Below are 57,220 nucleotides of genomic sequence, written 5' to 3' on the forward strand. Positions count from 1 at the left end.
GCACCGAGGTCGGTCGCGCCGCCACCGCAGTGGCGGAGGCTCCGGCAGAGAACAAGGAGGGCTGACGCATGCTGATGCCCCGTAGGGTCAAGCACCGCAAGCAGCACCACCCCAGTCGCTCCGGCATGTCCAAGGGCGGCACCGCGGTGGCGTTCGGTGACTACGGCATCCAGGCTCTCGAGCCTGCCTACGTCACCAACCGTCAGATCGAGTCGGCGCGTATCGCGATGACCCGCCACATCAAGCGTGGCGGCAAGATCTGGATCAACATCTACCCCGACCGCCCGCTCACCAAGAAGCCTGCCGAGACCCGCATGGGTTCCGGTAAGGGTTCGCCGGAGTGGTGGGTCGCGAACGTGAAGCCCGGTCGGGTCATGTTCGAGATGTCTTACCCCAACGAGGAGACCGCTCGCGAGGCCCTGCGCCGCGCGATGCACAAGCTCCCCATGAAGTGCAGGATCGTGACCAGGGAGGAGCAGTTCTGATGGCTACCGGAACACCGGCCGCAGAGCTCCGCGAGCTCAACGAAGAAGAGCTCGTGGCCAAACTGCGCGAGTCGAAGGAAGAGCTGTTCAACCTGCGCTTCCAGATGGCGACGGGTCAGCTCGACAACAACCGTCGTCTGCGCGTCGTCCGCCACGAGATCGCGCGCATTTACACGGTCATGCGTGAGCGCGAGCTCGGCCTGGCCACGGCGCCCGCGGGCAAGGGAGATGCGGCATGAGCGAGAAGAAGGAAGAGCGCGGCAGCCGCAAGGTTCGTAGCGGCTACGTCGTCTCGGACAAGATGAACAAGACGATCGTCGTCGAGCTGGAAGACCGTCACCGGCACCCGCTCTACGGCAAGATCATTCGCACCACCTCCAAGGTGAAGGCGCATGACGAGAACGAGATCGCCGGCGTCGGCGACCGCGTTCAGCTGATGGAGACCCGTCCGCTGTCGGCCACCAAGCGCTGGCGTCTGGTCGAGGTCCTGGAGAAGGCCAAGTAAGGTCCCTCCTCGATCCATCGAGATCGTTGCCACGAAGGCCCGTTTCCCTCTGGGAGGCGGGCCTTCGTGGTGTCGCGGGCTAGGTGATATTGCCGGATATCATGCGGAATGGCCATAACACTGCATCTCGACGGCGATGATGACCGGCGCCTGACCGAGCTGGCCGAGTGTCTCGGACTGAGCGAGCAGGATTTGGCGCAAGAGGCAATTCGCATGTACGCCGCTCGGCACGAGGCGTTCGGTGCGGTGGTCTACTCGATCATGGACGAGCACGCCGTGCTGATGCGGCGGCTTGCGTGAGCTACCTCGGCTGCCTGAGAGTGTCGTTGTTGCCCGCGGGGTGGGCCTGGCGCCGGACGCAGAGCTCGCGCGGAGCTTGGACTCTTGGTCCGAAAGAATCGCCGGCCTCAACCGGTGAAGGCGTAGGGGTGGCGGATCTTTCGGGCGAATTCGACGACGTTGGTGACGGTTTTGCCGGGGACGCCTACTTCCGCGCCGATGCTGCGGGCTGACCAGGACTGGTCGGTGAGTTCGAGGATTTCCTCGATTTGTTCGAGGGTCAGGCGCAGGGGGCTGTGGGTGGCGATGCGGCGGGCGAGGGCACGGACCTCGGTGTCGTCGTAGTCGAACTCGTCGACAGGGTGGTCGTCGAGGAGGTCGTCCTCCGGGGCGGCTTCCTGCGCGGTGAGCGGTTCGTCGGCATTTGCGGTGTCAGTTGGCAGTGCGACCGGCCCGGGGTCTTCGGACGTCTCGGTCGGTGCGACCGGCTCAGATGTTCGGGCCGACGGTTCGACCCGTGCGGTCGACCCGGATTTGCGGGTGGACGAGGTGGCCGTCGCGACGGTCTCGGTGACCGGGGTGGCCGGTGCCGTGGGCTCGGTCACTGCGGTGGCCGACGCAATCGGCTCGGTGATCTCGGTGACCGGTGCGACGGGCTCGGTGACTGCGGTGGGCGATGCGACGGGCTTGGCGACCCGGGCGGGTTCGGGCTCCAGCAGTAGTTGCTCGGCAGGTTCCGTGGCGAGGGTGAGCTGTTCGGGTTCGTCGGCGGGGGCCGGTGAAATGTGTTGCGCTACCACCGGAGTGGGGGCAGACGTGTCGCCGTTGTGGTCACGGGCGACGGTGCCGGCGTGCGCCGTCGCCTCGGGAACGGGGTCGGTGCCGGTCGCTTCGCCGGGAGTGGGCTGGGCGGCGGCGGTGACAGGTATTCGCCGCAACGAAGGGGTGGCGCCGTTGGTGTCGGCATGGCCGTTGCGCCGGTGGTCGGCGGCGGCCCGGTGGATGAGTTCGAGGGTGCCGGGGGCGGTGAGCTTTTCGGCGCTCGTGCGGCGGACGACGGGGCGGTGGGCGGTCACCGGAATATTGTTGTCCGCGCCGGTACCCGCATCGGTCGTGTCGCTGTCGCTACGCAGAGTGCTGCCGTCGTGCTGAGCTTCATCGCTGGTGTCGCCGACCTGCGGGGCTTCGTCATCGCGTGAGGTGTTGTTGCCGGGCGTGGCTCCACCGGCAAGCGAGTTGGCGCGGCCGAGCTGTGCGTCGCTGTGGGGCTGGGCATCGTCGCGCTGGGCCTTGCTGTCGCGCCGGGCGTAGGCACTGAGCGGTACGTCGGCTTCGAGCGCGGATTCGTTGTCGAGTTCGGCGTATCCGTGGAGCCGGGCTTCGCTGCCGAGTGGGGTCTTGTTGTCGAGCCGGGCTTCGTGCCCCAGAGGAGCGCCGTCACGAAGCGTTGCATCGCCGAGCCGTTGGCTGTCGCCATCTCGGGCGCCGTGGAGTGTGCGCACACCGTGTTCGGTGCGGTTGTCGATGACGGCATCCTCGCCGGCGACCACCGCGACCGGCTCGGTCCGGTCGGAATCCACGGGCCTTGCCGCACCGGCAGCAGCTGTCTGCGCTGTACGGAGTGTCGCGGTATCGACCAGGCGTGGTTCGTTGCCGATCGTCGACAGCGAGTTCGGCTGGGCGACAGCAGTGTCCATCCTTTCGGAGGGGGAGTAGCTCCCCGGCAGCTCGACCGAGGCACCCTCGATCAACATCGCGTACCGCGCCGAAACCCAGGCGTGCAACCAGATCACGACACCGACCATCACCGGCGCGATGGAGAACTCGGCCGCCCGCCCCCATGCACCGGAGGCCAGGTGGGGCCCGGCGTTGAGGGCGACGGTGGTGCCGAGGAGGGCGAGTTCGAACACGATGACCTTGCCGCGTTCGAGTTCACGCCCCCAGCGGGCGGCGGTGGTCGCGGCGATCATGATGACGATGATCGGGATGGAGATCATCGCCTCGATGCCGAAACTGAGCCAGTACAGCGGGTCGCTCATGTCCCCGCTCGGCACGAGGTTGTGCTGCACATTGACCCCGGCCCACACCATGCCGAGCAGCACCACACCGATCAGCGCGCGCGAGGACCACTCGGCGCGCCGGTAGAGCTGCGCGAGCCGCGCGTCGGCACTCGACACGCGGCGGCGCGCGGCCAGGGCTTTGCGGTGCCAGCGGGCGTCGGCCTCGTCGGTGCGCCGGATCAAAGCGCCGGTGCGACGGTCACGTTTGTCGGCGGCGAGTTCGTCGGCGACAGCGCGACGCCGCTGTTTACGGCGCTGGGCCCGGATCCATTCGGCGAGTTCGCGTTCGGCGCGGATCTCCGCTTCCGAGAGGGCGTCGTAGAGCGCCGTGTCGTGCTGTAGCGGCAGCTTGCCCCTGGCGGTGGCAACCTGCTTGGCGAGGGCCGTGATCTCGGTATCGGCAGGGTCGATCGACCGATCGTCGGACATCTCGCGCCTTCCGCGTCACTCGAACATATGGACTATCGAACATATGTGTGATTGCAGAGAGCGTAAACGCCGACCGTTCCCGGGTCAACGATCATGGTGTGGAATCGGAGCGGAGAAGGCGCTCAGGCCCCGGAATCGTCGTCGAGTAGACGCTTTTCGTAAGTGGCTCGTGCGGACGAACCGCTAACGGCCGCAAGCTGATTCGGAACGGTCCGCCGCAGTATCAGATCTCGGGCCCACTGTGGAAGCACTCCGGCCCATCGCAGCATCGGCCCGAGCGATCCCGGCACCGTCACCTCGAACCGTGGCCGCTGGATCACCTCGACAACGGCCCGTGCCACGTCGACGGGTTGCAACAGCGCCGCCGCACCGGTGGACGTGCCCTTCGCGAGTTCGGTGTCGACAACCCCCGGCATGATCGCGCTCAACCGCACACCGCTGCCGCGCAATTCCTCCCGCACACCCGTCAGGTACCCGAGCACGCCGTGTTTGGTCGCCGCGTAGGTCGCCTCCCCGGCGGGTGACACCTTCGATGCCACCGAGGCGATGGTGACGATATGTCCCCGCCCCCGTGCGCGCATGGCGGGCGCCGCCAGCCGCACACCCCGGATCACCCCGTGCAGATTCACCGCGAGCATCCGCGCGGTGGCACTGTCGGGTTCGTCGTCGAACGCCCCGACCCACATCACCCCGGCATTGTTGACCAGCACGTCGACCGGCCCGAGCAGCGCCTCGGTGACGGCGAGGAAGTCGTGGAACGACCGCTCCGAGGTCACATCGAGCTCGCACCCGTGCACCGTCCCCGGCAACTCGGCCGCCGCCGCCCGAGCGGCGTCACCGGACAGGTCTCCGATACACACCAAGGCCCCTGCGGCCCCGAGTTCCCGGGCGATCTCCCGCCCGATCCCGGCCGCCCCGCCGGTCACCGCGACTACCAATCCGACAAGCACACGTTTCACCGGACCGATGCTAGGCCAGTGCGGTGTGCCAGACGAGGGCTGCGGCGAGTGCGCCTGCTCCGTTGAGGGACCAGTGCAGGGCGATGGGGGCGAGGAGGCTGCCGCTGCGGCGGCGCAGCCAGGTGAAGACGACGCCCGCGGCAGCGGTGGCGGCGACGGCGAGGGTGATGCCGATGACCTGGCCCGCGAGGCCGCCGCCGACGATGCCCGATAGGCCGGTGTTGCTCGCGGTGAGGCCGAGGGAGGAGGCGATGTGCCAGAGGCCGAAGAGCAGCGAGCCCGCCGCGAACAGGCCGCGTACCCCGAGCACCCGGTCGAGGGTGCCGTGCAGGACGCCGCGGAAGGCGAGTTCCTCGGGGATCACGGTCTGCAGCGGGATGACGATCATCGACGCGATCAGCGCGCCGGAGATCGTCGCGTACCGGTCGGCGAGGAAGAAGGGCCTGGTGATCGGCAGCAATGCCCCGATCGCGACAGCCGTGAGCACGATCCCCACCGCGCCGAGCGCGTAGACGGTACCGCGTCGCCAGTGCCTGGGGGACAGCCCGAGTTCCGCCCAGCCGAGCCCGCGCTTGCGCATCAGAGCGAGCAGCAGAAAGGCCGCGACGGGCACGGTGACGATATTGGCCCAGGCGGTGGTGAAGTGTGCGATCAGATTGGTTCCGGCGAGCACGACCACCACGACGGCGATATCGATATAGGCGTGCAGTCCGGGTCGGGGATCGGCGGAGACGGGCACCCGGTCGAGTGTACGGATTTATTACAGAAGGGAAACGGTCCGTGAGCTACTCGACAGCCGATCCGGACCAACCGGGCAAATCGTGCCACGCCTGCAGAGTTCGACGCGATTCGAATCGCCGGGGAACCCGACTGATCGGGTCGGTGAATTCGAGGGTGGCCGCCAGTAATTGCAGTGGCCGCGTGTAGTCGTCGACGGATTTGTCGGTGACGACCGGATAGAAATCGTCGCCGAGGATCGGCACGCCGAGGCTGTTCATATGCAGCCGGAGTTGGTGGGTGCGCCCGGTATGCGGCCGCAATCGGTACCGGCCGAGCCCGTCGCGATGCTCGACGAGCTCCACGTGGGTCTCGGCATTGGGCACTCCGGGCACCTCCTGCGCGGCCAGCACATGCTTTTCCTTGACGATCCGGCTGCGCACGACCCTCGGCAGATCCAAGGTGGGGTCGTAGGGCGCGATCGCCTCGTATTCCTTGCGCACGGTCCGGTGCCCGAACATCGTCTGATACGCCCCGCGCACGGCCGGATTCACCACGAACAGGATCAGCCCGGCGGTCACCCGGTCGAGGCGGTGCGCCGGGATCAGGTCGGGCAGGTCGAGTTCGCGCCGCAACCGGACCAGCGCGGTCTGCAGGATGTGCTGACCGCGCGGAATGGTCGCGAGGAAGTGCGGTTTGTCGACGACGAGGATGTCGTCGTCGCGGTGCACGATGCCGATCTCGAACGGCACCTCCTGCTCCACGGGCAGGTCACGATGGAACCAGACCGCACCGCCCGCGACGTACGGCGCGTCGGGCGCGAGCGGCCCGTCCAGGTCGACGATCTCGCCCGCGCGCAACATCTCGTCGATGCGCGCGGGGTCCACGCGCGGCAACCGCTCGACGAGGTGGTCGCGCACGGTCGCCCAGTGCCCGTCCTCCGGGAGCCGGAGCCGGGCCGGGTCGAGGCCGTGCCGCTTGGGCAGCGGCGGCTGCTGCCTGCGTCGCATACCGACAGTCTCGCCGCCGGACGACCCGGCCCCGCCACAGGCCCCCGGTTCAGACCGTGCGCCGGGCCAGACCCGGGTAGTCGACGATCAACCCCGCATCGTCGTAGGACAGAGTGGCGCGATAGTCGAAATCCGACGAGGTGTAGTCGAAGCGCGGCCCGTCGTCGCCGTCGGTGGCCCGGCGGTAGTGCTGCGGCAGTCGCACCGTCTTCAGGTCGGCGGCGCGGATGTAGACCGCGGGTGCGTCGGCGGAGTCGCCGATGTCGAGTGCCAGCCTGCGCACCGGGAGCGAGTTGGTGAACACCGATGCCTCGAGGTCGACGTCGAGGCACCCGTCCAGTTCGGGTGCGGTGGCGCCGTCGACCTGCCAGCGTCCGAGCCCGTCGGATTGCACGGTGAGCGTGCGCCTGCCGTCGGGATAGCGTCCGGTGATCTGCGCCGAACGGGTGTGCCAGCTGCCGTCGAGCCGCAGCCGGTAGTCGATCACCCAGACGGCGCCGTCCTCGGTTCCGGTGGCGCACCCTTCGACGAGCACGCCACGATCACCGTCGCGGAAATACGTCACTTCGAAACCGGTTCGCGCCTGGTGCTGTATCCAGGCGGCCGATGGGGGCAGGTGAGTGAACACGAAGGGGGCATGCCCCGAAATTCGGGTATCAATCCTCAGCCGGCGCGTTGATCCAGGACCATCAATTTCGCCTCGACGAGAATCTGGCGCGCACGCCGCCGCACCCGGCACAGGTCGACGCTGCATTCGAGGTGTATCTGCATGGCCCGATGCGCTTGTTCGGGCGTCATATTCCCGGGGTCGGTCCGGCAGTCCGCAATTGCCGAAATAATTGACGTGACAAACATTTTCGTACTCCCACCGCGTCGATGGATAACAAGGTAGGAGCAAATTACGCCCGATTCGGTGCGATATCGCCGGGGTTGACTGGCAGTTCACGCAACCTTCCCCACCCGGCCACGACCACTCAACTTAGGCTAACCTACATCGGCAGAGCTTGCTGTGGACAGGTCGAGAGGGCAGAACGTATGACGGTGCAGGTGGCGCCGCCGCCGGGGGTGGAGTCGGGCAACCGGCCGTCCAAGGCGGCCGCGAAAGCGCAGAAGCAACGAGAAGCGCAGGCGCGCAAGGACATCCTGGCCCCGGTGGCGGGCATGCTCACGGCGGCGAGCCTGATCGTCGCGGTGGCTTCGGTGTGCAGCGTGGTCCCGTTCCTGCTGATCGTCGAGGCGTGCCGCGAACTGCTCACCGGCCCGGTCGACACCGACCGGGTGTGGTGGCTGTTCGGCGCGGCCGTGGCGGTGCTCGTCCTGCGGGCGCTGCTGCAGGCCGTCGCGCTCACCTGGTCGCACGCGGCCGACGCCGGTTACCAGCTCACCCTGCGTCGCCTGCTCGCGGCCAAACTCACCCGGGTGCCGCTCGGCTGGTTCGGCGAGCGCAGCTCCGGCGAGGTGAAGACCTATCTGCGCGACGATGTGGAGGCACTGCACTACCTGGTCGCGCACGCGCGGCTCGAGTTCGTCGGCGCGCTGGTGGTTCCGCTGGTCACCCTCGGGTACCTGTTCACCGTCGACTGGCGGCTCACGCTGGTGCTGCTGATTCCGCTGATCGCCTACTTCTTGCTGTTCGGCCGGATCATGGACCGCGACGGTCGCGATCGGCTCGCCGTCTACACCCGGTGGGAGCGGCGCACGGCCGAGGCAACCATCGAGTTCGTCGACGGCATCCAGGTGGTGCGCGCGTTCGGGCAGGCGGGCAAGGCGCACAGCGAGTTCCAGGCCGCCGTCGACGGTCAGGTGAATGCCGCGCACCGGTTGAAGATGCCGATCATCCGGGTGCAGTCAGCTTCCGACATCGTCGTCACGCCGGTATTCGTGATGCTCGTCGTCGTGCTCGCCGGGCTGACGTTCATCGGCGCGGGCTGGGTCGAGCCGCTCGACCTGCTGCCCTTCCTGCTGGTCGGGCTCGGTATCGGCAGTTCACTGCTCGGTCTCGGTTACGGGTCGCAGGCGTTGCGGGCCGGTGGCGCCGCGGCGCTGCGGTTGCACGAATTGCGCCAGACTCCGGAACTCGAGATCGCCGAGTCGACCGGTGACGTGCCGGTCGAGCGCGGCGTTGTCCGCTTCGAAGGTGTCGAATTCGGCTACCGCACAGGACACAACGTGTTGCGCGGCATTGACCTGGAACTCACGCCGGGCACCATCACCGCGCTGGTCGGCCCGAGCGGTTCGGGCAAATCCACCCTCGCCAAACTGCTGCCGCGCTTCTACGACGTCGGTGCCGGGCGGATCACCATCGACGGTCGCGATATCCGCGAGTTCAGCAGCGAAGCGCTGTATCGCACGGTCGGTTTCGTGTTCCAGGACGTCCGCCTGATCCGCGGTTCGATCCGCGAGAATCTCCTGCTCGCCCGACCCGGTGCCGATGACGCGGCCATCGAACGGGCCGCCCGCGCCGCCCAGATCCACGACCGGATCGCGGCGTTGCCGCGCGGATACGACTCCGAAATCGGTGCCGACGCAACCTTGTCCGGCGGTGAGGCTCAACGCCTTTCGATCGCCCGTGCGCTCCTGGCCGACACCCCGGTCCTCGTCCTCGACGAGGCGACAGCCTTCGCCGACCCCGAGTCGGAGGCCGCCGTGCAGGACGCGCTCGCCGCGCTGGTGGCGGGCCGCACCGTGCTCGTCATCGCGCACCGCCTGCACACCATCACCGGTGTCGACCGGATTCTGGTGCTGGACAACGGGACTCTCGTCGAGCAGGGCACCCACGACGAACTGCGCTCCACGGGCGGGCTGTATCAGCGCCTGTGGGACATCAACGAGGCCGCGCTCGGCACGCTCGCCCTGGTGGAGGAAACACGATGATCCGCAAGGTTTTCCGTCTTGTCCCCGACGAGTTCGCCTCGCTTGTCCCGCGTCTGCTGGCCGCCATCGTGCTGCAGGCCGTGTGCCAGGCCATCGCGTACCTGCTGCTCGTCCCACTGCTCGAGTCCCTGTTCGGCGACGACCTGTCCGGCGCGTGGACGTGGGCACTCGGCATGACCGCGGCCGTGGTCGGCGTGGTGGTGTTCGGATACCTGCAGGCCGTCATCGGCCTGCGCATCGGCCTGGGGATGCAGCGAGGGCTGCAGACCCGCCTCGGCGACAAGCTCAACGAACTGCCGCTCGGCTGGTTCGAAGGCCGTGAGGCAGGCCCGCTCTCGCGGGTGATGGTCGAGCAGGTGCGCGAGATGCAGGGCCTGATCGCCTATCTGCTCACCAAGGTGCTCACCGGTGTGATCGTTCCGGTGGTCGTCGCGCTCGGCATGCTGTTCATCGATTGGCGCATCGGTGTCGCGATGCTGCTGGCCGCGCCGGTGCTGTACCTGGTCAACGCGGTCGCCAACCGCGCCTACACCGGTGCCGACGCACGGCTGCACGACGCGGCGGCCGAAGCCGATTCGCGGGTGGTCGAATTCGCGCAGGCCCAGCCGGTGCTGCGTGCGTTCGGCGCGGTCGGGACCGGCAACAAGGCGCTCGAGGCGGCGCTGGTCCGCCAGCGCGGCGCGGTGCTGAAGATGATGGTGGCCACGGTGCCCGGCCTGATCGTGTTCGCCCTGTTCGTGCAGGCGGTATTCCTCGTACTCGCCTACCTCGCGGTGGTCCAGGTGACCGACGGGGCCATTTCGGCGGCCGCCGCCATCGCCCTGATCGCGGTGAGTTCGCGGTTCATCGAACCGGTGAACCAGGCCGCCCAGCTGGGCGCCGCGCTGCGGTCGGCCGCCTCGGCCGCCGACCGCATCACCGAACTGCTGGCCGAGCCGACCCTGCCGATGTCGACCGATCCGGTCACGCCCGGTGCGCCCGCCGTCGTCTTCGACAAGGTGAGCTTCGGCTACCGCCCCGGCGAACCCGTGCTCAGCGACCTGACCTTCACCGTCCCGGCGGGCACGACCACCGCCATCGTCGGGCCGAGCGGCTCGGGCAAGACCACCCTGCTGCGCCTGGCCGCCCGCTTCTACGACGTGGATTCCGGCGCGGTCTCGGTAGGCGAACACGATGTGCGCGAACAACCTTCGAACACGCTGCTCGATCAGCTCGCCCTGGTCTTCCAGAACGTCTACCTGTTCAACCGCTCGGTGGCCGACAACATCCGCATCGGCAAGCCCGACGCGAGCGAGGACGAGGTGCTGCGGGCCGCCCGCGCCGCGCGGGTCGACGAGATCGTCGACCGGCTGCCCGACGGCTTCGACACCATGGTCGGCGAGGGTGGCGCGTCGCTCTCGGGCGGTGAACGTCAGCGGGTGTCGATCGCCCGCGCCTTGCTCAAGGACGCCCCGATCGTGCTGCTCGACGAGGCGACAAGCGCGCTCGACCCGCACAGCGAGGCCGTCGTGGTGCGCGGCATCCACGAACTGGCAAGGGACAAAACCGTTCTCGTGGTCGCGCACCGCTTGGCGACCATCGCCCACGCCGACCAGATCCTGTTCCTCGACGGCGGCCGCATCGTCGAACAGGGCACGCACGCGGAGCTGCTCGCACTCGACGGCCGGTACGCCGCGTTCTGGAACGAACGCGAACGGGCTTCCGGTTGGCGGCTGGAGCCGGTGCCGGCCTGAATGCCGCCGGGTGGCTACCTCGCGGTGACACCCGGATGACGCGCGGCCGCCTGCGCGATCTCGGCGTGGTCGCCGAGCAGGAACGGCGCGAGGATGTCGTTGCCGAGCCGCTGGGTGTCGGCGGGTCCACGCGACCCGCCGACGAACAGCGAAGCCACGAAACGCACCGGCGCCGAGACGAAGTGCGGTGCGTCGGTGAAACTGATGTGGTCGGCCTCGCCGATCTCGTAGCGGAACGAGGGAGCGCGCAGCCGTCGCAGCAGGTCGGCATTGCCGTCGAGGTAGCGGTCCGAGTGGCCGGTGATCTCGCGGTCGCTTTCCAGAATCAGCACCGGTCGGTCGATCGTGCGCTGGGGCAGGTCGCCGTAGAGGGTGCCGTCGAGATTGGCGGCGGCGACGAGCCTTCGGTCCTCGGAGAGAGCGGACAAGGCCGCTGCGCCGCCGAAGGAATGGCCGATGGCGGAGATATGGGTCAGGTCGAGCCGGTCGGCGAGCGGACCGAGGTCGGTGCCCCCGCTGATCTGGTCGAGGACGAATCGCAGGTCGGCCGTGCGGATCGCCTGACGTTCCACCATGAAGCGCGGGTCGTCGACGGGCATGGTCTCCACGGTGTGGGCGATGGTGCCGTCGGCGAGCTCGGTGACGGCCGCCTCGTAGGGATGGTCGACGGCGAGGACGACGAAGCCCCGGGCGGCGAGGTCGGCGACCAGCCCGGAATAGAAAGCCCGAGGTGCGCCGTAACCGGGGGAGAACAGCACGACCGGCCAGCGCTGCCGCGCCTGCGCTACCGGAACATCGGCGTAGGCGTGGGTATCGATGCGGTCGTAGGCGCCCATGATCAGGCTCGGAACCACGGCGACCTGGGAGGGCAGATCGCCTTGTCCGTCGAGATAGACCCAGCGCCGCCCGGAGGCGAACTCGGCCGGATACCACGCCTGCACAACCACATTGCGCCGGTCGTCGGCCTCGGTGCGCGGCTCGGGCCGCGCCTGATCCACCCAGCGGAAGATCGCCGACCCGACGGCGTGGGGCCCGGTCGGTTCCGGCAGTTCGGGCACCGGCGGCACCAGCCACACCGCCGCCGAGATCGCGGCGAGCACTCCGATGACGATGCGTCCCAGCAGTTCCCGGCCGGCGGTCGCGACGCACACGAGCATCGCGACGAGCAACAGATACAGCGGCCACCACTGCCGATAGGGTTCGACCAGCCACAGCCCGGCGTGGCCGACGAGCAGCACCGGCACGGCGACAACGCCCACTCGCCTGCCGCGTCGCGGCGAGACGACCAGCAGGATCGCCGCCGCCACGGGTGCGGCGAGCATCACGGCATCGATCACGGACACGGCGGCGCTCGTTTCGATCGGGCCGGGGCGGAATTCCCGGCGTGATCGAACCAGCGTGCCGCACGAGAGCGTGCGTCCGCATCAGCCGACGGGCGCACGCTCCTCATCCCGCAGGATGATTTCCTACTTCCAGTAGGCCTGGTACTTGATGGCGGTCTTGGGCAGCGCGTGGTGGGTCTTGAGGGTCTTCACGATCGAGCGGGTGGTGTGGCCGTCGCAGGCGACCCAGGCGAAGGCGTCTGCGGGGCAAGTCATTTCGTTCGCGGCTTCGCGCAGCAGGCGGCCGTCGTCGATGCGCTGCACCCAGGTGACCGTGTGGTGCGGCTTGTTGTGCACGGGGATCGTCGTGTCGGATTCGTACTGCCATTCCAGCCACACTCGCGCGGGGGTGTCGCCGATGGCGTCCAGTAGCGAGTTGATAGCCGGGAGCGAGGCGGTGTCGCCGAAGACGACGTACTCGCTCGGGGTCTGCTCGGGCAGCTGGAAGTCGGAGCCGAGGACGCTGGCGTCGAGCGGGTCGCCGGGCTTGGCGCGGCGGGCCCAGTTGGCGGCGGGTCCGTCGTGCAGTGCGAAGTCGATGCAGACGGTGTCCTCGGCCGGGTTCTGGTTCACCAGGGTGTAGCCGCGGTGGTGCAGTTTGTCACTGTGCTCGTCGGGAATCCACAGGCGGATCCACTGCGTGGGGTGCACCGGGTTGTCGGCCAGCAGCCCGCCCGCGGTGAAACTGATCCGCACGAATTTGTCCGTGATCTGCTCGTTGGCAGTCACCGTGAGGCGGTAGTCCGAGCCACCCCAAGCCTTGACCATCAGGCCGTTGAATCCCTTACCCATGAACGTTAGGTTAGCCTAACGACACTTACTTGTCTGCCCCCGGTAGATAAATAAGGTAAGCCTATGCAACCATGGGCCGTGCTTGAGAGAGTGGAGAACGAACCGGTGCAAACCCTGCTCGTGGTCGGCGCGGGGCCGAAAGCCCTTGCGGTAGCGGCCAAATCGCATGTCCTGCGCTCACTCGGCCTGCCCGCGCCACGCGTGGTCGTCGTCGAGGCGCACGCGGTGGGTGGCAACTGGTTGCCCACCGGTGGCTGGACCGACGGGCAGCACCGGCTCGGCACCAGCCCCGAGAAGGACATCGGGTTCCCGTACCACTCCACCTGGGCCCGCGGCCGCAATCGCGAGATCGATCGCGCCATGTCGGCCTACAGCTGGACCTCGTTCCTCATCGAGCACGGCACCTACGCCGAGTGGATCGACCGTGGCAGGCCGAGCCCGCAGCACCACGTGTGGGCGAAATACCTGCAGTGGGTGGCCAAGTCGATCGACCTCGAGCTGGTGATCGGGCGCGTCGAGCAGATCCGCCACGACGACAGCTGGCAGGTGCGCGTCGTCGACGCCGACGGCGCGGCCACCGAGCTGAGCGCCGACGGCCTGATGATCACCGGCCCCGGCCGCAGCAGCCGCGCGCTTGCCGAGCATCCGCGCGTGCTGAGCATCGCGACGTTCTGGGATCTGGCGGGCAAGCGCAGTCTGCCCGCCGCCTCGCGGGCCGCGGTGATCGGCGGCGGCGAGACCGCCGGCTCGGCGCTCGACGAACTCGTGCGCCACGAAATGCTCACCATCTCGGTGATCTCGCCCATGGCGACCATCTACACCCGTGGCGAAAGCTATTTCGAGAACTCGCTGTTCAGCGATCCGGTGAAGTGGAACGCGCTGAGCATCCAGGAGCGTCGCGACGTGATCCGGCGTACCGATCGCGGTGTGTTCTCGGTGCGCGTGCAGGAAAGCCTGCTCGGCGACAGCCGGGTCCACCACCTGCAGGGCCGGGTCACCAAGGTGGTGCCTGCCGGTGATTCGCTCGCGCTCACGCTCACCAACGAGCTGCGTGCCGATCAGGTGCACAACTTCGACCTCGTCGTCGACGCGACCGGGGGCCAGCCGCTGTGGTTCCTGGAGATGTTCGATCAGCAGACCGCCGATCAGCTGGAACTGGCGGTGGGCGGCCCACTCACGCAGAACCGCATCGAATCCTCGATCGGCTACGACCTGGCCGTCAACGGTCTGGCGAGCAAGCTGTATCTGCCGAACATGGCCGCCATGGCGCAGGGCCCCGGCTTCCCGAACCTCAGCTGCCTCGGTGAGCTGTCCGACCGAGTGCTGCGCACGGTCCCGGCGCGCAGCCACGTTTCCGCAGCGCAAGCAGTCTCACGCTGACCCGTGCGGTGAGTTGCTCGTCCGCCTCTCCGCAAAATCAGGCCGGACTCAGGTGCGGCGGGACCTGCGTCGGCGGCCAGGCCAGGTAATGGATCACGGCAGCCCGTTCCCGGCGAGTTACCCATGTTCTTACGAAACAAGTGGATAACCCGTCGCGCGGGCGTCCACGAGTGATCAGTAGGGGACTGGGAGATCTGAGGGGGTGCGCGGCACCGTGTACAGGAAGATGCGGCGGTCCGGGCGGACGTCGAACTCACCGATGCTCTGCCAGCCCGACTTCTCGAGGCTGCGCCGGATCGGCTCGTTGCGATGGTCGGGATCGCCCATCATGCGCCGGCAGTCGGGGTTGGCCGCGAACACGGCGGCGGGCAGGATCGAGATCCAGGCCGACATGATGCCCTTGCCGATCACTGCGGTCTCGGCGGTGGCGATGTGGAAGGCGATGTCACCGGCGTCGGCGTGGTAGAGCTTGCCGATCTCGTCCTTGGCGGCGCGGTAGAACTCGATGTAGGCGACATCGACCACGCCTTTCTCCGGCTGACCGATCACCGCGAAGTCGAGGCTGAGAATGCAGGGGCGTGAGTAGGTTCCGGCCAGTTGGGTGCGGAAATTCTCGCGACGGCGCTGCGCGTCCCAATCCTGTTCCCAGGACTCGAGCAAGTGCGGACGGGCCATCCATTCTTCGAGCATGTCGGGGTCGTTACCGTCGGGATCGGCCATCCGCAGAGCGAAGGGCGCCTCGAACACCGGCAGGTTCGGCGCGGGGGCGGCGGCTACGTCGGCGGGCAGGTCTGTCTGCTCGCGGGGTAGCGCGGTGGGGGTCCCGGCGGGGTTCATCTGCTGGGTGCTCCATTCCATCGTTACCTTGGTCACCTCAATTGGTAAGGCTAGCCTATACTAATGGGTTGATGCTACTGTTGCCCGACCGATCGCCCGGTGGTTGCCGGAGCGCGCCCGGAGCTGGTTCGGGCTCGGCGGCAACAACATTCGCCCCGGTCCCGGACGACTGCGCCGGGTAGGCCCGTGTCCGGGCCCGGCGAGAGATAGTGCGAAACGGCCGCAGCTGGACGCGGTCGGTGAGGGAGAGCGACATGGCAAGAGAACTCGGCTGGATCAGGCAATTCCAGGCCCCCCGGACCGACTCCCTACCGCCACTGATCGTCTTCCCGCACGCGGGCGCGGGCGCATCGGCCTACCGGGTGTTCGCCAAGCGTATGGCGCAGGACTTCGACACCGTGATCGTGCAGTACCCCGGCCGTCAGGACCGCCTGCGCGAACCGGCCGCCGAGACGCTGCCCGAACTGGCCCGCGGCGCCTTCGAGGCCTTCCGTGGCTCCGCCCGCGACACCGGCGCCCCGATCACCGTGTTCGGCCACAGCATGGGCTCCATCGTGGCCTTCGAATTCGCCCGGCTCGCCGAGGCCGCCGGGTTGTCCGTGCGTTTGCTGGTGGTTTCCGCGGCCGCCGCGCCGCAGCGGATCGCCGAGCTACCTGGTCATCCGACCGAGGACGAGGAATTGCTCGACCACATGGCCGCCCTCAACGGCACCGGCGCCGACGTGATGGCCAGCCGCGAGGTGATGCGCATGGCGCTGCCCGTGCTCAAGGCCGACTACCGCGCCTTCGACGCCTACTCCTGCGATGCGGGCGTGCGCGTCGCCGCACCCGTGCTCGTGCTCGGCGGCGACGACGACCCGTTCGTCGGCCCGCGCGACCTCTACGGCTGGGACCAGGCCACCACGGGCGAGGTGGAGGTGAACCTCTTCGCGGGTGGGCATTTCTACGTCGACGAGAACATCGACGGCATCGCCGAGGTGCTGGCCGGACAGGCGCTGACCCGATGAGCGTTGATCCCATCGTCATCGTCGGTATGGGTGTCGAGGCCCCCGGCGGCATCGAATCCCTGCCGGATTTCTGGTCCGCGCTCGCGGGCGGCCGGGAACTGATCGGCCCGTTCCCGCGCGACCGTGACTGGCCGCTGGCCGAACTGTTCGCCCTCGGCAGGCTCGACGGTTGGGCACCCGTCCGCGACGCCGGTGGATTCCTGGACGGCGCGACGGAATTCGACGCCCAGTTCTTCGGCATCACCCCGCGTGAGGCGGTCGCGATGGACCCGCAGCAGCGGGTGGCGATGCGGGTGGCGTGGCGCGCGCTCGAGCACGCGGGCATCAACCCCGGTGCGCTCGACGGTGATCCGGCCGGTGTCTTCATGGGCGTGTCGATCACCGAATACGGTCCGCGCGCGGCGGGTGTGAACGAGTACAGCGGATACCGGGGCACCGGCACCGCGCTCGGTGCGGTGGCCGGGCGGATCTCGCACGGGCTCGGCCTGGTCGGCCCGTCGATCAGCGTGGACACCGCGTGCGCGTCGTCGCTCACCGCCGTGCATCAGGCCGCGTCCGCGATCCGGGCGGGGGAGTGCGACTGGGCGCTGGCAGGCGGCGTGTGCGTGATGGGCACGCCCGGCGCGTTCTACGAGTTCTCCAAGAACAATGCCCTGGCCACCGACGGACACTGCCGCTCCTATGCCGCCGACCCGACCGGCACCCTGTGGGGTGAGGGCGCGGGCGTGATCGTGCTGGAACGAGAGTCGCGCGCGAAGGCGCTGGGCCATCGGATCTACGGGCAGCTGCTCGGTTCCCGGGTGAACCACAACGGCGCCGGTGCGCCGATCGCCGTGCCGAGCGCGGACGCACAGCGGCGACTGATCGAGGCGACCGTGGCCGCCGCGGGGGTGAGCGTCGACGATATCGGCCTGATCGAGGGCCACGGCACCGGAACCGCCGTCGGCGATCCGCTCGAATTGACCGCGCTCGCCGCGACTTACGGCAACACCGATCGCTCCGATGCCCCGCTGCTCGGCTCGGTGAAGTCCAATGCCGGTCACGCGCAGGCGGCCTCGGGCATGCTCGGGCTCATCAAGGTGCTGCTGTGCGGTGAGCACGGCACCATCGCGCCGAGTCTGTGGGCGGATCGGCCGACCACCGATATCGACTGGGGCGCAACCACTTTGCGTTTGGCGGCCGAGGCGACCGAGTGGAAGCCGCGCCCGGACGGGCTGCGCTACGCCGCGGTGTCGTCGTTCGGTGTCGCGGGAACCAACGCGCACGCCATTGTCGGCCTGCCGGTGCTGGAGGAAACCAATCATGGCTGAGTACCGTCTGCCCGACGGCAGCGTTCCTGTTCTGCTGTCCTCCGACAGTGCCGACGGGCTGCGTGCGGAGGCTGCCGCGCTGCGTGACTACGTCGACGCGCACACCGCGGTGACACCGGAACGGCTGGCCGACATGCTGTTCCGCACCCGGATGCCGCGCCGTCGGCGGGCGCTGATCATGGCCCGGCCGTCTACCGGGGGTCCAAGGGGCGATCAGTCGCCCGCGCGGGCAGATGGCGGAGCCTGGAACGGTGTCGAACCCCCATCGGCTGAGTTGCGGGCGGCGCTCGACGCCATCGCGACCGGTGCCGAACACCGTGACGTCGTTCTCGGTGACGTCCCCGCGAGCTCTCGCCGCATCGGTTTCGTCTTCCCCGGTCAGGGCAGCCAGCGTCCTGGCATGGGTGCGCTGTTCTACGCGCAATCGCAGGCCTACCGCACCGTCGTCGACGAGTGCGCCGCCATCCACCACGAACGGTTCGGCCACTCCCAGCCGATGCACTACCTGCTCGGCGACGAGGGGCAGTACGAGGACACGGTGTGGGAAGTGCAGCCCGCGCTGATGTTCCACATGACCGGCCTCGCCGCGCTCTGGCGGGCCGCGGGCGTGGCGCCGCAGGCGACGATCGGGCACAGCCAGGGTGAGCTCGCGGCCGGTGCGGTGTCGGGTGTGATGACCCTGCGCGACGCGGTCCTCGCCGTCACCCACCGCGCCCGCCTGGTCGAGCGCATCTCCCCGCGCGGCTACTCGATGGCCGTGCTCGGTATGGACCGCGAGTCCTGCGAGGCGTTGCTTGCCAGGCATTCGGGCTGGGCCGAGCTGTCGGTGGTGAACTCGCCGCACATCCTTGCCATCTCCGGTGACCGCGAGACCATTGTCGATCTGGTCACCACCGCCACCGAGCGCGGGCAGTTCGCCCGCGAGATCCGCGTGGCCTACCCCGCGCACACCTCCATCGTGGCCGAGCTGCGCGCCGATTTCGTGGACATGCTCGGTGACGAGATGAGTGGCACGCACTTCACCGAATCCGAGATCGATTGCTACGGCGCGACTCTCGGCGCGAAGATCGGCTCCGACCTGAATCACCAGGACTACTGGTACTGGAACCTGCGCAACCGGGTGCGTTTCGACAAGGCCGTGATCGCGGCGGGCAGCGATGGCGTCGACCTGCTGATCGAGGTCGCCGAACACCCGGTGCTGCAGCTGGCCCTGCAGGAGAACCTCGGCCTCGTGCCGTCGCGTCCCGGCCTGCCGCAGCGCGACTTCCGTGTCCTCGGAACGTCGCTGCGCACCGCCGAGGGCCTCTCGGAGTTCACCCGCAATCTCGCCCAGGTCGCGGTGCTCGATGCCGGGTACCGCTGGGACGCGCTGCAGGTGGACGACACCATCACGCTGCCGCTGCGCGACTTCCCGCACACCGTCACTGCCCCGAAGCGCCTCTGGGCTGCCCCCGACGAGTCGGCAACCCCGCCCGAACTCGTGGTCACCACGCCGAAACCCCAACGGCTGGTAGAACAATGGACCCCGCTCCAGCGCCGCACCCTGACCGCGCCGCGCAGCCTGCTCGTCGTGGACCACACGGGTGAGTGTGCGGCTCTGTCCGCCGCCCTGGTGAAGGCCGCGGATCGTCACGGTGCCGAGGCTCGTGTGCTCGGCCCGGCCGAACTGAAACCGGCTGTCGGCGCGGGCGCCGAGGCGAACGATCGAGGATCCGCAGCCGATGCGATGAGCTCAGCCGCACCCGGCGAAGAGCATGCCGTGCCCGGCGACGCGCGCGGACTGCCCGACTCGGTGCGTATGCAGGCGTTCGATTCCGTCGTTGTCCTGCTGCCACCCTCGGCGGCCGACGACACCGCGACGGCTGTCGAGGCGCTCACCTCCTTCTACGCCGAACAGGTATGGACCCCAGCGCTTTCCGTGCTGCGTTCCGGTGGTGAATGCTGGCTGCTGACCGTCGGTGGCGAGGCAGTGCACGACAGCGATCCGATCCCCGGTCTGTTCCAGGCGGGCGTCGCGGCCGGGTTCCGCAGCGTCGGTATCGAACACCCCGGCACTGTCTTCCGCCATCTCGACCTCGCCGCGAACGAGGATCCGATCGCGCAGGCGGCCAGGATCGTCGGTGCGGTGCATTCCAGTGGTGAGTCGGAGCTGGCGCTGCGAGCGGGCAAGCTCTTCGTCAAGCGATTGGTGGTCGACGAGGCCGCCGAAACCGGTTCGCTCGCCGAGGGGCTCGATCATGTGGTGATCGTCGGGGGTACCGGTCAGCTCGGTCTCCGTTTCACCGATCAGCTGGCGCGTACGGGCACCGGCCGTGTCACCCTGCTCAGCCGCAGCGGTGAAACCCCGGTCCTGGCAACGGAACTGGCGCGTCTGCGTGGTCTCGGCACCACCGAGATCGTCGTGCGGTCCTGTGATGTGAGCGATCCGGAATCGGCGAAGGCCTTCGCTGCCGAGATCGCCGATCGCCCGGCCGACCTGGTGATCCACGCTGCCGTGAACTACGTCGACGCCGAACTCGACCAGGTCACCGCCGAGGCCGTCCGCACCGCCGCCCGCGCCAAGCTGCACGGCCTCGACACCCTGATCGACACCGTGCCGCTGACCACCGACTGCCGTGTGCTGCTGTGCTCCTCGATGGCCGCGACCATCGGCGGGCGCGGCCAGATCCTGTACGCGGTCACCAACCGCATGCTCGATGTCGCCGCCCGCAGGCTGCGCGCCCGTGGGATCGCGGCGGCCAGCCTGCAGTGGGGACTGTGGAGCGTGGCGGGCCCGCTCGACGACGCCGGGTTCGCCCGCGTGGAAGAGGCCGGCGTGTTCCCGATGGACCCCGCCGACGCCATCGAGGCGGGCTTCACCGCGCCGGTGCGCGACGGCATGATCATCGCCGCCGACTGGGACTTCCTGCGCGAGGTACTCGGCGCGTTCGGCCAGGACAGCGTGCTGACCGGACTCGAGTGCGCGACTGTACCGGGTTCCGCTGTCGCGCCGAAGCCTGCGCTGGTTTCGCTTGTCTCCCAAGAGATTCCGCCCACGTCCGCGCAGTCTTCCGTGGCCGTATCCGCCGAATCGGCTGCGCAGCCCGACAACTCCTCGCTCGAGTCGCGCATGCGTACCGAACTGCTGAAGGTGATCGGCGGCGACAGCGCCGAATCCATCGACGCGACCATGCCCTTGGTCGCCCTCGGCCTGGACTCGTTGCAGGCCTTGGACTTCCGTAAGCGCGTGAAGGCGGAGCTGGACCGGGATCTGCCGGTCGCGGCGATTCTCGGCGGCGCGTCGCTCGACGACGTCGTGCAGCTGATGGCACAGAACACCAACCAGGGCTAGGGGCCGAAAGAACATGTCAGACACCGAAGCCACCCTGTCCGTCGCGGAACGCCGCAAGCAGCTGTTGCAGCAGAAGCTGCGCGAGCGCGGCATGGCCGCGTCCACCGCACCCGTCGCCGTGCCGCGCATCGCGGCGGGGGAGCACCGCCCGCTCACACCGGGCCAGCGCCGCATGTGGTTCCTGCAGACCCGCGACCCGCAGGACACCGCCCTCAACATCTGCGTGGCCTACCGCCTCACCGGCCCGCTCGACGCCGACCGCCTGCACACCGCGTTCGACGCCGTCGTCGCCTGCCACGACATCCTGCGCACCACCTACGGAGTGGACGCCGAGGGCGAACCGTTCCAGGTGTTCACCGCCGACGCCCGCGCCGAGTGGACCACCCACGACCTGACCGACCTCGCCGAATCCGGCCGTGACCTGCGAGTGGAGGTGCTGGCGCAGCGCGAGTTCAGCCGTCCCTTCGCCCTCGGCACCGAGCTGCCGTTGCGCGCCACCCTGATCCGCACCGGCGCCGACCAGCACGTGGTGCTGTTCACCATCCACCACATCTGCTGGGACGACGACTCCTGGGCGGTGTTCTTCACCGAGCTCAATGCCGCCTACCGAAACCCGGCCTCGCCGGCAGGTGATGGGAGTTCGGCCGCACCGACGGGAACCGTGCAGAACGGGGCGAGCGAGGCGACCGTGCAGTTCGCTGCGATCGCGCCGACGGCGGAACCGGCCGACGACGACGTGGCCTACTGGCGCGACGCCCTTCGCCCCCTGCCCGAACCCCTGGAGCTGCCCGGCTCGGCCTCGGCCACCGCGGGCAGGCAGGCGCAGCGCCGCACCCACCGGCTCCCGGCCGACCTCGTCACCCGCACCGAACAGTTCGCGCGCGAACAGGCCGCGACCCCGTTCATGGTGCTGCTGGCCGCCTTCGACGCCCTCGTGCACCGCTACACCGCCGCCGACGACTTCCTCGTCTCCATCCCCGTCACCGACCGCCCGGCGGGCACCGAGCAGCTCATCGGCTACTTCGGCAACACCCTGCTGCTGCGCGCGGGCATCGGCACCGGCGACGACTTCACCACCCTCGTCGCCGCCGTTCGCGAGACCTGCACCGGTGCGTTCGCGCGACGCGGTGTGGGTATCGATCGTGTGGTGCGCGAAGCGAATCCGGACCGCGTCGCCGGTCGCGACGGTCTCGACCAGTTGGTCCGACTCGGCTTCAGCGTGCGCAAAAGCGCCGACGGTTTCGCCATCGACGGCGTCACCTCCACCCTGCTCGAACTCGGTGCCGTGAGCGCGCAGGTGCCGCTGGCCTTCGCCGTGGTGCTCGACGCCGACGGCACCGCCGTGGTCGAGGCCGAATACCAGACCGACGTGTTGTCCGACGCCCTGGTCGATCAGTTGCTCGGGCACTTCGGTGTGCTCCTCGACAGCGCGTTGCGCGAGCCGACCCGCAGGCTGCGCGACCTCGAGATGCTCGCCGCCGACGAGCGCGCCGCACTGCTCGACCGCTCCCACGGTCTGCTCGTCGACCAGCCGGCCACCACCCTGGTAGCCCTGTTCGAATCGGCCGCCGCCGCATCGCCCGACGCGCTCGCACTGGTCTCCGACACCGCCGAACTCACCTACGCCGAGCTGCACACCCGCGCGAATCGCCTGGCGCACTGGCTGATCGGGCAGGGCATCGGCACCGAGGACATCGTCGGCCTGCGCCTCGGCACCTCGGTGGAGTTCATCGTCGCCGTGCTCGCCGTGCTGAAGGCAGGCGGCGCGTACCTGCCGATCGATCCGGCCTACCCGGAAGACCGCATCGAGTACCTCGTCGAGGACGCGAACCCCCGATTGCTGCTCGGCGCGGTCGAATTGGCCGCCGCCGAGGAGACGGCAGCCGAGCTGTCCGGCTCGGCGCCGACCGATGCCGACCGGTTGCGCCCGCTGCGCCCGGCCAACCTCGCCTATGTCATCTACACCTCCGGCTCCACCGGCAAGCCCAAGGGTGTTCCGGTGCCGCACAACGCGATCGCCGAGCACATCGTGTGCTTCTCCGCCGAGTGGGACATGACGCCCGCCGACCGGATGATGCAGTCGTCGTCGGTGAGTTTCGACGCCTCGCTCGCCGACATCGCCATCCCGCTGTCGGTCGGTGCGCAGATCGTGGTGCCGAAACCCAAGCCGTTCCGCGACATCCGCTACGTCGCCGACCTCATCACCCGCCGTCAGGTGACCGTGCTGCACATGGTCCCGTCGATGCTGAGCACCTTCCTGCTGTTGCCCGAGGTGAGCGAATGGCGTTCGCTGCGTCAGGTTCCCGTGGGTGGTGAGGCGCTGCCCGGCGAGGTGGCCGACCGCTTCGCCAACACCCTGGAAGCCGAACTGCGCAACCACTACGGGCCTACCGAGGCCGTGGTCTGCTCGACGTACATGCCGGTGCACGGGCCGCAGGGGACCGGCGTGGTGCCGATCGGCGTGCCCAACCGCAACGTCTACACCTACGTCCTCGACGAGGCGCTGCAGCTGGTGCCCGACGGTGTGGTCGGTGAGCTCTACCTCGGCGGCGATCAGCTCGCCCGCGGTTACCTCGACCGCCCCGCGCTGAGCGCGCAGCGTTTCGTCGCCGATCCGTTCACCTCCGGCGCACGGCTGTACCGGTCCGGTGACCTGGTGCGCCGCAACAGCTTCGGTGAACTCGAGTTCGTCGGCCGCGCGGACGAACAGGTGAAGGTGCGTGGTTTCCGCATCGAGCTCGGTGAGGTGGAAGCCGCCATCGCCGCGCACCCGTCGGTCGCCCAGTGTGTGGTCGTCGTGGCCGAGGATCCGGCCATCGGCGCCATGCTCGCCGCCTATGTGGTGCCCGCCGAGGGGTTCATCGACCTCGAGCAGATCCAGGCTTTCGCCGCAGCCGGTCTGCCGGACTTCATGGTGCCCAGCGCGTTCGCGGTGATCCCGGAGGTCCCGCTCACGGTCAACGGCAAGCTCGACAAGCGCGCACTGCCCGCCGCCACCCCGGCCGTCGCGCGCACCCACCGCGCGCCCGCCACGGCCACCGAACGCAAGATGTGCGCCCTGTTCGGCGCCCTGTTCAATCTCGACGAGGTGGGCGCGGAGGACTCGTTCTTCGAACTCGGCGGACACTCGCTGCTCGCCGCCCGCCTGGTCGCGCAGGTCCGGGCGGAATTCGGCATCGAACTCGACGTGCGCGTCATCTTCGACAGCCCGACCCCCGCCGCGCTCGCCGCGAATCTGGTCGCCCGATTCCTCGCCGAGTTCGACATGGACCTGGATGCGGTCGATTCCGATGTCGACGAGGCGGCCGAACCGGCGCCCGCGGCGAGCGCCGATGCGGTCGCTGCGGCACCGACCACCCGCCCCGCGATCGGTGGCCGACCGCGCGGCGAGCGCGTCCCGCTGTCGTACTCGCAGCTGGCCATGTGGTTCCAGTACCGCATGGAAGGTGCGGGTTCGGTCGGCAACCTCCCGCTGGCCATGCGCTTCGACGGCCCGCTCGACATCGCCGCATTGCGCGCCGCGCTCGGTGATGTCGTGGCCCGCCACGAGTCCCTGCGCAGCACGTTCCCGGAGCACGAGGGCGTGCCCTACCAGGTGATCCACCCGGCCACCGAGGTCGCACTGCCGGTCAGGCAGATCGCCGCCGACCAGGTGTCGGCCGAGCTGGCCGAGATCGCCCGCTACGCGTTCACCCTCGACGGCGAGCCGCTGCTGCGCGCCGAACTCCTCGAACTCGACGCCAACACCCACGTGCTGTCGCTGCTGGTGCACCACATCGTCGCCGACCACGCCTCCTTCGGTGTGCTGCTCGACGACCTGACCACCGCCTACCGCGCCCGCAGCGAACAGGGCAGCGCCCCTGCCTGGGAGCCGCTGCCGATCCAGTTCGCCGATTACGCCCTGTGGCAGCGCGAGCTGTTCGACCAGGCCGCGCCGAGCGAATTCGCGCAGGCACAGATCGACTTCTGGCGCACCGCGCTGGCCGGGGTGCCCGACGAGATCTCGGTGGCCCACGACCGTCCGCGCCCGCCGGTGCTCGGCAAGCGCGGCGAGGTGGTCACCTTCTCGTTGCCCGCGAGCGTCCGATCTGGTCTCGAATCCCTCGCGAAAGGCAGTGGCGCAACCGAATTCATGGTGTGCGAGGCCGCGGTCGCGACTCTGCTGCACACCCTCGGCGGCGGCACCGACATCACCCTCGGCACGCCCGTCGCGGCACGCACCGATCCGGCCACCACGAACCTGATCGGACTGTTCGCGAACATGGTCGTGCTCCGCAACGATCTGTCGGGCGCGAACACCTTGCGCGACACCGTGATCCGGGCCCGCGATGTGGTGCTCGATGCCAACGCGCACCAGGAACTGCCGATCGAGCGCCTCGTCGAGGCACTCAATCCGCGCCGTTCGCGGTCGCGGAACCCGTTGTTCCAGAGCATGATCCACTTCCGTGGAGCGGACTGGGCGCCGACCACCTTGCCGTTCGCGACCTCGGGTGCCAGCACGGTCACCGTGCTGCCCGCCGACTTCGACGTCTCGTTCCTCGATCTGAACCTGAGCCTGAACGTGACCGTCGAAGGCGGCATGGACGTGCGCGTCGTCGTCAACGCCGACCTGTACGAACCGGCCACCGCCGCGCTCATCGCCGACGCCCTGGCCGCCACCCTGCGCGCCTTCGCCGACAACCCGGACCAGCCGATCGCCGACCTGCGGGTGCTGCCGCAGGCCGACCTCGACCGGCTGCTCGCCGTCCCGGCGCCCGTCGCCACGACGGCCGCCGCCGGGGGAGCCGCCGATTCGGACACCGAGCGCACCCTGATCGCCCTGATCGAGGAGCTCCTCGAGATCGACGACGTCACCGGTGACGACAACTTCTTCGCCCTCGGCGGCGACAGCGTCATCTCCATCCAGTGGTCGGCCCGTGCCGCCGCCCAGGGACTGCCGCTGACCCCGCAGATGGTGTTCGAGTGCGCGACCATCACCGAACTGGCCGCCGCCGTCGACGCCGCTCCCCGCGAGGCGGAAACCGAAGAGCCCGAACAGGTCACGCACGCGCCGATGAGCGCGTCCGGCCTCGACTCCGACGCCCTGTCCGCCCTCACCGCGGCCTGGTCCGCACAGGGATGAACAACCCGACATCCGCGCCGCACCTGTCGGGTACCAGCCCGGCACGGTGCGGCGCCGCATGTCGACCGGGTCTCGGCTATCCGACGACCCGACCACTAGGAAAGGACGCAGCATGAGTGCGCCGCAGATCGAAGACGTACTCGCGTTGAGCCCCCTGCAGGAGGGGTTGTTCTCCCTGTCGCGGATGGCCGGGGCCGAGATCGACCTCTACACAATGCAGTTCGTCGTGGACATCGACGGCCCACTGGACACCGCTCTGCTGCGCCGCAGCGCCCAGGCGATGCTCGACCGCCACCCGAATCTGCGGGCCGCGTTCTGGGACACCGATGTACCCAAGCCGGTGCAGATCATCCCGTCGCACGCCGAGCTGCCGTGGGCTGAACGTGACGCGGTGGCAGCGGAATTCGACTCCATCGCCGAGTCGGAGCGGCGGGTTCCGTTCACCCTGAGCCGGGGTCCTGCCCTGCGGATCCTGCTGCTGAACGTCACCGACGCCCCGCAGCCGCGCAAGCGGATGATCCTCACCGCCCACCACATCCTGATGGACGGCTGGGCGGTCGCGGTGTTCTTCACCGAACTGCTCGCCGTGTACCAGGCGGGCGGCAGTCTCGACGGGTTGCCCGCTCCGCGCCCGTACCGCGACTACATCGGCTGGCTCGGCGCCCAGGACCACGATGCCGCCGCGAGCCGCTGGGCCGAGTACCTGGGTCAGGTGAGTGCGCCGCTGGTGCTGGCCGACGGTACCGGTGCGCGCGATTCCTCGGTCCCCGAGACCACCCGACTCCACCTGTCCGCTGGCGAAACCGAAGCCTTGCAGCAGTGGGCGCGCGCCAACGGTATGACGCTCAATACCGCCGTGCAGTTCGCTTGGACGGTGCTGCTCGGCCGGATCACCGACCGCGCGGATGTCGTCTACGGCACCACCATCAGCGGCCGACCGGAGAAGCTGGCCGGTGTCGAGGGCATGGTCGGGCTGTTCATCAACACCGTTCCCGTCGTGCACCGGCTCGAGTCGACCGAACCCGTCGTCGCGCAATGCGCTCGGCTGCAACGTGATTCGTCGACGATGCGCGATATCGGCTACCTGAGCCTGTCGACCCTGCAGCGCGCGGCAGGTCACGGCGCCCTGTTCGACACCCTGTTCGTGTTCGAGAACGCCCCCATCGACGACGCGATCAAGACCGTCACCGCCGCCGACGGCGCCCAGTTCCGGCCCATCGAGATGGAAAGTCTCGCCCACTACCCGCTCACCGTGGTCTCGCACATGAGCGAAGGCGAACTGCTCGTCCTCGTCGAGGCGGTGCCCGCCCTGCTCGGCCACCTCGACCCCGCCGACGTCGGCGCCCGTCTGGTCACCGTCCTGCGCACCCTGCCCACCCTCGATGCCGGGGCGACCCTCGACGCCATCGACCTGCTCACGCCTGCCGAACGTGCCGAACTGGCCAGTGCTGCCGCAGATCTCGTGTCCGCGCCCTCTTCCACACCGTGGGGGCTGTTCGAGCAGCAGGTCGCCGCGACCCCGGACGCCACCGCCCTCACGACCACCTCGGGCGAACACTTCACCTACCGCGAGCTGTACGACAAGGCCTGCCGTCTGGGCGCCGAGTTCGCCGCCAACGGTGTCGGTCCGGAAACCGTTGTCGCCCTGATGCTTCCGCGCGGCACCGATGCGATCGTGGCCATTCTTGCCACGTTCGCCGCCGGTGCGGCCTACGTCCCGGTCGACATCAGTTTGCCCGTAGGACGCATCGAATCGATTCTGCGCCAGTCGAACCCGGTGCTCGCCGTCGTCCTCGGCAAGGATCGTCACCTGCTCGACGGGATCACGGGCTCCGGCGCCGCGGTGCTCACGTTGGACGATGCCGAGGTCGTCGACCGGATCGCGGGCCGCCCCGCGCAAGCCCCCGTCGTCCGCCGCGAACTCGACCACGCCGCCTACATCATCTTCACCTCCGGCTCCACCGGCGAGCCCAAGGGTGTCGTCGGCACGAACGCGGCGCTGGCCGGGTACTTCGCCGACCATCTCGACCGGTTCTACCGCCCGGCGATGGCGAAACTCGGCCGCCCGCTGCGCATCGCGCACGCCTGGTCGCTCGGGTTCGATGCTTCCTGGCAGCCGATGGTCGGCTTCTTCGCGGGCCAGGCCCTGCACCTTTTCGATGCCGACGAGATGCGCGACGCACACCGAATCGTCTCGGGCATGGCCGAATTCGACATCGACATGATCGACACGACCCCCTCGATGCTGGCCCAGCTGGCGGCGGCGGGCTTGCTCGATCGTGAGCTGTCCGTCCTCGCTCTCGGCGGTGAGGCCATCGATACCGCCCTGTGGGCACGTTTGCGCGCGCTCCCGGGGACGGCTGTGTACAACTGCTACGGGCCGACCGAGACGACCGTCGAAGCCGTGGTCGCCCCGGTCGCCACCTCGGAAATCCCGACGATCGGCACCGCCAACGGCGGGATGGTCGGCTACGTGCTCGACTCCCGGTTGCGCCCGGTTCCGCAGGGGATCGTCGGTGAGCTGTACCTGTCCGGCGTGCAGCTGGCCCGCGGCTACCTGGGTAAACCCGCCATCACCGCCGACCGGTTCGTCGCCGACCCGGCCCGCCCGGGACAGCGCATGTACCGCACCGGTGACCTCGTCCGCCGCCTGCCGGGTGGCCGCTTCGGTTACCTCGGCCGCGCCGACGCGCAGGTGAAGGTGCGCGGGTACCGGATCGAGGTCGGCGAGATCGAGACCGCGCTGCGCCGCTCGGCCGATATCGACACCGCCGCCGTCACCGTGGTCCGTCGTGCCGGTGGCGCGTCGCTGGTCGGCTTCGTCGTCGGCAAGGCCGGACGTGCCGTCGTGGTGAGCCGGGTGCGCGCCGACCTCGCGCAGCGCCTGCCCGCGTACATGATTCCCGCGCGCATCGTCGTCCTCGACCGGTTGCCGGTGAACGTCAACGGCAAACTCGACGGGCACGCGCTGAACGAGTTTGCCGAACAAGCGCTTTCATCGGCCGACAGCAATGCTGCCGCCGAGGCGCCGACCGAGATCGCCCTCAGCGAGGTCTTCGCCGAACTCTTCGACGGCCGCGCCCCCGGTATCGACGCCGACTTCTACGAACTCGGTGTCGACTCCATCGTCGCCATCTCCCTGGTGAACAAGGCCCGCCGCCGAGGCCTCGCCCTCAACCCGCGCATGGTCCTGGCCTGCCCGACCATCCGCGAACTCGCCGCCGCCGTCGACGACGCCCCCGCCGCCGCCCAGGCAGGCGCAGACTCCTACGGTGTGGTTCCGCCGCTGCCGGTGGTGTCGTGGATGTACGAGTACGGCAACTACCGCCGCTTCACCCAGACCGCCCTGCTCCGCCTGCCCGCCGGAATCGACCGTGCCGGACTGGAATCCACACTGCAAGCTTTGCTCGACGCGCACGACACCCTGCGTGCCGTGCTCACCGATACGCCCGACGGTCCGCGCCTGCTCACCCGCGCACCCGGTGTCGTTGCCGCGGGCGACGTGGTGATCGAAGCGCCGCGTGGACTCGCCGGTTCCGAACTGGATTCCGTCATCACGGAATTCGCGCGTATCGCCAACGATGCGATCGACCCGAGGTCGGGGGAGATGGTGCGCGCGGTGTGGTTCGCGGGTGCACCGGGCTCGTCGGAAGTCGACCAGAGCTCGGGTGACGCGAACAATTCCGGGGGCGACGCTGATGGCGATCCCGGCGACATCCTTTTGCTCGCGGTGCACCACCTGGCTGTCGACGTGGTGTCCTGGCACATCATGATCGACGGACTCGCCGCCGCCTGGCAGCAGATCCAGTCCGGCGTCACCCCGAAGATGCTCCCGGAGTTCACCTCCTACCGGCAGTGGTCCGAGGCCATGTGGCAGCGCGCCAGCACGCCGGAAGTGCTTGCCCAGCGCGACTATTGGGCGGCCCAGGTGCGCCGACCCGACGCGCCCCTCGGCGCCCGGCACCCCGCCCCCGCGTCCGACACCTGGTCGAGTCTGCGCGTGAACACCGTCGCCACCCCCGTCGAGGTGACCCAGCGCCTCCTCGACCGCATCGGCAAGGACGAGGGCGTCCGCGAATTCCTGCTCACCGCCCTCACCATGACCATGGCCTCGCTGCACGCGAACAACGGAAACGATCCAGCCGCAGGCGCTTTGATCGCCCTCGAGGGCCACGGCCGCGCCGACGCCGAACTCGGCACCGACACCGCCAACACCCTCGGCTGGTTCACCAGCGTGTTCCCCGTCCGCCTCGGCGTGGGGGAGCTGTGCGTGGATGTCGCACGAGCCCAAGCTGATCCGGCCTCCGCGCGGTCACTGCTCGACTCCGTCAACCGGCACCTTCGTGAAATCCCCAACCAGGGACTCGATTACGGCCTGCTCCGCTACGTCGACCGAGTCCCCGAACTCCGCAATGCCGCCGAACCGCAGGTGGAATTCAACTACCTCGGCCGAATCGACCTCAGTGGCAACGGCAATGATCCATGGTCGCTGCTCGTGGGAGACCACGACACCGCCCTCCCGCTCGATCCGGAACCCGACCTTCCCTTGCGGTACGCGGTAGACATCATCGCCGGCATCGGCACCACTCCCGAAGGCCCGGCTCTGACGACCAACTTCCGCTGGAGCACCGCCCTGTTCACGGAAACGCAGGCCGACCGGTTCGCCGAACTGTGGGCCCAGGCCGTACAAGCCCTGGCCGCTGCTCTCTGAACACCCGAACGCGGGCGGCCTCGGTTGCCCGCGTTCGGTGTTACCGCTGGTTAGTCTGGGTTTCGACCGTTTTCCATTCGACGCAGTTCCACTGTTTTTCGGAAGGAAGAGTATGAGTCCCGCCATCGGCGCCGTCGTCATTCCCGTCTCCGACCTGGAAGCCGCCAAAAAGGTCTATACGGCCCTCTACGGACAACCCCACACCGACCAGCCCTACTACGTCGGTTACAACGTCAACGGCTTCGAGATCAGCCTCAACCCCCAGGGCGACCGCGCCACCGGACCGGTCGCGATGACCGACGTCGACGACCTCGATGCCACCCGAAATGCCCTGCTCGCCGCAGGAGCCACCGAGAAATCGGGCCCGCAGACAGTTGCCCCCGACCTCCGCATCTGCACGCTGGCCGACCCCGACGGCAACCCCTTCGGCCTGCGCGGCAAGTAGGTCACCGACGCGCTTCGATGCCGTCGAGCACCTGCTCGAGGCCGGTGTCGAACTGCCAGCGCAGGTCGTCCTTGCGTCGTGCCTCGTGCACATAGCGCTCGAAGGTCGGATAGCGTCCGGTGCCGAGCAGCCAGGTCATCTGGGTGGACAGACCGGTGCGCGCCTGTGCGCCGGTGGTCCAGCCGCGATCGTCCATGAGCGCGCGTAGGCCGATCTCGGCACCGGTCGCACCCAGCACATACGCGAAAACCGTTCGCGCGGCCGCCATGGCCGTGTCGAGGTCGAGACCGAGGTCGTCGTGGAGCGCGGTCAGGGCGTGCTCGGTCAGGGCCATGCGGTTGGGTGTGAGTTCGTAGACGAGCTCCGGTGCGGTGAGCCGGGTGAGCCAGGGGTGCCGCAGGATCAGCGCCTGAAGGGCCGTCGCCAGGTCGCGCAGCGTCGCGCGCCAGCCGTCGCCGGCCGCGTATTCGACCTCGCCGTAGACGAGGTCGACCATCAGTTCCAGCACCTCGTCCTTGCTCGCCACATGCCGGTAGGCAGCCATCGGCGCCACCCCGAGCTCCGTGGCGAGCCGGCGCATCGTGATGGCGTCGAGCCCGTCGACGTCGGCCACCGCCACGGCAGTCTCGGCAATTCGCCTGGCGGACAACGGTTTACCGGTGTTCCGCTCGCCTTCTGTCAGTCGTTCCCAGAGAGAAGTCACGCCTGTCCCACTCCTGATGTGCACTTAGTACGCACGAGATGTGTACTTTGTATCTGTGAGCATACGCAGTACACATCTGCTGGTGGCGGGCGCCTTCGGTCCGGCCGTCTTCGTCCTCGGCTACCTGATCAACGGCGCACTCCAGGCCGGCTACGCCTCCTCCCACGACACCATCAGCGCCCTCAGCCTCGCCCCCCACGGCTGGATCCAGAACAGCAACTTCGTCGTGTACGGCATCCTGACGGTGCTCTTCGCCGAAGGGCTCCGCCGCACCGCGTCCCTGCGCACCGCCGGATACCTCGCCCTGCTGGTCGCCGCCGCCGGGCTGATCGTCATCGGATTCTTCCCCACCGACCCGGTACTCGGCTTCCCCGAAAGCGCACCGACGGTCGTCACCGCGACCGGCGGCATCCACAACCTCGGAGCCCTTGTCGTCTTCACGGCCTTCCCCGTGGCGGCCCTCACCACCGTCACCCGCCGTTCCCACCTGTGGTCGGTCTTCTCCATCGCCACCGCCGTGTTCTCGATAGCAGCGGTCGGAGCCTTCTTCGCCGCCGTGGAATCGACACCGGCCGGCGCCCAATCGTCGGCCGGTTTCTATGAACGCCTCCCGACGCTGTTCATCGGCCTCTGGCAACTCGTCTTCGTCTACCGAGCCCTCACAAGAAATAGATAACGTGCCGTTCATCGGGAGACGACGTGGCGACCGGTCGGGTGCGAACCTACCGTCCCGGAACGGGTCGCATTCATGCACACAGCGTGGGCCCACACCGGTTACTCGAGGAGTCCCTATGCCCCAGATCGCGTCACGTCTGTCCGTGGTCATCGCCGCGGTTGCCATGATCACAGCCGGCGGCGGTAGTGCGGCCGCCGCACCGCAGACAGGTGAAATGACCCTCACCTTCGTCCGCCACGCCGAATCGGCCGGCAACGCATCAGGCCTGATCGACACGTCCGTCCCCGGACCCGACCTCACCGAAAAGGGCTGGGAGCAAGCCGCCGCGGCCGCGCTGCGCCTGGCCGACTGCAAGTTCGACGGTGTCTACGCCTCGACAATGGTGCGGACACAGCAGACCGCACTGCCCACCTCGGAACTGTGCGACCGCCCCGTTGTCGTCGAGGAGGGCTTCCACGAAATCGAAGCCGGAATCTACGAAGGCACACCCGAGAAGGACGCGATGGCGAACTACTTCGCCGCACCGGTCCAGTGGATGCAGGGCAACCTCGACGCTCGCATCCCCGGCTCGATCAACGGCCACGAATTCAAAAAGCGCATGGACGACTCGATCCAGGACATCCAGGACCGCGGCAACAAGCGCGCCACGATCTTCTCCCACGGCGGCTCCATCATGGTCTGGACCCTCATGACCGTCAGCAACCCCGACATGACCAAACTCCAGTCCGACCCCATCCGCAACACCGGCCGCGTAATCGTCAAGGGCAGCCCCGCGAAGGGCTGGAAACTCGTCACCTGGGACGGCACCCCCGCCGCCTGACCGAGGCGGCCGGTGCGGCTTCTCCTGGCTGATTCTCAGCGGGCAGGCGAGCCGACGATGATGCTGCCGACGTTGCACTCCTCGAGTTCGTCGATGCCGGTGGCGGTGGCGAAGGCGGAGGTGTCGGAGAAGCCCTGGGCGACTACACCGAGGTTCATGGCGGTGGCCGAGAGGTAGACGGTCTGCATGAAGACGCCGACGTGCTTGAGGATGTTGGCGTAGGCGACCTGTTCGTAGCTCCACATCACCCGGCCCGCGCGGGCCGAAACCAGCAGGACCACTTGGGGTTCCGCGCCACCGGCCAGGGTGGCCGAGGTGGACTTCACGAGTTTCTGGACGGCGGGGGAGTCGAAGGGGGCTACCTGACGCAGGGCGTGGTCGACCGAATCGTAGTGGTACAGCCCGCTTTCCAGGCCTGCCACATTGCGCACCACGGGGTAGACCTCGAGCTCGTAGGCACCGCCGCCGGAGGGGTAGGGGCGGGAGCCGTCCTCGCGGGTGCGGGCGCTGCGGAAGAGCAGTTCGCCCAGCTGGGCGGTGGTGACGGGGGCGCTGTCGTCGAAGGCGCGGGTGGAGACGCGGTCCTCGAGGGCGGCCGACAGGCTCGGGTCGCCGACACGAAGCGCGACCAGGTCGGGCTTGGGCAGGAAGATCGGGTCACCGGCGAAAGCTGCCCGGCGAGCGGGTAATTCGGGGAACTTGCCCTCGGCCCAGCGGGTCGGCCCGAAATCGTCCCAGGTGACCGTGCGGGCGCCGAGCGTGCTGCGCCGGTGGAACCACAGGTCGGGCGCGTTCCAGGAACGGGTGGTGAACTCGTGCTCCTCCTCGTCACCGTCGACGAGGAACCCGCACCACTGCAGGTCCGCCATGAACTGTGTCTTCACCGCGGCGGCCACCGGCGAGTCGGCGGCGAGCGGACCGTCGAGCAGCGCGAGCAGGCGCGGATCGTGGATGCGCAGATCGCACCACGAGCGCGGATGCTCGAGCACGAAACCCTGTGCGTCGCGGTGCAGCACGGCGAACTTCGACAGCGTGGCCGACCAGGTCGGCAGCGCGACCTCGGGCCGGGGCGCGGGCTGGGCGAACGGGCGGATGCTGTAGAGATCGCGGCCGCCGTCGCGCACGGTCACCGCGAGCCAGCCGCCGTCGGTGAGCTTGCGCATCAGGCCGGTGATGTCGTCACCGGCGGCCGCGGTCGCCATCTCGGCAGCGGTCGCCGGGCCCTGGTTCAGGGTTTTCAGTGCCTGCAGTGCCCCCGCGCCCAGACCGGTCAGCTTCTCGTTGCGCGGCGGATTGAGCAGCACCGCACCGGCCGGCGTGGTCAAACAGGTGACACCTGCGCGGAGGGCGAACCGAGTCTGGGCGGGATACGGGGAGGCAAGCACGGTGAATCCTCGAGTTGTGGGTGGAGCTTATTTCGCGGCGGCGGCGAACGCGGGTTCGAGTTTGTCGAGCATGTAGGGCACCGACAGGGCGCTCGGCTGGTTGATCGCGCTGATCTCCTGCGTGGTCAGGAACACCACCGAACCCTTGCGCACCGACGGCAGCTCCGCGTAACCCGGCAGCTGCCGGTACTTCTCGTCGAGACCGGGGGAGTAGCCGGCCAGCAGCAGATCGGCGGTGAGCTCGTCGACGCGCTCCGGCGACAGCGCCAGCCGGCCCTGGTTGGCGGGCTGCGCGGTGAGGTTCGCCGGGATCGACATGCCGAGCTGGGTGAACACCTTGGCCGAACCGTCGTTGGGATCGGTGAGCACCATCAGCTGGGCGGGGCTGGCCAGCCAGGTGCTGGCGAAGGTCTTGCCCTTCAGGCCCGGGTTGGCGGTGGTGATGGCGGCGATCTTGTCGTCGACCTTCTTGATCGTCGCGGTCGCGTCGGACTCCTTGTGCAGCACCTTGCCGAGGGCCGTGACCTGGTCCTGCCACGGCGTCACGGCGTCCTTGGTGAGCGCGGGAATGGTCGGCGCCACCTTCGACAGGTCGTCGTAGGTCTTCTGATCGGCGATGAACGGGTCGGCCAGGATCAGATCGGGTTCCAGCGCGGCGACCTGCTCGGCGACGCTGCCCTGGGTGTTGAGCGCGGTCGCGGACTTCAGGCTGTCGGGCGTCCACGGCGGGGTGCTCTTGGACAGCGCGGAGACGTTGTCGATGTAGCCGACGGGCACCACGCCGAGCGCCAGCGTGGAATCGAGCCACTGATTGCCGAGGGCGACAATCTTTTTCGGCGTCCCGGTGACGGTGGTCTCGCCGCGGGCGTGGGTGATGGTCACCGCTTCGCCCGAGCCCGACTCGTCCTCGGTGGAACCACAGGCGACGACACCGAAGGCGAGCGCACCGGCGAGCGCGGCCACCGCGGCGCGCCGCCAGCCGCGTGAAGTCCGAACTGACGTCATGAGCGCATCCTCCATCGAGCAGGTTTAGGTCAGCCTAGGCTAACCTACGGCGAATCGGGAGGGTGCAAGCCCCGTCTACAGGGCGACGCGCTGGTCGGCGGGCATGAACAGCTTGTCGCCTTCCTTCACATCGAAGGTCGTGTAGAACTCGTTGATATTGCGCACCACCTGGTTGCAGCGGAATTCGTTGGGGGAGTGGGTGTCCTGCAGACCCTGCAGAGTCGCCTCGACGGTCTGCTTGTCGCGCCACTGCCGCGCCCACGACAGGAACACCGAGCGGAAATCGGGCGTCTCGCCGGACCGCTGCGCCACCTTCTTGTACGCCTCCAGCGCGATCTGCAGGCCGCGCAGGTCGGCCAGGTTCTCACCGACGGTCAGCGCGCCGTTCACGTGCTGCCCCTCCGGTGCGCCCTCGGGGACGAGCACGTCGTACTGCGCGATGATCTGCTGGGTCTTGGCGTCGAACGCGGCGCGATCCTCCGGCTGCCACCAGTCGCGGCGGTTGCCGTCACCGTCGTATTTGGAGCCCTGATCGTCGAAGCCGTGGCCGATCTCGTGGCTGATCGTCGAGCCGACCGCGCCGTAGTTCACCGCGTCGGTGGCGTCCTTGTCGAAGAACGGCGGCTGCAGGTAGGCGGCGGGGAAGACGATCTGGTTGGTCGTCGCGCTGTAGTAGGCATTCACCGTCTGCGGCGACATGCCCCACTCCGAGCGGTCTACCTCGGTGCCGAGCCGGGCGAACGCGCGCTTGGACTCGAAAGCGTTGATCGCGAGCAGGGATTCGATCAGCTTGCCACGCTTGATCTCCACCGAGGAGTAGTCGACCCATTTGTCGGGGTAGCCGATCTGCGCCACGATCTTGTCCAGTTTGGCGATCGAGGCCTGCCGTGTGGCCTGCGACATCCAGGTGGAATCGGTGAAGTTATCGCGCCACGCGGCGGTGACATCGGCGACCATCTCCTTGGCGCGTTCCTTCGCCGAGGGCGGAAAGTGCTTGTCCACGTACAGCTTTCCGAGCGGCTCGCCCAGATTGTCGTCGACGACGCCCACGGCGGAGCGCCACATCTCCGGTTTCTCCTCCAGCCCGGCCATCACCCGCCCCACGAATTCGAAGCGCGCGTCGGCGATCGCCTTGGGCAGGAACCGCGCGTAGGTGTCGGCGACGTGCAGCTTGAGGTAGTCGCGCCACAGGGCGATATCCACCCCGCTCCACAGTTGCGCGGCCGCGGTGACGAACGACGGCTGCCCGACGACCATCTTGTCGAACAGCGACTTGGGCCGGTCGGTCATGCCCGAAAGCCAGGGATCCCAGTCGAACTGCGGTCCGAGCTTGGTGAGCTCGTCCCAGCTCATCAGGTTGTAGGTGGCGTCGGTGTCGCGCAGCCGCACGCTGTCCCAGTGCGCGGCGGCGATGCGCTTCTCCAGGTCGAGCACGCGCTGGGCCACCCCGGCCGGGTCGGGCAGGCCGATGCCCTGCGCCAGTTTCTCCAGGTACACCTGGTAGCCCGCCAGCTGCTCGGCGAACTCCGGCTTGCGGTAATACTGCTCGCCGAGCATCAGACCCGACTGGCCGACGCTGGGGATATAGGCCTTGGAGTTCTTCCGGTCGATACCGATGCCCATTCCGATCAGGCCGGCGATCGGTGCGATCGCCATCTCCTTGGCCAGCTCCGGCTTGCCCGGGGCTTTGTCGATCGCGGCGAACAACCCGGAAAGCGGCGTGATGCCGAGGCGCTCGATCTCGTCGAGATCCAGGCGCGCGTCGTAGAGATCCTTGATCTGCTGCGCCTCCGAACCCGGCTCGGGATCGGAGATGGATTCGATGATCGCGCGCAGCTGATCGAGGGTCCGGTCGTTGGCGTCGGTGATCGCGCCGACCGAGGCCTTGTCCGGCGGCAGCTGGTAGTCGCGCAGCCAGGCGCCGTTGACGTGGCGGTACAGGTCGTCCTGCGGGCGGATAGTCGGATCGCCCCCGCTCAGATCCACCCCGTTCAACTGCGCCGCGGGCGCATCGGACGAGCACGATGCCAGGGCGACGGCCACCGGCACCAACCCCATGGCGGCCAGGAATGCGCGGCGGTCGACAACCGACGGACGGCCGGACTGTGTCACAGGACTTCCTTCCCCGATGCGGCAACCGCACCCATGCTCGTTGCGATCCAGCTCGCACAGGCTACCGGCGCGGCTGCCGTCTCGGGGGCTGCGGCGATCAGGAAGAGCTGCCCGCGCTGCCGGTCGCCAGGTCACAGGCCAAACCACTGCCCGCGTTGATGATTCGCATGACCGTCGGCACGCGCTTGGAGACCAGCGGCATGCCGGTGGCGTGCAGCAGCGCCGTCAACTGCACCTCGACCTCGGATTCCACGTGGTAGAACGCGGTGGCCTTGGCGACGGTGACGCCGCCGACGGTGACCTCGAGGTCGACGGTGTCGCTGGCGAAAAACTTGCCGTTGGCGACGAAGTCGACCTGGGCGCCGACGTAGTCGTCGAGGCCGACGACGTCGATCTTCGAGGTGCAGCCGACCGTGAGGGTGTCGGTGAGCATGTCGATGACGGGCCCGGCGGCGGCCTGCGGCGCGAGCACCGTGAGGACGGCGGCGAAGGCGGTTGACGCAAAGGTGAGTTTCATGGGTGGCTCCTCGTCGGCTCGTCCCCGCGACGAGCAGGGGGACCGTAACAACGGGGCACACGCGCGCACGGCAGTTTGAAACATATTCGCTTCAAATTGGCCGACGACCCCCGATTTGGGTCGACCTGGGGATTCACCTACACTAGACCGGTTGCCTGCGGGAGCTCTGCCCTCGCAATCCGGCCGTGAACCCCCAGTGGTGGACAAAACCGCTGGCAGGCGCGCGTCTGGTGGGTGACTGACCATGTGCGTCGGGTCGGCAATCCGGCGTACGTATACATCCAGGTCCAGGAGGTGCTGAAGTGATTCAGCAGGAGTCGCGACTGCGCGTCGCCGACAACACCGGGGCGAAGGAAATCCTTTGCATCCGCGTGCTCGGTGGCTCGTCGCGTCGCTATGCCGGTATCGGTGACATCATCGTCGCCACCGTCAAGGACGCCATCCCCGGCGCGAACGTCAAGAAGGGCGACGTCGTCAAGGCTGTCGTCGTGCGCACCGTCAAGGAGCGCCGCCGTCCGGACGGTTCCTACATCAAGTTCGACGAGAACGCCGCTGTGCTGATCAAGGCGGACAACGATCCGCGCGGCACCCGCATCTTCGGCCCCGTCGGCCGCGAGCTGCGCGACAAGCGTTTCATGAAGATCGTTTCGCTGGCCCCGGAGGTGCTCTGACATGAAGGTGCACAAGGGTGACACCGTGCTCGTCATCTCGGGCAAGGACAAGGGCGCCAAGGGCAAGGTCATCCAGGCCTACCCGGCGACCGGCAAGGTTCTCGTCGAAGGCGTGAACCGCATCAAGAAGCACGTCGCGGATTCCGCCAACCAGCGTGGCGCCTCCTCGGGTGGCATCGTGACCCAGGAAGCCCCCATCCAGGTTTCCAACGTGATGGTCGTCGACTCCGACGGAAACCCGACTCGCGTCGGCTACCGCACCGACGAAACCACCGGCAAGCGGGTTCGGATCTCCCGTAAGAACGGGAAGGACATCTGACATGACCACCTCTGAGCAGACTCAGCCCCGGCTGAAGGCGCGCTACCGCGCCGAGATCAAGGACGCGCTGGCCAGCGAGTTCGACTACGCCAACGTGATGCAGATCCCAGGCGTCGTCAAGGTCGTCGTCAACATGGGTGTCGGCGACGCCGCCCGTGACGCGAAGCTGATCAACGGTGCCGTCAAGGACCTCGAGCTGATCACCGGCCAGAAGCCGGAGATCCGCAAGGCCACCAAGTCGATCGCGCAGTTCAAGCTCCGTGAGGGCATGCCGATCGGCGCCAAGGTCACCCTTCGTGGCGACCGCATGTGGGAGTTCCTGGACCGCCTGGTGTCCATCGCGCTGCCCCGTATCCGCGACTTCCGCGGCCTGTCGCCGAAGCAGTTCGACGGCAACGGCAACTACACGTTCGGCCTGAGCGAGCAGTCGATGTTCCACGAGATCGACGTGGATTCCATCGACCGCCCGCGCGGTATGGACATCACCGTGGTGACCACGGCGACCAACAACGAAGAAGGCCGCGCGCTGCTGAAGCACCTCGGCTTCCCGTTCAAGGAGAACTGAGCACATGGCTAAGAAAGCACTGCGCATCAAGGCGGAGGCCAAGCCGAAGTTCGCCGTCCGCGCCTACACCCGCTGCCAGCGTTGCGGCCGCCCCCACGCGGTCTACCGCAAGTTCGGCCTGTGCCGCGTGTGCCTGCGCGAAATGGCCCACCGCGGTGAGCTCCCGGGCGTGCACAAGAGCTCCTGGTGACCCCGCGCTCCTCGTGAGCGCAGCCACCTAAGCGAATACCGTACGAAGGCACGGACTTCCCACCGAAGTCCGTGCCTTCGCGCGTTCCCGGGCCGGAGCCTTGTCCCGGGTTGTCGAGGTCACCTAACCGAAGGGGGAGTGGTCGGTGCCGCAGCGCATGTCCTCGGGTGGTAGTTGGCCGGTGAACAAGTAGTTGCGTTTGGCTTGTTCGGCGCAGGTGCTGGGGACGTACATGCTGCTGTGCCCGGCGCCCTCGATCACCAGGACCCGGGCGGTGGCCAGTTGGGCGGCGCCGGCGTAGGCGCCGTGCAGTGGGGTCGCGGGGTCGTAGCGGCTGTTCATGACCAGGATGGGGGCGGCCGTCTGCCGGTTCCACGGGCCGGTGTAGCGGTCGGCGTCGCGGGCCGGCCAGAACGCGCAGGGCATGGCGTTGAAGACGGCGGTGCGGCCGAAGTAGGGGTTGTGCAGGTCTTCGATGGCGGCGACGCGACTGTAGGCCGCGGGTTCGGTGGGGACCATACTGTCTGAGCACTGGATGGCGTAGAACGCTTCGGCCCGGTTGGCGGGGTAGGCGGGGTCGAACAGCGAGTCGGGGACGAGGGCGGGAGCGCTGGTCGCCGCGTCGAACAGTTGCTGCAGCAAGGTCGCCAGATCGGCGTAGGTTTCGGGGCGCGACAGGCTGCCCGCGGCGGTCACCACCTGGGAGAACGTCCATGGTGTTCCGTCGAGCACGATGGGGGCGTGGCGGGCCCGTTCGGCCAGCGTGAGCCACTTCAGCTTCGGATCGCCCGCCGAGAACGCGCAGCGCGGGCCCGCCGCCGAGCATTCGCGCAGGAACGCGTCGAAGGTCTCGGCGATGCCGACCGCGACACCCTGCCTGGTATCCAGCGGCAGATGGGTGCCCTCCGCGCCGTGCCCGTCGGCATTGCCCTCGAAGTCGAGCGAACCGTCGAACACCATCGCGCGCACCCGGCGCGGAAACATGTTCGCGTAGACCGCGCCGACCTGCGTGCCGTAGGAGATGCCGTGATAGGTCAGCGCGTTGTCGCCCACCGCGCGACGCAGGAGCTCCAGGTCACGGGCGGTATTGGCGGTCGAGGCGTGATTCAGGATCGGGCCCGCCACCTGACCGCAGCGCGCGGCGAGATCGGCCGAACGCGCGAAGAACTCCGCTTCCTGACCCGCGTCGGTGGGAGTCCCGGGGAAGGTGCCGAAGTATTCGGCCTGTTCCTCGGCAGTGGCGAAGCAGTGCACGCCCGCACTGCGTGAGACCCCGCGCGGGTCCCACGACACCAGGTCGAAGCGCGCGCGAAGCTCCTCGGAGAACAGCCACGGCCAGCGCGCCCGTTCCCGTAACCGGTCGACGCCCGAGGGGCCGGGACCGCCGAAGTTCACGAACAAGGTGCCGACGCGCTTGCTCGGATCGCTCGCGGGCAGCCGGATGGTGGCCAGTTCCAGCTGGGCACCATCCGGTTCGTTGTAATTCAGGGGCACCCGTGCCAACGCGCATTGGAAACCGTCGTCGCAGTCCGACCAGCTCAACTCGGGAGTCGTCGCGGCTTCGGCGAGCCGGTCGACATAGGCGTCGGCGGCGCGAGCGGGGGAGGGAAACGCGAATGTGCCGACGCCGAGCAGAACAGCCAGCGCGTAGAAGCCGCCTCGGCGGGTTCCACGGCGCACCGAGCGCGAAAACACCTGCCGAGCCTCCTGCACAGATCCGACGAACTCCGTGAAGCTACCACACCGCCACCTGGGGAAATCGGTTGTCGCCGAATCTGTTTCGATGCCACACCGGGTAGTGCGTTGGATTCATAAAAGTCACACAGAATTCATCGGGAATTACCGGGTTACCTGGGTATTACCGGAACCTGATAATCCTGTGTCTTCTCCGAGAATGTGATCCGAGCAATGGCCGACAATTCAACTTCTCGCTACCGTCGGGGATGTCACGACAGCGGGAAGGGTCAAAGTCGATCCCCGATTCGAATCGATGCGAAGGATGTGGGATTGTGACTGCGACCACAGAAAAAAGAGCACGTGACCTGGGCAACCGCCAGCCGCTGCGGGGTATACCGGCAGGCGGGATGACAATGGTGGCTTTTCTTTCGATATTGGCGGGATTTATCGGCGCAGCAGCCTATACGCATTCCGCCGGATACTTCGTGACATTCATGACCGGAAATACCGAACGCGCGCTCCTCGGCTGGTTCGACGGCGACTATCTGCTGGCCATCGGGGCGATATCGCTGCTGTTCGCCTTCGGCCTCGGTGTCTTCGTGGCCTCGCTGCTGCGACGGCGGCTGTGGCGCAACGGCCACTACGGCGCCTCGGTGGTGACCACGGTCGCGCTGGCCGCCGCGGTGGTGGTCGACTACGTGGTGAGCCGAACCGGCGGGCAGGAACTGGGTTTCGTCCCGATCATGTTCGTCGCGTTCGCGGTCGGCGCGCTCAACACCGCCTTCGTCAAGAACGGAGAGGTCAGTGTCCCGCTCAGCTACGTCACCGGAACGGTCGTGAAACTGGGCCAGGGCATCGAGAGCCACGTCAGCGGCGGCAGCGTGCGTGATTGGCTCGGCTACGGCCTGCAGTACGCGGCGTTCGCGACGGGCGCGCTGCTCGGTGGCGTGATGAGCATGCTGGTCGGCGGTGAGATGATGCTGATCGTGGCCACCGGCGTCTCGGCATCGGCGATCCTGGCCACCTCGCGGTCGACCGAGCCCGCGCCCTGACCCCGGATTTTGTCCTGACCACGGCGTTGCCTACACTAGAGCGGTTGCCTGGGCAGATCTGTGTCCGCTCCACGCTCGACGTGGGCGGATCGTGCCGGGCGCCGAGCGCTCGTGAAGAGTACTCATCCGGTCGGTAAGTGCCGCCCGGACCAGCCGAATTGTTGTAGGCCCACGGTCGCCTCGCGAAAGCGGGGAGATGCTGCATGGGAACCGCAGCGAGAAAGGTGTCGAGGTCTAACCATGACCATGACTGATCCGATCGCAGACTTCTTGACGCGTCTGCGCAACGCCAACTCGGCGTACCACGATCAGGTGAAGGCTCCGCACTCCAAGCTCAAGGCGAACATCGCCGAGATCCTGAAGCGCGAGGGTTACATCGCCGATTACCGCACCGAAGACGCGCCGGTGGGCAAGGCCCTCGTCGTCGATCTGAAGTACGGCCCGAGCCGTGAGCGCAGCCTGCAGGGCCTGCGTCGCGTCTCGAAGCCGGGTCTGCGTGTGTACGCGAAGTCCACCAACCTGCCCAAGGTCCTCGGCGGCCTCGGCGTGGCGATCATCTCCACGTCGACCGGCCTGCTCACCGACCGGCAAGCGGCCAAGCAGGGCGTCGGGGGCGAAGTCCTCGCCTACGTCTGGTAAGGGAGGTCTGGACTAATGTCGCGTATTGGTAAAAACCCCATCGCAATCCCGGCCGGTGTCGACGTCAGCATCGACGGCCAGGTCGTCACGGTGAAGGGTCCCAAGGGCACCCTGTCGCACACCGTTGCCGAGCCGATCACCGTCGGCAAAGACGAAGCCAACCAGCTCGTGGTCGCCCGTCCCAACGACGAGCGCGCCAACCGTTCGCTGCACGGCCTGAGCCGCACCCTGATCGCCAACATGATCGAGGGCGTCACCAAGGGCTACGAGAAGAAGATGGAAATCTTCGGCGTCGGTTACCGCGTTCAGGCCAAGGGTTCGAACCTCGAGTTCGCCCTCGGCTACAGCCACCCGGTGCCGATCGAGGCCCCGGAGGGCATCACCTTCGCGGTGGAATCGCCCACCAAGTTCTCGGTTTCCGGGATCGACAAGCAGAAGGTCGGCCAGATCTCCGCTGTGATCCACGGACTGCGTAAGCCCGACCCGTACAAGGGCAAGGGCATCCGCTACGCCGGCGAGGTCGTTCGCCGCAAGGTCGGAAAGACGGGTAAGTGATCATGGCGCAAACTGCTAACCAGAAGGCCAAGCGGATTCCGCTGGGCAAGGACGCATCGACGAAGCGTCGTCTGTCGAAGACCCGCCGTCACTTCCGTCTGCGCAAGAAGGTCGTCGGCACCACCGAGCGTCCGCGCTTGGTCGTCAACCGTTCCTCGCGGCACCTGCACGCTCAGCTCGTCGACGATTCGGTCGGCAAGACCATCGCCGCCGCGTCCTCGATCGAGGCCGATGTGCGTGCGCTGGAGGGCGACAAGTCCGCCAAGGGCGCCAAGGTCGGTCAGCTGATCGCCGAGCGCGCCAAGGCTGCCGGTATCGAGTCGGTCGTGTTCGACCGTGGTGGTCACGACTACCACGGCCGCATCGCGGCGCTGGCCGATGCCGCTCGTGAAGGTGGGCTGAAGTTCTGATGACTGAATTTTCGAACGGAAGGAACGTCTGATGCCGGGACGTCAGCGGCGTGACGGCGGCAACGGACCCGCCGGACAGAACAACAACAACCCCAGCGGTGGCCCCGAGGGCAACCGTCGCGGTGGCGGCGATCGTCGCGGCGGCGGCGACCGTCGGGACAACGCGGCCGAGAAGAACCAGCTCGAGCGCGTAGTCGCGATCAACCGCGTCTCCAAGGTCGTGAAGGGTGGTCGTCGCTTCAGCTTCACCGCCCTCGTGATCGTCGGTGACGGCAACGGTCTGGTCGGCGTCGGCTACGGCAAGGCCAAGGAAGTTCCCGCGGCCATCCAGAAGGGTGTCGAGGAGGCTCGCAAGAGCTTCTTCCGCGTCCCGATGATCGGCTCGACCATCACCCACCCGGTTCAGGGTGAGGCGGCGGCCGGTGTGGTCATGCTGCGTCCGGCTTCGCCCGGTACCGGTGTGATCGCCGGTGGTGCGGCGCGTGCCGTGCTCGAATGCGCTGGCATTCACGACATTCTGGCCAAGTCGCTCGGTAGCGACAATGCGATCAACGTCGTTCACGCGACGGTTGCCGCGCTCAAGATGCTCCAGCGTCCCGAAGAGGTTGCCGCGCGTCGCGGTCTGCCGATCGAGGACGTCGCTCCGGCGGGCATGCTGCGTGCGCGTGCGGGACAGGGAGCCTGACATGGCAGATCTCAAGGTGACCCAGATCAAGAGCACGATCGGTGCCAAGGCGAACCAGCGCGCGAGCCTGCGGACCCTCGGCCTGCGGAAGATCCGCCAGTCGGTGGTTCGTGAGGACAACGCTCAGAACCGCGGTCTGATCAATGTCGTGCGCCACCTCGTAACAGTTGAGGAGGTCTGACATGACCATCAAATTGCACCACCTGCGTCCTGCGCCGGGTTCCAAGACCGAGAAGACCCGTGTGGGTCGCGGTGAGGGTTCCAAGGGCAAGACCGCCGGTCGTGGTACCAAGGGCACCAAGGCCCGCAAGAACGTCCCCGCGGCGTTCGAAGGTGGCCAGATGCCGCTGCACATGCGCCTGCCGAAGCTGAAGGGCTTCACCAACCGCTTCCGGGTGGAGTACCAGGTTGTGAACGTGGGCCGCATCGCGGAGCTGTTCCCCGAAGGCGGCACGGTCGGTAAGGCCGAGCTCGTCGCGGCCGGCGCCGTTCGCAAGAACGAGCTGGTGAAGGTCCTCGGTGACGGCGACATCTCCGTCGCCGTGCAGGTGACCGCCGACAAGGTGACCGGCTCCGCCAAGGAGAAGATCACCGCTGCCGGTGGCACCGTCACCGAACTGGCCTGACGGTACTGTAGTCACAGCGACACCGGACGAGTCGAGCACTCGTCCGGTGTCACTGTAGAGTCTCAACAAGTGTTGTCTGCCAAGCTCGTCATCGGCTGACGTCTCCACCACGACGCCGTGTTGGTTCAGTCGCATGGCATGACCATGTCGTTCGCCAGGAGGATCTGTGCTTTCCGCCTTCGTATCGGCCTTCCGGACTCCGGACTTACGGCGGAAGATTCTCTTCACGCTGGGGTTGATCGTGCTGTACCGGTTGGGTGCCGCGCTGCCGTCCCCCGGCGTCAACTATCAGAACGTCCAGGAATGCGTGAAGCTGGTCTCCGGTGGCGAATCCGCCGGTATCTACCAGCTCATCAATCTGTTCTCCGGTGGTGCGCTACTGCAGCTTTCGGTGTTCGCGATCGGCATCATGCCGTACATCACCGCGAGCATCATCATCCAGCTGCTGACCGTGGTCATCCCGCGCTTCGAGGAGTTGCGCAAGGAAGGCCAAGCAGGCCAGACCAAGATGACGCAGTACACCCGCTACCTCTCGATCGCCCTGGCGATCCTGCAGGCCACGGGTCTCGTCGCGCTCGCCGCTCGCGGTCAGCTGCTGCAGGGCTGCCAGGAAGACATCCTCGAGGACACCGGCATCTTCGGCATGATCGTCATCGTGCTGGTGATGACCGCCGGTGCGGCCCTGGTGATGTGGTTCGGCGAGCAGATCACCGAGCGCGGCGTCGGTAACGGCATGTCGCTGCTGATCTTCGCCGGTATCGCCGCGCGTATCCCGCTCGACGGCAAGGCCATCCTCGATACCCGTGGCGCCATGATCTTCAGCCTCGTGTGTGTGGGTGTGCTGCTGATCATCATCGCGGTGGTCTTCGTCGAACAGGGTCAGCGCCGGATCCCGGTGCAATACGCCAAGCGCGTCGTCGGTCGCAAGATGTACGGCGGCTCCTCGACCTATCTGCCGCTGAAGGTCAACCAGGCCGGTGTGATCCCGGTGATCTTCGCGTCTTCGCTGCTCTACCTGCCCAACCTGATTTCGCAGCTCACCTCGTCGAGCACCGCGACGGACCCGAGCTGGTGGCAGGAGATCATCCAGAAGTATCTGGTCGATCCGACCAACCCGGTCTACATCGCCGTCTACTTCGGTTTGATCGTGTTCTTCACCTACTTCTACGTCGCGATCACCTTCAACCCGGAGGAACGCGCGGACGAGATGAAGAAGTTCGGTGGCTTCATTCCGGGCTACCGCCCCGGTAAGCCGACCGCCGACTACCTCAATTATGTTCTGAGCCGCATCACCCTGCCCGGCTCGATCTACCTCGGCGCGGTCACCGTCCTGCCGAGTATCGCCCTCGGCAGCGGTAGCACGGGCCAGTCGGCGAACATGTCCTTCGGCGGTGCCGCGGTGCTCATCATGGTCAGCGTGGGTCTCGACACGGTCAAGCAGATCGAGAGCCAGCTGATGAATCGAAATTACGAAGGGTTCCTCAAGTGAGAGTTGTTCTGCTCGGTCCGCCGGGTGCCGGCAAAGGTACTCAGGCCGTCCTGCTGTCGGAAAAGCTGGGCGTTCCGCACATCTCCACCGGAGACCTCTTCCGCGCGAACATCAGCCAGCAGACCGCCCTCGGTCGCGAGGCGCAGAAGTACATGGACGCCGGTGACCTGGTCCCCAGCGATGTCACCAACCGCATGGTCGAAGCCCGCGTCGCCGAACCGGACGCCGCGAACGGTTTCGTCCTCGACGGTTACCCGCGCACGGTCGACCAGGCCGACGCGCTGAAGAAGATCCTCGAGCATCACGGCACCGCGCTCGACGCCGTGCTGTGCTTCGTGGTCGCCGAGGACACCGTGGTCGAGCGCATGCTCGCCCGTGGCCGCGCCGACGACACCGAGGACGTCATCCGCAACCGGCTGCGGGTCTACCGCGAGGAGACCGAGCCGCTGCTCGAGTACTACGACGGTCTGGTCGTGACCGTCGACGGTCTCGGCGAGGTCGACGATGTCAACGCGCGAGCGCTGAAGGCTCTCGGCCAGTAATGGCATTCGGTCGGAAGAAGAAGGTCGTGCCGTTCCGCACGGCGGGCGAGCTCGACGCCATGGCGGCGGCGGGCGCGATCGTCGGGCGGGCGCTGGTCGCCGTGCGCGATGCCGCCAAGCCCGGGGTATCGACGCTCGAGCTCGACGAGGTCGCCGAGCAGGTGATCCGGGAGGCGGGCGCGGTTCCGTCGTTCAAGGGTTACCACGGCTTCCCCGGCTCGATCTGTTCTTCGGTCAACGACCGTGTGGTGCACGGGATCCCCTCGGCGAGTGAGATTCTCACCGAGGGCGATCTGGTGTCGATCGATTGCGGCGCCATCCTCGACGGCTGGCACGGCGATTCGGCCTGGACCTTCGGCGTCGGCACCATCATCGAAGCCGATCGCCTGCTCAGCGAGGCGACCAAGTGGTCGATGGAGGCGGGCATCGGCGCGATGGTGCCCGGCAACCGGCTCACCGATGTGTCGCACGCGATCGAGCTCGGCACCCGGGCCGCCGAAGAGGTGCACGGCCGCAAATACGGCATCGTCGACGGCTACGGTGGCCACGCCATCGGCCGCGAGATGCACATGGACCCCTTCCTCCCGAACGAGGGCGCCCCGGGCAAGGGCCCGCGCCTGGTCGTCGGATCGGTCCTGGCCATCGAGCCGATGCTCACCCTCGGTACCACCGAAACCACAACCCTCGACGACGACTGGACCGTGGTCACCACCGACGGTTCCCGCGCCGCCCACTGGGAACACAGCGTCGCCGTCACCGAGGACGGCCCACGCATCCTCACCCTGCGCCCGGAGTGACTTCGCGAAAGTCTTTCGCGACTTTTCGGTGAAGTAATGTTTCGAATCCGGCTCGGTGCCGGGGGAATCCTGTATCTCTGAGTAATGAGATCTGGGATCGCGCTGATCGCCGTCGCCGCCACCTGTGCGGCGACGGCGTCGCTCGTCGGTTGCGGTGAGCCGCCTGCCGAGTCGCGCTACACGGGATCGGGCAATACCTACGGTTCGGCGAATGCCGGTTTCGAGACCTGCATGGTGACCGATGCGGGCGGGGTGGACGACAAGTCGTTCAACGAATCCGGCTGGAACGGGGTGAAGGCGGCGATCGACGCCAATCCCGGGGTCTACGGTTCCTACCGGCAGTCGAACAGTTCCGCCGATTACGAACCCAACCTGCGGGCCTCGGCCGACGACGACTGCGATCTGGTGATCGGGGTCGGCGGCCTGATGGCCGAGGCGGTGGCGCAGGTGGCGGGGGAGTACCCGGATCAGCGGTTCGCCATCGTCGACGCGCACGTGGAGTTGGACAACGTCTATTCGATGGAGTTCAATGCCGCCCAATCCTCTTATCTCGCAGGCTATCTCGCGGCGGGGATGACCAAGACCGGCCGCGTCGCGACCTGGGGTGGCATGGAGATCCCCGCGGTGACGATCTTCATGGACGGTTTCGCGGCAGGCGTGGCCAGGTACAACCAGGTGCACGGGACGAGTACGGAGGTGCTCGGCTGGAATGTCGCCGATCAGAACGGTTCTTTCACCGGCAATTTCGACGACACCAGTGCCGGTCGCTCGCTGACCGAGAATTTCATCGCCCAGGGCGCCGACATCATTCATCCGGTGGCCGGTCCGGTCGGCATGGGCGGTGCGTCGGCGGTGCAGGATTCACCGGGGGTGAGCATGATCTGGGTCGATTCCGACGGGTACGAAGCCGTGCCGGAATACAAAGACATCATGTTGTCGTCGTCGATGAAGGACATTTCCGCCGCGGTGCGCGTCGCGATCGACAACGCTTTCGCCGAGGGCCCGAAAGACGGCCGGTATGTCGGCACGCTCGGCAACGGCGGAGTCGGCCTCGCGCCGTTCCATGATTTCGACGGTGCTGTGCCGGAGCGGCTGAAACAGGAGCTCACGGCCCTGCGCACCGAGATCGTCGAAGGCCGGATCGTGATCGACTCACCCGCCGCCCCCAAGCTCTGAGGACAACGACATGCGACTCGAAGTACGGGGACTGACAAAAGCTTTCGGCGATTTCCTGGCCGACGAGAATGTCGACCTGGTGGTGGAACCCGGCCAGGTGCACGCGATTCTCGGTGAGAACGGCGCGGGCAAATCCACTCTGATGAATATGCTCTACGGCATTCTCGAACCGACCAGCGGCGAGATTCTCATCGACGGCGCGCCCGTGCGGTTCCGTTCGCCCAGCGACGCGATCGCCGCCGGAATCGGCATGGTGCATCAGCATTTCAAGCTGGTCGGCCCGTTCAGTGTGGCCGACAACGTGCAGCTGGGTCGTGAACACGCCAAGCGCGGGATTCTGGACCGGGCGGCGGCACGTGACGCGGTGCGCGCGGTGTCGGATCGCTACGGTCTCGCGCTCGACCCGGATGCCGTCTGTGCGGACCTGCCGGTGGGTGTGCAGCAGCGGGTGGAGATCGTCAAGGCGCTCTCCGGCGACACCGACCTGCTGATCCTCGACGAACCGACCGCCGTGCTCACCCCGCCGGAAGTAGCCGAACTGCTCGGCATCATCCGCAATCTCACCGCCGCGGGCATGTCGGTGATCTTCATCAGCCACAAGCTCAAAGAGGTGAAGGCCATCGCCGACACCATCACGGTGCTGCGCCGGGGCAAGGTGGTGGCCCAGGCGTCGCCCGAGGACAGCGAGGCCGAGCTGGCGGCGGCGATGGTCGGGCGGTCGGTGATCCTGACCGTCGAGCGCACGCCCGCCGATCCTGGTGCGGTCGCCTTGGCGGTGCGGGATCTGACGGTGCTCGGCGAGCGGGGCACGGCGGTGCTCGACGGGCTGAACCTCACGGTGCGAGCCGGGGAGATCGTCGGGTTGGCCGGGGTGGAGGGCAACGGCCAGACCGAACTCGCCAGAGCCGTGCTCGGCACCGTTCGCCCGGACGGCGGGACGGTCGAGCTGGGCGGGGTGCCGGTGACCTCGTGGGATCCGTACCGGCGCATCGTCGCCGGGCTCGGCTACATTCCGGAGGACCGTGGTCGCGACGGGCTGGCGGCCGACTTCACCGTGGCCGAGAACCTCGTGCTCAACCAGTACCGCGACGCACCGCTGTCGCATCGCGGCGTGCTCGACAGCGACGCCGTGCGCACGCTGGCCGACAAGGCCATCGCCGACTTCGACATCCGCACGCGCGGCCCGGGCGAGCTCGTGTCGGCGCTGTCGGGTGGTAACCAGCAGAAGGTGGTGATCGCCCGCGAATTCTCTCGTCCCCGTGCGGTTCTCGTTGCCGCACAGCCCACCCGAGGGGTGGACGTGGGCGCTATCGAATTCATCCACAGCAGGCTCGTCGCCGAACGTGACTCGGGGACCGGGGTGCTGCTCATCTCCGCCGAACTGGACGAGATTCTCGCCCTGTCCGACCGGATCGCGGTGATCCACAACGGGCAGATCGTCGGCGAGGTCGGGCCGGACACCCCGCGCGAGATCATCGGTCAGCTGATGGCAGGCCACCGCCCCACCGAATCCGCCACCCCGAGCTGAACTGGCGCCGACATCCTCGAGGATTCCCATGCCGAGTACGACCACCGCGCCGGAGACCGAATCGCCCCGGCCCGAAAGACCAGGTTTCGGCCGCACCTTCACCCGGTATCTGACCGAAGCCAACAGCGTGATGGTGACCATCTATTCGCTGCTGCTCGCCTTCGCGATCGGCGCGCTGCTCATCATCGTTTCTGATCCGTCGGTGCGCCGGGCCTGGGGCTACTTCCTCAACCGGCCCTCCGACGCGCTGAGTTTCTCCTGGCAGGCGGTGAGCACGGCCTATCGTGACCTGTTCGAGGGCGCCATTCTCGACATCGGCCGCCTGCAGGAGTTCTTCGACGGCACGGCCACCCTCGCCCAGGTGCTGCGCCCGATCTCGGAGACGCTCACCTACGCCACCCCACTGATCTTCACCGGGCTCGCCGTGGGGCTGGCGTTCCGGGCCGGACTGTTCAATATCGGTGGGCACGGGCAGTTCATCTTCGGCATGCTCGGTGCGTTGATCGTCGGTTTCGCGATCGATCTGCCGCCGCTGCTGCACGTGCCGCTCGCGTTGGCCGCGGGTGCGCTCGCGGGTGGGCTCTTCGGCGCGGTTCCCGGTGTGCTGAAGGCGAAAACCGGTGCACACGAGGTGATCTCGTCGATCATGCTGAACAATATCGCCACCTATTTCCTGCTCTGGGCGCTGAGCACCACCTTCATCCACTCGCTGACCTCCCAGGAGCTGGTGTCCAAGCCGGTCGACATCTCGGCGCGGCTGCCCCGGCTCCTCGGCTGGGCGGGGTCGGGGCTGCGGGTGAGTGTCGGCCTGCTGATCGCGTTGGCGCTGGCGGCGGGGATCTGGTGGCTGCTGCGCAAGTCGACCTTCGGGTACCGGATTCGCGCGGTCGGGGCGAATCCGCACGCGGCGCAGACGGCGGGCATCGATATGGGTCGTACGTTCATCACTACGATGGGGGTGTCCGGAGCGCTCGCCGGGATCGGGGGCGGGGCGCTCGTGCTCGGGTTGAACCCGTACACGGTGAACCCCGGAACGGTTGCCGAGTTCGGCTTCGACGGGATCACCGTCGCCTTGCTCGGGCGGGCACATCCGGGCGGGATCGTCGCGGCGGCGTTGCTGTTCGGTGCGTTGAAGTCGGGCACGCTGCACATGCAGCCCGCCATCCCGGTGGAGATGTCGACGCTGTTGCAGGCGGTGATCGTGCTGTTCATCGCCGCGCCCGCCCTGGTGAAAACCCTGCTGCACCTGCGCACTCCGCGCGGTGGGCTCAACACGCTGGAAGCGAGGGGCTGGTGAGTACCGCTGTCGCCGAATCGAAACCGGTCGTCGTGACCGAGACCGTGCGTCACCCTGTGGGTGGGGCGGTGCTCGTCGTCCTCGGGGCGGTCCTCGCCGTCGCGGCGTTGCTGTGGATGCCAGACGGGCGGGCCACCACGTTCCGTCTGGATCAGACCGTCGAAAGCAGCTGGACCGTCAGCACTTTCGGCATCGTTGTGACGCTTGCGGTGCTCGCCGTGCTGCTCGGAGTGCTGATGCTCGCGCGGGCGGTGAGTGCGCGCACGCACGGGATGACCGTCGGGGTGGCGGCGACCGCGCTGGTGATCGCTGTGCTGTCCTGGGTGGTGACGCCCGGCGTCGGGTTCCCGGTGGAGTTCGTGCTGGCGACCACGCTGTTCCTGGCCCTGCCGTTCATCTTCGGTGCCCTGTCCGGGGTGGTGTGTGAACGGTCCGGTGTCATCAACCTCGGCATCGAAGGTCAGTTCCTGGCGGGCGCCTTCACCGCTGTGCTGTTCGCCTCGATCACCGGCAACCCCTATATCGGGATACTCGCGGCAGTGCTCAGCGGCATGGTCTCCACGCTGCTGCTGGCCTGGCTGGCCACCCGCTTCGAGGTGAACCAGCTGGTCACCGGCGTGATCCTGAACCTGCTCGCGCTCGGGCTCACCGGGTTCTTGTTCGAGCGACTCATGCGCATGGATCACTCGCTCAACCAGCCGAGCACGGTCCCACGCATCGGCGGATTCCTGCACGACATCGGTCTCGGCTTCCTCACCGACATCCCGATCCTCGGACCGGTCCTCTTCGACCAGAACCTTTTCGTCTACGTGGCGCTGGCCTGCGTGTTCGGTCTGTCCTACCTGCTGTTCCACACCAGGTGGGGGCTGCGGACCCGTGCCGTCGGGGAACACCCGGCGGCCGCCGACGCCGCCGGCATCGACGTGAACCGGCTGCGATTCTGGAACGTCACCTGTGCGGGTGCGCTGTCAGGTTTCGGCGGCGCGTTCTTCACCATCGCCAACAATGTGGCCTTCAGCAAGAACATGACCGCGGCCCTCGGCTTCGTCGCGCTCGCGGTGATGATCGTCGGCCGCTGGAACCCCGTCGGCGCCCTCCTGGCCGCCCTGCTCTTCGGCTTCTCCAGCGCCCTGCAACGGTTCCTCAACACCATGCCCGGCAACCCGATCCCCACCGAATTTCTCGGCATGCTGCCTTATGTGGTGACTCTCGTCGTGGTCGCCGGATTCATCGGAAAAGCCGTCGCGCCCGCCGCAGACGGTATTCCGTACCGGCCGGGTGACAATTAGTTCAGCCTTCGAGCAGGACGGTGACCGGGCCGTCGTTGGTCAGATCTATGTGCATGTGAGCGCCGAATTTTCCGGTGGCAACGGTGGCGCCAAGGTCACGCAGGGCGTCGGCGAAGGTGTCCACCAGGGGTTCGGCGACCGGGCCCGGCGCAGCGGCGTTCCACGACGGGCGGCGCCCCTTGGCGGTGTTGGCGTAGAGGGTGAACTGGCTGACGACGAGGATCGGCGCGTTCAGGTCGGCGGCCGAACGCTCGCCGTCGAGAATGCGCAGGCGGAAAGTCTTGTCCGCCAGGGCCTTCGCGATGTCCTCGGTATCGGTGTGGGTGACGCCGACCAGCGCGAGCAGGCCGTGCGGCGCACCCGTCGCGGCCGGGTCGATCCGGCCGACGACCTGATCGTCGACTGTCACCTGGGCGGTGGTGACCCGTTGCAGTAGCACTCGCACAGCCCCGATCATGCCCGGTCGCCACCCCGGGCGGGGTATCGGGTCAGTCCTTGCCGAAGAACAGGATGTCGGGGCCGTAGTCGGTGAGGGGGCTCTTTTCGGCGGCTTGGCGGATGCCGCTGCCGGGGAGTTCGGTGACCTTGGCGAACATCGCCGCGTTGCCGAAGGCCGCGCGGACCTGGGTTTCGGAGGCGTAGTCGGCGCCGTAGTCGGCGAGGGTGGCGAAGTCGAGGGGGGCCAGGGGAGTGTCGAGGGGGGCTTGGCCCGCGGGGCGGCCGAGGGCGGCGTACTGGGTGGCCACGCCGTTGTCGTAGAGGCACAGCTCGTAGGAGATGTTCTCGATGGTGGCAACGGTCAGCACCGGCCACTTCGCCGACAAGGCGACGGCCAAGGGGTGTTTGCCGAGTGCGCCGATCTCCCAGTTCAGGCTCTTCACCGAAACCCAGCTGCCCGAGGCTTTCTCGACGAGCACCACATCGGCGCCGAGTTCGGTGTCCGGGTTCACCTTCGGTTCTTTGACGCCCCAATGCCGTTCGTGCACACCGGCGAAACGACCCGCGTCGACAGGAGTGGCGCCGTGCGCGGCGAAGGCGGCGGTGACAGCGGTACGAACCTGCTCCAGCGCGTCGGGCGCCGAGCAGCGCACCGCGATCGCACCGTAGGTCGCGGTGATTTCCACGGGCCGCGACGGCGGTTCCGGCATGGCACCGGCGGCCAGCGGCTTGAGACCGACAAGAGCGAGACGCCAGTTGATTTCGTCGATGGTCGCCAGGTCACCACCCGACTGGTACAGGATCTGCTGCTGCGTCAGCCGGCCGGCGCGCTCGAGCGTCGGCGCCCCGAGCTTGTGCAGCGCCTGGGTGGTCTTCAGGGTGAGATCGAGGTCCTCGATCCGGGTTTCGCGCAGCTGCGCCGTGCTCGCCGAGGTGGTGACCTCCGAATACAGCGCGCGATAGCTCGCGATGGCCTGCTTGCGGGAGCGCCCGACCATCAGCGTCCGCAACAGCGTGCTCAGGCTGGCCAGATACTTGCCCGGCTGCTCGGGTGCCCGCGCGTACATCGCCGCACGGATCCGCACCGCCGACTCCGTAGCGGCCACCGCCGCCTCGTGATCGAGCCGCATCAACCACACGCCGCACTTGGACAACCCGTCGGCACACATGGCCTGCACATCCGGATAGTCCTGTGCCACTTGCCGATACGCCGAACACGCGCTGCGGATGGTGTTGGTGGCGAGCTGGCGATGTCCGACCAGCCGTGTCGCCTGCTCGAACAAGCGCAGCGCATCCTGGAGCGCACCCGCGTACTCGTAGGAGACGAAGCCCTCGACCAGCCAGTGCAGCCGGATCGCCACCGCTTCCTGCGCGGGCTCGAGTGCCTCGGCGGTGCGGTCACGGCCCGACGGGTCGTCACGAGTGGCGAGCAGCCCCTGGGCCAGTTCGGTGAGCGAACCGGCCAGGCGGAGGTAGTCCTCGGGCTGCTGGCTGCGGGTGTTGGCGCGATCGGCTGCAACGCGCCGTTCGAGGCCGCTCAGGTCGGTCATGAGCGGTTCCGTCGCGACGTCAATCTCGGGCCCTATCATCGTTGCTGCGCAGGTCGGCGCACCGACCCAGGTTGTGGTCTACCGAGTCTGCCACAGTTGGCGCGACCGCGCGGCTCAGCTGTGGATGCGGCTGTCGCCGTGATGAACTCCTGGTGACCAGTGGGTGCGAAACCGCAGGAAAGGGCCAGTATCGGTGTGCGCCTGTCGTTCTGGAGGCCTGCGTGCGGGTGCTCGCCGTGGCATACTCGACAGGTATTACCCGATGGTGGAGGAGCGTCGAGATGGCAGACAAGGTCGAATTCGATGAGCATCTGTTCCGCGGTGCGGCTGCCAAAACCGGTCACGTGAACGACCGGGTCACCAGCATCATGGACACCCTCAAAGCCTCGGTCGAAAGCCACCACGGCTGCTGGGGACACGACACCATCGGGACAACCTTCGCCAACGGCCAGGACGGCTCGGGCGGTTACACCAAGTCGAGCAAGTTGCTCACCGACAACGGTGACGCGGTGGCCGAGGGCTTCGCCAACATGTCCCAGTCTCAGACCGAATCCGCGGAGTTCCTGCACAATATGGAACTCGACAACCGCTACGGGCTGCGCTGAGCTGGTATTCGCGACAATGGTGAACGAGCAGGCCAGGGCCGATATGGCCGACATTCTCGAAGGTGTGCAGGAACAGATGCGCACCATCGCCCGGCTCCAGCAGGAACGCGCGACCCTGACGGCCAGCGCCACGGTCCGCAGACACGTCACAGTGACGGTGAACGCGGACAATGTGGTGATCGAGACGAAGTTCGGCCCCGACGTCGAAGACCTCGGCTACGCCGAGATCGCCAAGGCGGTCACCGAGGCCGCTAAGCAGGCGTCCGCCGAGATGGCGCGCAAGACGAGCGAGCTCCTGGAACCGCTGAACACCCAGCGCGCACGCATGCCGAAACTGTCCGACCTGGTGGAGGGTATGCCCGAGATCAAGGTCCCGGAACCGGTGAAGGCACCCACTTCGCCGCCGAATTCGCCGGCACGTCCGGCCGAAGACGACAAGCCGATGGAGTTCTCCGGAACCGTCGACGTGGACCTCGGCCGCGATCGAGGCGGTTCGGTCACCGACTCGAGCTGGTGAGCCCGGGCTTTCACGGG

At 67.8% G+C, this 57,220-nt stretch carries 53 protein-coding genes (1 of these 53 cut by a window edge); 36 read left to right on the forward strand and 17 right to left on the reverse strand.

Going from position 1 to position 57,220, the window contains the following annotated elements; all coding sequences use genetic code 11:
- From rpsC to ACWEVR_RS00690, 5 genes are all read left to right on the forward strand, one after another.
- Positions 1-65, forward strand: partial view of a 30S ribosomal protein S3 gene (gene rpsC / locus ACWEVR_RS00670; protein ID WP_067491148.1) — the end only. 733 nt of this gene lie to the left of the window's left edge; only the last 65 of its 798 coding nucleotides appear in the window; its start codon lies beyond the left edge, outside the window; its stop codon occupies positions 63-65.
- Between the two features lie 3 nt (positions 66-68).
- Entirely contained in the window at positions 69-485 is a 417-nt protein-coding gene (rplP, locus tag ACWEVR_RS00675) for a 50S ribosomal protein L16 (protein ID WP_067491147.1), read from the forward strand.
- A complete protein-coding gene (gene rpmC, locus ACWEVR_RS00680; protein WP_019045024.1) occupies positions 485-724 on the forward strand; it encodes a 50S ribosomal protein L29 in 240 nt (79 codons plus the stop codon). The genes rplP and rpmC overlap by 1 nt, the downstream gene beginning before the upstream one ends.
- Positions 721-990, forward strand: a complete 270-nt coding sequence (rpsQ, locus tag ACWEVR_RS00685; protein ID WP_067491145.1) for a 30S ribosomal protein S17 — start codon at positions 721-723, stop codon at positions 988-990. Before rpmC ends, rpsQ begins: the two co-directional genes overlap by 4 nt.
- Positions 991-1,098: 108 nt before the next feature.
- The gene (locus ACWEVR_RS00690) at positions 1,099-1,290 is read left to right on the forward strand and encodes a hypothetical protein (RefSeq protein WP_452465270.1); all 192 of its coding nucleotides are present in this window, start codon (positions 1,099-1,101) and stop codon (positions 1,288-1,290) included.
- A gap of 107 nt (positions 1,291-1,397) precedes the next feature.
- Here ACWEVR_RS00690 and ACWEVR_RS00695 read toward each other — a convergent pair whose 3' ends face one another.
- The 6 genes from ACWEVR_RS00695 to ACWEVR_RS00720 form a co-directional block, all read right to left on the reverse strand.
- Positions 1,398-3,758 carry a hypothetical protein gene (locus ACWEVR_RS00695; RefSeq protein ID WP_452465271.1) on the reverse strand — a complete coding sequence of 787 codons (2,361 nt, stop codon included), beginning with the start codon at positions 3,756-3,758 and terminating at the stop codon, positions 1,398-1,400.
- 122 nt (positions 3,759-3,880) lie between these two features.
- On the reverse strand, positions 3,881-4,717 hold the full coding sequence (locus tag ACWEVR_RS00700; RefSeq protein WP_452465272.1) for an SDR family oxidoreductase: 837 nt from the start codon (positions 4,715-4,717) through the stop codon (positions 3,881-3,883).
- 10 nt (positions 4,718-4,727) lie between these two features.
- Positions 4,728-5,456, reverse strand: a complete 729-nt coding sequence (locus tag ACWEVR_RS00705) for a CPBP family intramembrane glutamic endopeptidase (protein ID WP_133733959.1) — start codon at positions 5,454-5,456, stop codon at positions 4,728-4,730.
- A gap of 46 nt (positions 5,457-5,502) precedes the next feature.
- Positions 5,503-6,444 carry an RluA family pseudouridine synthase gene (locus ACWEVR_RS00710; protein ID WP_452465273.1) on the reverse strand — a complete coding sequence of 314 codons (942 nt, stop codon included), beginning with the start codon at positions 6,442-6,444 and terminating at the stop codon, positions 5,503-5,505.
- 49 nt (positions 6,445-6,493) lie between these two features.
- A complete protein-coding gene (locus tag ACWEVR_RS00715; RefSeq protein ID WP_452465274.1) occupies positions 6,494-7,072 on the reverse strand; it encodes a putative glycolipid-binding domain-containing protein in 579 nt (192 codons plus the stop codon).
- A 35-nt stretch (positions 7,073-7,107) separates the two neighbouring features.
- Entirely contained in the window at positions 7,108-7,299 is a 192-nt protein-coding gene (locus ACWEVR_RS00720; protein ID WP_067491136.1) for a hypothetical protein, read from the reverse strand.
- Positions 7,300-7,479: 180 nt separating this feature from the next.
- Between ACWEVR_RS00720 and ACWEVR_RS00725 the strand changes: the two genes are divergently transcribed.
- Both ACWEVR_RS00725 and ACWEVR_RS00730 read left to right on the forward strand, forming a co-directional pair.
- On the forward strand, positions 7,480-9,318 hold the full coding sequence (locus tag ACWEVR_RS00725; RefSeq protein ID WP_452465275.1) for an ABC transporter ATP-binding protein: 1,839 nt from the start codon (positions 7,480-7,482) through the stop codon (positions 9,316-9,318).
- Positions 9,315-11,051: an ABC transporter ATP-binding protein gene (locus ACWEVR_RS00730; RefSeq protein WP_452465276.1), complete on the forward strand. Its 1,737-nt coding sequence runs from the start codon at positions 9,315-9,317 to the stop codon at positions 11,049-11,051. The genes ACWEVR_RS00725 and ACWEVR_RS00730 overlap by 4 nt, the downstream gene beginning before the upstream one ends.
- Before the next feature lie 14 nt (positions 11,052-11,065).
- Here ACWEVR_RS00730 and ACWEVR_RS00735 read toward each other — a convergent pair whose 3' ends face one another.
- Together ACWEVR_RS00735 and ACWEVR_RS00740 are read right to left on the reverse strand one after the other, a co-directional pair.
- Positions 11,066-12,394, reverse strand: coding sequence for an alpha/beta hydrolase family protein (locus ACWEVR_RS00735; RefSeq protein ID WP_452465277.1), 1,329 nt, complete (start codon positions 12,392-12,394; stop codon positions 11,066-11,068).
- A 123-nt stretch (positions 12,395-12,517) separates the two neighbouring features.
- Positions 12,518-13,225: a siderophore-interacting protein gene (locus ACWEVR_RS00740; RefSeq protein ID WP_067641069.1), complete on the reverse strand. Its 708-nt coding sequence runs from the start codon at positions 13,223-13,225 to the stop codon at positions 12,518-12,520.
- Between the two features lie 105 nt (positions 13,226-13,330).
- On the opposite strand from ACWEVR_RS00740, the gene ACWEVR_RS00745 reads away from it, so the two are divergent.
- Positions 13,331-14,605 (forward strand): SidA/IucD/PvdA family monooxygenase, encoded by a 1,275-nt coding sequence (locus tag ACWEVR_RS00745; protein WP_452465677.1) that lies wholly within the window; start codon positions 13,331-13,333, stop codon positions 14,603-14,605.
- 174 nt (positions 14,606-14,779) lie between these two features.
- Here ACWEVR_RS00745 and ACWEVR_RS00750 read toward each other — a convergent pair whose 3' ends face one another.
- A complete protein-coding gene (locus ACWEVR_RS00750) occupies positions 14,780-15,463 on the reverse strand; it encodes a GNAT family N-acetyltransferase (protein WP_452465279.1) in 684 nt (227 codons plus the stop codon).
- A 233-nt stretch (positions 15,464-15,696) separates the two neighbouring features.
- On the opposite strand from ACWEVR_RS00750, the gene ACWEVR_RS00755 reads away from it, so the two are divergent.
- The 6 genes from ACWEVR_RS00755 to ACWEVR_RS00780 all read left to right on the forward strand — a co-directional run bounded on the left by ACWEVR_RS00755 (position 15,697) and on the right by ACWEVR_RS00780 (position 31,368).
- Positions 15,697-16,449 (forward strand): thioesterase II family protein, encoded by a 753-nt coding sequence (locus ACWEVR_RS00755; RefSeq protein ID WP_067641071.1) that lies wholly within the window; start codon positions 15,697-15,699, stop codon positions 16,447-16,449.
- Positions 16,446-17,759, forward strand: a complete 1,314-nt coding sequence (locus tag ACWEVR_RS00760; RefSeq protein ID WP_452465280.1) for a beta-ketoacyl [acyl carrier protein] synthase domain-containing protein — start codon at positions 16,446-16,448, stop codon at positions 17,757-17,759. Before ACWEVR_RS00755 ends, ACWEVR_RS00760 begins: the two co-directional genes overlap by 4 nt.
- On the forward strand, positions 17,752-21,090 hold the full coding sequence (gene nbtC, locus ACWEVR_RS00765; RefSeq protein ID WP_452465281.1) for a nocobactin polyketide synthase NbtC: 3,339 nt from the start codon (positions 17,752-17,754) through the stop codon (positions 21,088-21,090). The genes ACWEVR_RS00760 and nbtC overlap by 8 nt, the downstream gene beginning before the upstream one ends.
- A gap of 13 nt (positions 21,091-21,103) precedes the next feature.
- Complete coding sequence (locus ACWEVR_RS00770; protein ID WP_452465282.1) at positions 21,104-26,212, forward strand: amino acid adenylation domain-containing protein; 5,109 nt, start codon at positions 21,104-21,106, stop codon at positions 26,210-26,212.
- Between the two features lie 112 nt (positions 26,213-26,324).
- Positions 26,325-30,923, forward strand: coding sequence for an amino acid adenylation domain-containing protein (locus tag ACWEVR_RS00775; RefSeq protein ID WP_452465283.1), 4,599 nt, complete (start codon positions 26,325-26,327; stop codon positions 30,921-30,923).
- Positions 30,924-31,035: 112 nt separating this feature from the next.
- The gene (locus ACWEVR_RS00780; protein ID WP_067491115.1) at positions 31,036-31,368 is read left to right on the forward strand and encodes a VOC family protein; all 333 of its coding nucleotides are present in this window, start codon (positions 31,036-31,038) and stop codon (positions 31,366-31,368) included.
- Position 31,369: 1 nt separating this feature from the next.
- On the opposite strand, the gene ACWEVR_RS00785 is transcribed toward ACWEVR_RS00780, so the two are convergent.
- Positions 31,370-32,071: a TetR/AcrR family transcriptional regulator gene (locus tag ACWEVR_RS00785; RefSeq protein ID WP_452465285.1), complete on the reverse strand. Its 702-nt coding sequence runs from the start codon at positions 32,069-32,071 to the stop codon at positions 31,370-31,372.
- A gap of 55 nt (positions 32,072-32,126) precedes the next feature.
- Here ACWEVR_RS00785 and ACWEVR_RS00790 point away from each other — a divergent pair, with 55 nt between their 5' ends.
- On the forward strand, positions 32,127-32,747 hold the full coding sequence (locus ACWEVR_RS00790; RefSeq protein WP_452465286.1) for a DUF998 domain-containing protein: 621 nt from the start codon (positions 32,127-32,129) through the stop codon (positions 32,745-32,747).
- A gap of 115 nt (positions 32,748-32,862) precedes the next feature.
- Positions 32,863-33,567 carry a histidine phosphatase family protein gene (locus ACWEVR_RS00795; protein WP_452465288.1) on the forward strand — a complete coding sequence of 235 codons (705 nt, stop codon included), beginning with the start codon at positions 32,863-32,865 and terminating at the stop codon, positions 33,565-33,567.
- Between the two features lie 35 nt (positions 33,568-33,602).
- Here the strand turns inward: ACWEVR_RS00795 and ACWEVR_RS00800 are convergent, their stop codons facing one another.
- The 4 genes from ACWEVR_RS00800 to ACWEVR_RS00815 form a co-directional block, all read right to left on the reverse strand.
- Positions 33,603-34,952: a SagB family peptide dehydrogenase gene (locus ACWEVR_RS00800; RefSeq protein ID WP_452465289.1), complete on the reverse strand. Its 1,350-nt coding sequence runs from the start codon at positions 34,950-34,952 to the stop codon at positions 33,603-33,605.
- 27 nt (positions 34,953-34,979) lie between these two features.
- Positions 34,980-35,957, reverse strand: a complete 978-nt coding sequence (locus ACWEVR_RS00805) for an ABC transporter substrate-binding protein (protein WP_452465290.1) — start codon at positions 35,955-35,957, stop codon at positions 34,980-34,982.
- A 75-nt stretch (positions 35,958-36,032) separates the two neighbouring features.
- Positions 36,033-38,069, reverse strand: coding sequence for a M13 family metallopeptidase (locus ACWEVR_RS00810; RefSeq protein WP_452465291.1), 2,037 nt, complete (start codon positions 38,067-38,069; stop codon positions 36,033-36,035).
- A 97-nt stretch (positions 38,070-38,166) separates the two neighbouring features.
- On the reverse strand, positions 38,167-38,586 hold the full coding sequence (locus tag ACWEVR_RS00815) for a hypothetical protein (RefSeq protein WP_452465292.1): 420 nt from the start codon (positions 38,584-38,586) through the stop codon (positions 38,167-38,169).
- A gap of 302 nt (positions 38,587-38,888) precedes the next feature.
- Between ACWEVR_RS00815 and rplN the strand changes: the two genes are divergently transcribed.
- The 4 genes from rplN to ACWEVR_RS00835 are packed head-to-tail and all read left to right on the forward strand — an operon-like array spanning position 38,889 to position 40,331.
- Positions 38,889-39,257, forward strand: coding sequence for a 50S ribosomal protein L14 (gene rplN / locus ACWEVR_RS00820; RefSeq protein ID WP_019045060.1), 369 nt, complete (start codon positions 38,889-38,891; stop codon positions 39,255-39,257).
- A 1-nt stretch (position 39,258) separates the two neighbouring features.
- Positions 39,259-39,576: a 50S ribosomal protein L24 gene (gene rplX, locus ACWEVR_RS00825; protein ID WP_067491085.1), complete on the forward strand. Its 318-nt coding sequence runs from the start codon at positions 39,259-39,261 to the stop codon at positions 39,574-39,576.
- Position 39,577: 1 nt separating this feature from the next.
- The gene (rplE, locus tag ACWEVR_RS00830) at positions 39,578-40,141 is read left to right on the forward strand and encodes a 50S ribosomal protein L5 (protein WP_189030457.1); all 564 of its coding nucleotides are present in this window, start codon (positions 39,578-39,580) and stop codon (positions 40,139-40,141) included.
- Between the two features lie 4 nt (positions 40,142-40,145).
- Positions 40,146-40,331, forward strand: coding sequence for a type Z 30S ribosomal protein S14 (locus ACWEVR_RS00835; protein ID WP_040731429.1), 186 nt, complete (start codon positions 40,146-40,148; stop codon positions 40,329-40,331).
- 123 nt (positions 40,332-40,454) lie between these two features.
- Here the strand turns inward: ACWEVR_RS00835 and ACWEVR_RS00840 are convergent, their stop codons facing one another.
- A complete protein-coding gene (locus ACWEVR_RS00840) occupies positions 40,455-42,026 on the reverse strand; it encodes an alpha/beta hydrolase (protein WP_452465293.1) in 1,572 nt (523 codons plus the stop codon).
- 389 nt (positions 42,027-42,415) lie between these two features.
- Here ACWEVR_RS00840 and ACWEVR_RS00845 point away from each other — a divergent pair, with 389 nt between their 5' ends.
- The 14 genes from ACWEVR_RS00845 to ACWEVR_RS00910 all read left to right on the forward strand — a co-directional run bounded on the left by ACWEVR_RS00845 (position 42,416) and on the right by ACWEVR_RS00910 (position 54,093).
- Complete coding sequence (locus ACWEVR_RS00845) at positions 42,416-43,060, forward strand: YoaK family protein (protein WP_452465294.1); 645 nt, start codon at positions 42,416-42,418, stop codon at positions 43,058-43,060.
- Positions 43,061-43,300: 240 nt separating this feature from the next.
- The gene (gene rpsH / locus ACWEVR_RS00850) at positions 43,301-43,699 is read left to right on the forward strand and encodes a 30S ribosomal protein S8 (protein ID WP_067491077.1); all 399 of its coding nucleotides are present in this window, start codon (positions 43,301-43,303) and stop codon (positions 43,697-43,699) included.
- 15 nt (positions 43,700-43,714) lie between these two features.
- On the forward strand, positions 43,715-44,254 hold the full coding sequence (gene rplF / locus ACWEVR_RS00855; protein WP_452465295.1) for a 50S ribosomal protein L6: 540 nt from the start codon (positions 43,715-43,717) through the stop codon (positions 44,252-44,254).
- 2 nt (positions 44,255-44,256) lie between these two features.
- Positions 44,257-44,664 (forward strand): 50S ribosomal protein L18, encoded by a 408-nt coding sequence (gene rplR / locus ACWEVR_RS00860; protein WP_067491072.1) that lies wholly within the window; start codon positions 44,257-44,259, stop codon positions 44,662-44,664.
- A gap of 31 nt (positions 44,665-44,695) precedes the next feature.
- A complete protein-coding gene (gene rpsE / locus ACWEVR_RS00865; protein WP_067491070.1) occupies positions 44,696-45,349 on the forward strand; it encodes a 30S ribosomal protein S5 in 654 nt (217 codons plus the stop codon).
- Between the two features lies 1 nt (position 45,350).
- Positions 45,351-45,530: a 50S ribosomal protein L30 gene (gene rpmD, locus ACWEVR_RS00870; RefSeq protein ID WP_067491217.1), complete on the forward strand. Its 180-nt coding sequence runs from the start codon at positions 45,351-45,353 to the stop codon at positions 45,528-45,530.
- Position 45,531: 1 nt separating this feature from the next.
- A complete protein-coding gene (gene rplO, locus ACWEVR_RS00875) occupies positions 45,532-45,975 on the forward strand; it encodes a 50S ribosomal protein L15 (protein ID WP_067491068.1) in 444 nt (147 codons plus the stop codon).
- Between the two features lie 166 nt (positions 45,976-46,141).
- Entirely contained in the window at positions 46,142-47,464 is a 1,323-nt protein-coding gene (gene secY, locus ACWEVR_RS00880; protein ID WP_452465296.1) for a preprotein translocase subunit SecY, read from the forward strand.
- Positions 47,461-48,006, forward strand: coding sequence for an adenylate kinase (locus ACWEVR_RS00885; RefSeq protein WP_067491064.1), 546 nt, complete (start codon positions 47,461-47,463; stop codon positions 48,004-48,006). Before secY ends, ACWEVR_RS00885 begins: the two co-directional genes overlap by 4 nt.
- On the forward strand, positions 48,006-48,803 hold the full coding sequence (map, locus tag ACWEVR_RS00890; protein WP_452465297.1) for a type I methionyl aminopeptidase: 798 nt from the start codon (positions 48,006-48,008) through the stop codon (positions 48,801-48,803). The genes ACWEVR_RS00885 and map overlap by 1 nt, the downstream gene beginning before the upstream one ends.
- Positions 48,804-48,887: 84 nt before the next feature.
- Positions 48,888-49,979, forward strand: coding sequence for a BMP family lipoprotein (locus ACWEVR_RS00895; RefSeq protein ID WP_452465298.1), 1,092 nt, complete (start codon positions 48,888-48,890; stop codon positions 49,977-49,979).
- 10 nt (positions 49,980-49,989) lie between these two features.
- Complete coding sequence (locus tag ACWEVR_RS00900; protein WP_452465299.1) at positions 49,990-51,507, forward strand: ABC transporter ATP-binding protein; 1,518 nt, start codon at positions 49,990-49,992, stop codon at positions 51,505-51,507.
- 28 nt (positions 51,508-51,535) lie between these two features.
- Positions 51,536-52,804: an ABC transporter permease gene (locus ACWEVR_RS00905; protein ID WP_452465300.1), complete on the forward strand. Its 1,269-nt coding sequence runs from the start codon at positions 51,536-51,538 to the stop codon at positions 52,802-52,804.
- A complete protein-coding gene (locus ACWEVR_RS00910) occupies positions 52,801-54,093 on the forward strand; it encodes an ABC transporter permease (RefSeq protein WP_452465301.1) in 1,293 nt (430 codons plus the stop codon). Before ACWEVR_RS00905 ends, ACWEVR_RS00910 begins: the two co-directional genes overlap by 4 nt.
- A 1-nt stretch (position 54,094) precedes the next feature.
- On the opposite strand, the gene dtd is transcribed toward ACWEVR_RS00910, so the two are convergent.
- Positions 54,095-54,538: a D-aminoacyl-tRNA deacylase gene (gene dtd / locus ACWEVR_RS00915; RefSeq protein ID WP_452465302.1), complete on the reverse strand. Its 444-nt coding sequence runs from the start codon at positions 54,536-54,538 to the stop codon at positions 54,095-54,097.
- 43 nt (positions 54,539-54,581) lie between these two features.
- A complete protein-coding gene (locus tag ACWEVR_RS00920; protein WP_452465303.1) occupies positions 54,582-56,081 on the reverse strand; it encodes a hypothetical protein in 1,500 nt (499 codons plus the stop codon).
- A 281-nt stretch (positions 56,082-56,362) separates the two neighbouring features.
- Here ACWEVR_RS00920 and ACWEVR_RS00925 point away from each other — a divergent pair, with 281 nt between their 5' ends.
- Together ACWEVR_RS00925 and ACWEVR_RS00930 are read left to right on the forward strand one after the other, a co-directional pair.
- Positions 56,363-56,686: a hypothetical protein gene (locus ACWEVR_RS00925; RefSeq protein ID WP_225281878.1), complete on the forward strand. Its 324-nt coding sequence runs from the start codon at positions 56,363-56,365 to the stop codon at positions 56,684-56,686.
- 16 nt (positions 56,687-56,702) lie between these two features.
- Entirely contained in the window at positions 56,703-57,203 is a 501-nt protein-coding gene (locus ACWEVR_RS00930; protein ID WP_452465304.1) for a YbaB/EbfC family nucleoid-associated protein, read from the forward strand.
- Positions 57,204-57,220 lie beyond the last annotated feature (17 nt).

The sequence above is a fragment of the Nocardia sp. NPDC003979 genome, assembly GCF_053605015.1.

Excerpts from the sequence above, each read along its gene's own strand:
- rplP (WP_067491147.1), top strand. The coding sequence starts at position 69 with ATGCTGATGCCCCGTAGGGTCAAGCACCGCAAGCAGCACCACCCCAGT.
- rpmC (WP_019045024.1), top strand. The coding sequence starts at position 485 with ATGGCTACCGGAACACCGGCCGCAGAGCTCCGCGAGCTCAACGAAGAA.
- rpsQ (WP_067491145.1), top strand. The coding sequence starts at position 721 with ATGAGCGAGAAGAAGGAAGAGCGCGGCAGCCGCAAGGTTCGTAGCGGC.
- ACWEVR_RS00690 (WP_452465270.1), top strand. The coding sequence starts at position 1,099 with ATGGCCATAACACTGCATCTCGACGGCGATGATGACCGGCGCCTGACC.
- ACWEVR_RS00695 (WP_452465271.1), bottom strand. The coding sequence starts at position 3,758 with ATGTCCGACGATCGGTCGATCGACCCTGCCGATACCGAGATCACGGCC.
- ACWEVR_RS00710 (WP_452465273.1), bottom strand. The coding sequence starts at position 6,444 with ATGCGACGCAGGCAGCAGCCGCCGCTGCCCAAGCGGCACGGCCTCGAC.
- ACWEVR_RS00720 (WP_067491136.1), bottom strand. The coding sequence starts at position 7,299 with ATGTTTGTCACGTCAATTATTTCGGCAATTGCGGACTGCCGGACCGAC.
- ACWEVR_RS00725 (WP_452465275.1), top strand. The coding sequence starts at position 7,480 with ATGACGGTGCAGGTGGCGCCGCCGCCGGGGGTGGAGTCGGGCAACCGG.
- ACWEVR_RS00730 (WP_452465276.1), top strand. The coding sequence starts at position 9,315 with ATGATCCGCAAGGTTTTCCGTCTTGTCCCCGACGAGTTCGCCTCGCTT.
- ACWEVR_RS00740 (WP_067641069.1), bottom strand. The coding sequence starts at position 13,225 with ATGGGTAAGGGATTCAACGGCCTGATGGTCAAGGCTTGGGGTGGCTCG.
- ACWEVR_RS00750 (WP_452465279.1), bottom strand. The coding sequence starts at position 15,463 with ATGGAATGGAGCACCCAGCAGATGAACCCCGCCGGGACCCCCACCGCG.
- ACWEVR_RS00755 (WP_067641071.1), top strand. The coding sequence starts at position 15,697 with ATGGCAAGAGAACTCGGCTGGATCAGGCAATTCCAGGCCCCCCGGACC.
- ACWEVR_RS00760 (WP_452465280.1), top strand. The coding sequence starts at position 16,446 with ATGAGCGTTGATCCCATCGTCATCGTCGGTATGGGTGTCGAGGCCCCC.
- nbtC (WP_452465281.1), top strand. The coding sequence starts at position 17,752 with ATGGCTGAGTACCGTCTGCCCGACGGCAGCGTTCCTGTTCTGCTGTCC.
- ACWEVR_RS00770 (WP_452465282.1), top strand. The coding sequence starts at position 21,104 with ATGTCAGACACCGAAGCCACCCTGTCCGTCGCGGAACGCCGCAAGCAG.
- ACWEVR_RS00775 (WP_452465283.1), top strand. The coding sequence starts at position 26,325 with ATGAGTGCGCCGCAGATCGAAGACGTACTCGCGTTGAGCCCCCTGCAG.
- ACWEVR_RS00780 (WP_067491115.1), top strand. The coding sequence starts at position 31,036 with ATGAGTCCCGCCATCGGCGCCGTCGTCATTCCCGTCTCCGACCTGGAA.
- ACWEVR_RS00795 (WP_452465288.1), top strand. The coding sequence starts at position 32,863 with ATGCCCCAGATCGCGTCACGTCTGTCCGTGGTCATCGCCGCGGTTGCC.
- ACWEVR_RS00805 (WP_452465290.1), bottom strand. The coding sequence starts at position 35,957 with ATGACGTCAGTTCGGACTTCACGCGGCTGGCGGCGCGCCGCGGTGGCC.
- ACWEVR_RS00815 (WP_452465292.1), bottom strand. The coding sequence starts at position 38,586 with ATGAAACTCACCTTTGCGTCAACCGCCTTCGCCGCCGTCCTCACGGTG.
- rplX (WP_067491085.1), top strand. The coding sequence starts at position 39,259 with ATGAAGGTGCACAAGGGTGACACCGTGCTCGTCATCTCGGGCAAGGAC.
- rplE (WP_189030457.1), top strand. The coding sequence starts at position 39,578 with ATGACCACCTCTGAGCAGACTCAGCCCCGGCTGAAGGCGCGCTACCGC.
- ACWEVR_RS00835 (WP_040731429.1), top strand. The coding sequence starts at position 40,146 with ATGGCTAAGAAAGCACTGCGCATCAAGGCGGAGGCCAAGCCGAAGTTC.
- ACWEVR_RS00845 (WP_452465294.1), top strand. The coding sequence starts at position 42,416 with ATGACAATGGTGGCTTTTCTTTCGATATTGGCGGGATTTATCGGCGCA.
- rpsH (WP_067491077.1), top strand. The coding sequence starts at position 43,301 with ATGACCATGACTGATCCGATCGCAGACTTCTTGACGCGTCTGCGCAAC.
- rplF (WP_452465295.1), top strand. The coding sequence starts at position 43,715 with ATGTCGCGTATTGGTAAAAACCCCATCGCAATCCCGGCCGGTGTCGAC.
- rplR (WP_067491072.1), top strand. The coding sequence starts at position 44,257 with ATGGCGCAAACTGCTAACCAGAAGGCCAAGCGGATTCCGCTGGGCAAG.
- rpsE (WP_067491070.1), top strand. The coding sequence starts at position 44,696 with ATGCCGGGACGTCAGCGGCGTGACGGCGGCAACGGACCCGCCGGACAG.
- rpmD (WP_067491217.1), top strand. The coding sequence starts at position 45,351 with ATGGCAGATCTCAAGGTGACCCAGATCAAGAGCACGATCGGTGCCAAG.
- rplO (WP_067491068.1), top strand. The coding sequence starts at position 45,532 with ATGACCATCAAATTGCACCACCTGCGTCCTGCGCCGGGTTCCAAGACC.
- map (WP_452465297.1), top strand. The coding sequence starts at position 48,006 with ATGGCATTCGGTCGGAAGAAGAAGGTCGTGCCGTTCCGCACGGCGGGC.
- ACWEVR_RS00895 (WP_452465298.1), top strand. The coding sequence starts at position 48,888 with ATGAGATCTGGGATCGCGCTGATCGCCGTCGCCGCCACCTGTGCGGCG.
- ACWEVR_RS00900 (WP_452465299.1), top strand. The coding sequence starts at position 49,990 with ATGCGACTCGAAGTACGGGGACTGACAAAAGCTTTCGGCGATTTCCTG.
- ACWEVR_RS00905 (WP_452465300.1), top strand. The coding sequence starts at position 51,536 with ATGCCGAGTACGACCACCGCGCCGGAGACCGAATCGCCCCGGCCCGAA.
- ACWEVR_RS00920 (WP_452465303.1), bottom strand. The coding sequence starts at position 56,081 with ATGACCGACCTGAGCGGCCTCGAACGGCGCGTTGCAGCCGATCGCGCC.
- ACWEVR_RS00925 (WP_225281878.1), top strand. The coding sequence starts at position 56,363 with ATGGCAGACAAGGTCGAATTCGATGAGCATCTGTTCCGCGGTGCGGCT.
- ACWEVR_RS00930 (WP_452465304.1), top strand. The coding sequence starts at position 56,703 with ATGGTGAACGAGCAGGCCAGGGCCGATATGGCCGACATTCTCGAAGGT.